The following is a 56,958-nucleotide window of genomic DNA, read 5'->3' as shown; positions in this document are numbered from 1 at the left end:
CCGGTGGTGTAGGGTCGCTGGCCTGCCAGTGGGCCAAGGTCCTGGGCGCCAAGCTGATCGGCACCGTGAGCTCTGCCGAGAAGGCAGAGCGGGCCAAGGCGCTGGGGGCTTGGGCGACCATCGACTACAGCCGTGAAGATGTGGCCAAGCGCGTACTGGAGCTGACCGACGGCAAGAAATGCCCGGTGGTGTATGACGGCGTGGGTGCCGACACCTGGCTGACCTCGCTGGACTGCCTGCGCCCGCGTGGGTTGATGGTGAGCTTTGGCAATGCTTCCGGTGCGGTGAGCGGGGTGAACCTGGGGATCCTGGCGCAAAAGGGCTCGCTGTATGTCACCCGGCCGACCTTGGCCACCTATGCCAACAATGCCGAGAACACCCAGGCCATGGCCGATGACCTGTTTGCGATGATTGCGAGCGGGAAGCTGGTTGTGGATATCCAGCAGCGGTATCCACTGAGCGAGGCGGCCCAGGCGCAGGCAGAGCTGTCGGCGCGGCGGACTGTAGGATCGACTGTACTAATCCCCTGAGCCACACACATTCATGTAGGAGCGGGTTTACCCGCGAAGAAGCCACCGCGATGGATGGCACCGGCTTTGCCGGTGTTCGCGGGCAAGCCCGCTCCCACAGGTACTGCGTCGGCTTCGATAGCTTCGCTACGCCTGTGAGGGTCGGTTTGTCGGCGGTGGAGTCGACTCGATGCCATCGAGTATCGCCTCGATCACACCCTCAGCCATCTCAATCGCATGCAGGTTCGACCAGAACATGCCACGGCCTTCCTCACGCATGTAGTCCAAAGCTTTGTAGCCGGTTTCGTAAGCGCTGCGCAGGTACAGGGCTACGTGGACCAGAGCGTCCTCGGCAGAAATGTTTGGGTTGACGGTGAAGAGTGGATCGTGGCCGGCATCGCAGCGGCCGAAGGGGCGGGTGGAGGTGCATGGGAGAGGTGGATCGGGGACTATTTTCTTCATCATTGGAAAATGCTCCTCAAGGCCGCCAACCTTCACTACCACGTGAATGGGTGGCGACTGTACGCGAGGTGGTAGACCCGGGCATTTTCCAATCCAGGCAGGCTCGAAAGCCTCCCACGCACAGCCACCATAGACTGTCATGGAAAAAATGCATCCGGGCTACCACACCCGATCGCCAAGTTATTCGGCGACGGATAGAGCCTAGAGGCAGAGGTTCCCACTTAGAAGGTGATGGAAGGAGACGCGGGTCGTAGGATATTTCCGAAGTGCCCAGCTGGACAGACATTTTGGCAAAAATCAGAAAACCCTGATCACTTAGAAAGCCACAGAAGGCCCATCTATAGCACGCGAGAAAAAGATCCCGGCTTGACCGTACAGATTCGGAAGCGTAGCCTTTCTGCTTGAGGATGTGCTGGTGCGCCGGTTGAGTTTCAAGTTATCCGGGCGAGTGCATCCCCGCCATTTAGGCCGCTTAAGCGGCCTTTATTTTTTGGCTTGTTTCTATCCCCTTTCGGGATGATGGAATAGAGCTCTGCCTTGGGCTTGCGGGCCGTCAGTTCAAAAATCGCCTCATCGAAGACCTCGTTACCATAGCCATCATCGCGACCAAACGTGCTGCGAAGGGCAGTCATGTGCGTGGCACTTTTCCAGATCGACGTCGCAGCCAGTGCTGCCTTGATCTGCAGAATCATGTCATCGATGGTGTAACCATCTCGTACTACCCGGCTTCTGTAGGCATGGCTACCGATGAAAACGATGCCTGGGTCCTCAAGCTGTGGCAAATCCTGCCCGTCCTTCTGCCTATTGATCGCGTCAAACTGATCAGCGGTGAACCTACCAATTTCCACCGCCCTGACCCGGTGGTTGGACGCAAGCTGCTCAAGATTCGCCCTTATCAGGTACTCGGCATTTTCGAATAGCGGCATGTTCCCCAGTACTCCCGCCGATTGGCGACGGTTCTTGCTAGCGTCAAAGATCGAGCGCCGCACGTGCGACGCATGGCTAGCAAGCTAGGGGCTGGGGTTTATACAGGGAAGGTGAAGACTGTGGACGCAGGGAGTAAGAAATTTCCCAAACTCAGTACCGGACAGCCATTCGAGACATAATCAGAAAAATCTGCGGTGAATTGGCCCTAACCTCGTGGGAGCGGGCATGCCCGCGAACACGGGCGAAGCCCGTGCCAGGCACTGAGTTGTATTCTTCGCGGGCGCGCCCGCTCCCACAGGGGCCCGAGTCCCGAGCCAGGCCTGTGGATTGCTATCAACCCGGGCGAACGACTTCGCCGGTTGCCAGGTTGCGAATCACACTCGGGTTCTTCCGCCCGCCCAGCGCACCACCCAGCACCAGGTCCAACTGGCCATGGAAGTACTGCTCAACCCGCAAGCGGGTCTTCGCCGCCGGGCGCCCGCCAGGGTTGCACGAGGTGGAAATCAACGGCCCCACCAGCGCGCACAGCTCACGCACCACCGGGTGATCACTGACCCGCAGCGCCACCGTGTCATGCTGCCCGGTCACCCATTCGGGCAACAGGTCCTGGTGCGGCACCAGCCAGGTGTTCGGCCCCGGCCAGGTGCTGCTCATGCGGTCGATCCAGTCTTCGGGGAAGTCCTCGAACAGGAAGTCGAACTGACGGATGTTATCAGCGATCAGAATCAGCCCTTTATCCACAGGACGCGACTTCAGCGCCAACAGGCGATACACCGCGTCCTCGTTCCATGGGTCGCAGCCCAGGCCCCAGACCGCTTCCGTCGGGTAGGCGATCACCGCGCCCGCCCGGATCTCACGTGCGGCTTGTTGCACACGAAAACTGCTCACCATTGCTGTTTCTCCGCCTATATACCTTGCATGTGAGCAGTGTACTTAGCCCGCGCGGGCAAACCAACGCCCGGCTTCATTGCTGACCCGGCCTTCCAGCTCCAGCTCGGTCAACTGCGCCAGCACGTCGGCCAGCGGCTGCTCGCTACAGTGGGCCAGGCTTTCACTGGTCTGGGGGGCGGCATGCAGCAGGGCAAGCAGGGGATGGTCGAACCTGTCCACAACCGCAGGCGGCAGGTTCTGCCAACCCTGCAAGCTTTCCAGAATCTGCTCCACAGTTTCCACCAGCAGCGCCCCATCACGAATCAGCTGGTGACAGCCCTTGGCCCCCGGGTGATGAATGGAGCCCGGAATGGCGTACACCTCGCGGCCTTGTTCCGCCGCCAGACGCGCCGTGATCAGCGAGCCGCTGGCGAGGCTCGCCTCGACCACCAGCACACCGAGCGACAGCCCACTGATGATGCGGTTGCGCCGGGGGAAGTTGCCGGGCAGCGGCCCGGCATCCAGGGGATACTCGGAAACCAGCGCGCTGCCGTTGTCGATCATCGCCTGCGCAAGGTCCCGATGGCGCTGTGGATAAAGTTTTTGCAACCCCGTCCCGAGCACGGCAATCGTGCCGCCGCCAGCCTGCAACGCGGCCCGATGAGCGGCACCGTCGACCCCCACCGCCAGCCCGCTGGTAATGGTGAAGCCGGCCTGCGCGAGGTAGCGGGAAAATGCCCGAGCGGTGTCGAGCGCCGGGGGTGTGGCACGTCTGCTGCCCACGATGGCCAGCTGAGGGCGATCGAGCAAGGCAGGTTCGCCAGCGACAAAAAGCAGCGGCGGGGCATCGTCGATTTCTGCCAGCAAGGCTGGGTAGTCTGGGCCGTCCCACATCAGCAAATGCTGGCCAGGGCGCTCCAGCCAAGCCATTGCAGCCAGTGCGCCATCGCGTACCTCGGCACTGCGCCGGGCATCGATGGTGGCTTGGGGAATGCCCAACGCTCGCCAGGCCGAAGCGGGAGCACTGAGCGCGGAGGAGGCACTGCCGAAGGCTTCGAGCAACGTTCGAAAGCGCCGCAGTCCAGCCTCGGGGAGGCGATGCAGGCGTAAGCGTGCCTCCAGTTCGGCAGGCGGGCAGGGCGACGAATGGTGACTGGGCATTGAGATCATCCTTGATCGAAACAGGGCCATTTACGTGGCACAAGCTGTGGATAACTCTGTGAGTAACACTTTGAAAAGCTGTCCATTGATTGGGGGCTATCAAGCCCATAGTCACCCTAGACGAGCTTGCCAGGTGCCGAAATCCCCGTTTCCCTTTATTATGTGTGCTCAGTTTTCAACCGAACGCACAGTGACTGCCTGACCTTATGGCCATCTTGAACATTCTCGAATTCCCGGACCCGCGCCTGCGCACCCTCGCCAAACCGGTGACGGAGTTCGACGACGCCCTGCGTCAGCTGATCGACGACATGTTTGAAACCATGTACGAAGCCCCTGGCATCGGCCTGGCCGCTACCCAGGTGAACGTGCACAAGCAGGTTGTGGTCATGGACCTCAGCGAAGACCGCAGCGAACCGCGCGTCTTCATCAACCCGTCGGTCGAAGAGCTGACCCATGACATGGGCCAGTACCAGGAGGGCTGCCTGTCGGTACCGGGCTTCTACGAGAACGTCGACCGCCCGCTGCGTGTCCGGGTCAAGGCCCAGGACCGCGACGGCAAGCCGTTCGAACTGGAATGCGAAGGCCTGCTGGCAGTGTGCGTACAGCACGAATTCGACCACCTCAACGGCAAGCTGTTCGTCGACTACCTGTCGCAGCTCAAGCGCGACCGGATCAAGAAGAAGCTGGAAAAGCAGCACCGCCAGCAAGCCTGATCCCCACCTTCCTGAAGGCTTGCTCCGGCAAGCCTTTTTCTTTTTTGAAGCGAGAACTCCATGCGCATCGTCTTTGCAGGCACTCCAGAGTTTGCCGCCGAACACCTCAAGGCCCTGCTCGACAGCCCCTACGAGATCGTGGCCGTCTACACCCAGCCCGACCGCCCGGCCGGCCGTGGCCAGAAGCTGATGCCAAGTGCGGTCAAGGCACTGGCCGTGGCCCATGACATCCCGGTGTTCCAGCCGCAGACCCTGCGCAACGCCGATGCGCAGGCCGAACTGGCCGCACTGAAACCAGACCTGATGGTAGTGGTCGCCTACGGCCTGATCCTGCCGCAGGTGGTGCTGGATATCCCGCGTCTGGGTTGCATCAACAGCCACGCTTCCCTGCTGCCACGCTGGCGCGGTGCCGCGCCGATCCAGCGTGCCGTGGAAGCTGGCGACGCCGAAAGCGGCGTGACCGTGATGCGCATGGAGGCCGGCCTGGACACCGGCCCGATGCTGCTCAAGGTAGTCACCCCGATCAGCGCCGACGACACCGGCGGCACCTTGCACGATCGCCTGGCCGAAATGGGCCCGCCCGCAGTCATTCAGGCCATCGCCGGCCTGGCTGACGGTTCGCTGCAAGGTGAAGTACAGGACGATGCCCTGGCCACCTACGCGCACAAACTGAACAAGGACGAAGCGCGTATCGACTGGACCCGCCCGGCTGTCGAGCTGGAACGCCTGATCCGCGCCTTCAACCCATGGCCGGTGTGTCACAGCACTCTGGATGGTGAAAGCGTCAAGGTGCTGGCCGCCAACCTGTCCACAGGCCAAGGCGCCCCAGGCGAGATACTTTCCGCCAGCAAGGACGGCCTCGTAGTTGCGTGCGGTGACCAAGCCCTGAGCCTGACCCGCCTGCAACTGCCTGGCGGCAAGGCATTGAGCTTCAGTGATCTGTTCAACAGCCGCCGCGAGAAGTTCGCCGCTGGCAAGGTGCTGGGCCAATGAACCCACGCCTCGCCGCCGCCCGTGCGCTGGCCGCTGTGCTCAGCGGCAAGGCTTCGCTGAACAGCTCGCTGCCGGCGCAACTGGACAAGGTAGATGAACGCGACCGCGGCCTGACCCAGGACCTGGCGTTCGGCACCGCACGCTGGCAGCCACGCCTCGACCTGCTGGCCGCACAGCTGCTGCAAAAGCCCTTCAAGGCAGCCGATGCCGATGTTCAGGCGCTACTGCTGGTCGGCCTGTACCAGCTGTTCTACACCCGCATTCCGGCCCATGCCGCCATCGGCGAGACCGTGGGCTGTGCCGACAAGCTGAAGAAGCCGTGGGCCAAGGGCCTGCTCAATGCCTTGCTGCGCCGAGCCCAGCGCGAAGGCGAGGAACTGCTCGCCGGCATGGAGCGCGACCCGGTGGTGCGTACCGCCCACCCGCGCTGGTTGCAGAAGGCGCTGAAAGCCTTCTGGCCGGAGCAGTGGGAAGCCATCTGCACCGCCAACAATGCCCACCCGCCGATGATTCTGCGGGTCAACCGCCGTCACCATAGCCGCGATGCCTACCTGGCACTGCTGGCCGAAGCCGGCATTGGCGCCAGCGCATGCCAGTACAGCCGGGATGGCATCGTGCTGGCCGAAGCCTGCGATGTGCGTGGCCTGCCGGGCTTCGCCGAAGGCTGGGTGAGCGTGCAGGACGAAGCCGCGCAGCTAGCTGCCGACCTGCTGGAACTGGCCCCCGGCCAACGCGTGCTCGATGCTTGCTGCGCACCGGGCGGCAAAACCTGCCACCTGCTGGAGGCCGAGGCCGGCCTGGCGCACGTCGTTGCCATCGATCTCGAAGCCAAGCGGCTGACCCGCGTGCGAGAAAACCTCGACCGCCTGCAACTGGATGCCGAGCTGATCGCCTGCGATGCCCGCGACACTGCCAGCTGGTGGGACGGCAAGCCATTCCAGCGCATTCTGCTCGACGCGCCGTGCTCGGCCACTGGCGTGATTCGCCGCCACCCGGACATCAAACTGGCCCGCCAAGCCGACGACATCCCGGCTTTGGCCACGCTGCAAGGCGAACTGCTCGATGCCCTGTGGCCGACCTTGGAAGTGGGCGGCATGCTGCTATACGCCACCTGCTCCACCTTGCCGACCGAGAACACTGAAGTGATCAAAGCCTTCCTCGCGCGCACCCCGGGCGCCCGTGAGCTGGACCTGGCGACCGAAGCCGGCCTGCGCCAGCCCCACGGCCGTCAACTGCTGGCCCAGGAAGGCGGCCACGACGGTTTCTACTATGCCAAGCTGATCAAGATCGCCGCCTCGCGCGGATAAGAACAAAGGATAGGGAGTAGCGCATGAAGATCATCATCCTCGGCGCAGGGCAGGTAGGCGGTACGCTGGCTGAACACCTGGCCAGTGAAGCCAACGACATTACCGTGGTCGACACCGACGGCGACCGCCTGCGCGACCTCGGCGACCGCCTGGACATCCGCACCGTCCAGGGCCGCGGTTCGCTGCCGACGGTGCTGCGTCAGGCCGGTGCCGACGACGCCGACATGCTGGTGGCGGTAACCAACAGTGACGAGACCAACATGGTTGCCTGCCAGGTGGCCTATTCGCTGTTCCATACCCCGACCAAGATTGCACGGGTGCGCGAATCGTCCTACCTGACCCGCGAAGAGCTGTTCGACAACGACCATATCCCGGTCGACGTTCTGATCAGCCCCGAGCAGGTGGTGACCAATTACATCAAGCGCCTGATCGAACACCCAGGCTCGCTGCAGGTGATCGACTTCGCCGAAGGTAAGGCCCAACTCGTGGCAGTGAAGGCCTACTATGGCGGCCCGCTGGTCGGCCAGCAGTTGCGCCAGATCCGAGCGCACATGCCCAACGTCGACACCCGCGTGGCGGCCATCTTCCGCCGCGACCGGCCGATCACCCCGCGTGGCGATACGGTGATCGAAGCCGACGACGAGGTGTTCTTCATTGCCGCGAAGAAGGATATCCGCGCGGTGATGGGCGAACTGCGCCGCATCGACGAGACTAATAAACGCATTGTCATCGCCGGCGGCGGGCAGATTGGCGAGCGCCTGGCGGAAGCCATCGAAAGCCGATATCAGGTGAAGATCATCGAGATGAGCCCGGCGCGTTGTCGGCACCTCTCCGATACCCTCGAAAGCACTGTAGTGCTGCAGGGCAGCGCCTCTGACAAAGACCTGATGCTCGAAGAGAACATCGCCGACGCCGATATTTTCCTGGCCCTGACCAACGATGACGAAGCCAACATCATGTCGTCCTTGCTGGCCAAGCGCCTGGGCGCAGGCAAGGTGATGACCATCATCAACAACCCGGCTTATGTCGACCTGGTGCAGGGCGGCGATATCGACATTGCCATCAGCCCGCAGCTCGCCACCATCGGCACCCTGCTGGCGCACGTCCGTCGCGGCGACATCGTCAGTGTGCACTCGCTGCGCCGTGGTGCAGCCGAGGCTATCGAGGCGGTGGCACACGGGGACTCGAAGTCGAGCAAGGTGGTCGGCAAGGCAATCGAGGACATCACGCTGCCACCGGGCACCACGATTGGTGCGATCATCCGTGATGAAGAGGTGATGATTGCCCATGACGACACCATGATCGAATCAGGGGACCATGTGATCCTCTTCGTTGTGGATAAAAAGCATATTCGCGATGTGGAGAAGCTGTTCCACGTCGGCTTGAGTTTCTTCTAGGAGAAGAGGGCATGCGCGAATCGCTGGAGAAGATGCTGGCCAAAGGTGTGGATAACCCGCTGCTGAGGTTTGGCCTGGGCAAGGCCTGGCTGGATGAAGGCAACGGCGCTGAAGCAGCGGTGCACCTGGCGCGCTGTGTAGAGCAGGATCCGAAATACTCGGCAGCGTGGAAGCTGCTGGGCAAGGCCTATCAGTTGCAGGGCGACCTGGCGGCGGCGCGCAAAGCGTGGGAAGACGGGATCGTGGCGGCGCAGGCTCATGGTGACAAGCAGGCCGAAAAAGAGATGACCGTATTCCTGAAGAAGCTCAACAAAGCAGCGGGTTGACTCGGCCCTTGTAGGAGCGGGTTTACCCGCGAATGCGTCGGTGAATCCAACATCGCATTCGCGGGTAAACCCGCTCCTACCAGAGGGCGGTGAATGGCTTAATACCAGCGCGGCTCGCCAGCCGGGCGCTTCTTGAAGCGCTTCATGCTCCACATGTACTGGCTCGGGTACTCACGCACATAGCGCTCGACCACCTTGCTCATCGCCGCCGCCGATACGTTCACATCGGTGCTGTACATCTCTTCCGGAGCAGCTTCGAGGAACACCTTGAAGCCCGAGCCATCCGGCAACCGCAGCGCATGCAGGAACACGCCTACCGCCTTGCCACCGGCCAGCATGTTCGGCACGAACTTGCTGGTCAGCGCCTGGGTGCCAAGGAACGGCACGAACACGCCCGCCGATTCCGCCGGCTCCGGGTCGGCAGGAATACCCACCTGGCCACCACGGCGCACTTCCTTGATCACGCTGAGGATGCCTTCCTTGGTCGACGGCGCCACGCGATTGCCCATCTGCACGCGCTGCTCGCGCAGCAGATCATCCACCGCCTTCAGCTTCGGCGGGCGGTAGAAGATGATCGGTTTGCACTGGTTGCAGTAGAAGTGGTTCAGCACTTCCCAGTTGCCCAGGTGGCTGGTGATGCCGACCACGCCTTTACCCGAGGCCAAAGCCTGCTCCAGCACTTCCAGGCCATGCACTTCCTTGACCAGCTCCAGCGAGCGCTGCGGCGGCCAGATCCAGGCACAGGCACTTTCGACAAAGGATTTACCGATATCCCGCAGCGCCTGGCCAACCAGTTGCTCACGGGCAACCGGGTCCATCTCCGGGAAACATTTGGCCAGGTTGATTCGTACCACGTTGCGCGAACTGTTGGGGATTTTCCACATCAGCCAGCCAATACCGGCGCCGACACGCTGCACAGCGCCCCAGGGCAGCTTGGCAAACAGGCGCAGCACCCCGACCATCAGGGCGCCTTTGAACTTTTCCACAGGCGAATTCCTTATTTCAGCAAGGCGCGCATTGTAACCCCTCAGCGCAACAAGGCGGCGTAGCGATCGCAGTCGGTGGTGTGGTCCATGACCATGCCCGTGGCCTGCATGAAGGCGTAGCAGATGGTCGGACCGACGAACGTGAAGCCAGCTTTCTGCAGGGCCTTGCTCATTGCCTTGGCTTCATCGGTAACCGCCGGCACCTCGCCACGCGCCTTGAAGTGGTTGATCTTCGGCGAGCCGCCGACGAACGACCACAGCCATTCGGCAGGGTTATCCACAGCAAGCCAGGCTTGGGCGTTGCGCCTTGCGGCCTTGAGCTTGAGGCGATTGCGGATGATGCCTGCATCCTGCATCAATTCTTCGATACGTTCGTCGCTCATGGCCGCCAGCTTTACGGGGTCGAAGCCGTACATCACCTGGCGATAACGCTCGCGTTTGCGCAAAACGGTAATCCACGAAAGCCCCGCCTGGAACCCTTCGAGCAAAAGCATCTCGAAGAGCAACGCCGGGTCGCGCTGTGGCATTCCCCATTCCTGGTCGTGGTAGGCCTGGTACAACGGATCGTCGGTACACCAAAAGCAGCGTGGCATAAGGCTCCAATGAGTAGAGGGCGAGGCGAATCAGGTTATACTCCCGCTCTTTACATCCGCATCCCCAGATACAGGTGAATTTCGTGAGCCAGCCTACGCCAGCCGTGCGTACCTTCCAAGACCTGATCCTCGCCCTGCAGAACTACTGGGCGGCTCAAGGTTGTGTGGTACTTCAGCCCTACGATATGGAAGTAGGCGCCGGCACTTTCCACACCGCTACATTCCTGCGCGCCGTGGGTCCAGAAACCTGGAACGCCGCCTATGTGCAGCCTAGCCGTCGTCCTGCCGACGGGCGGTATGGCGAAAACCCCAACCGCTTGCAGCACTACTACCAGTTCCAGGTGGTGCTCAAACCGAACCCGGCCAACTTCCAGGAGCTGTACCTCGGCTCGTTGAAAGCCATCGGCCTGGATCCGCTGGTGCACGACATTCGTTTCGTCGAAGACAACTGGGAATCGCCGACCCTCGGCGCCTGGGGTCTGGGCTGGGAAATCTGGCTCAACGGCATGGAAGTCACCCAGTTCACCTACTTCCAGCAGGTAGGCGGCATCGAGTGCTACCCGGTCACCGGTGAAATCACCTACGGCCTGGAGCGCCTGGCCATGTACATCCAGGGCGTCGATTCGGTGTACGACCTGGTATGGGCCGACGGCCCGTTCGGCAAGGTCACCTACGGCGACGTGTTCCACCAGAACGAGGTGGAGCAGTCGACCTACAACTTTGAACATGCCAACGTCGACAAGCTGTTCGAACTGTTCGATTTCTACGAAAGCGAAGCCAACCGGCTGATCAAGCTGGAGCTGCCGCTGCCGACCTATGAAATGGTCCTGAAGGCTTCGCACACCTTCAACCTGCTGGACGCCCGCCGCGCCATCTCGGTAACCGAGCGCCAGCGTTACATCCTGCGTGTACGTACCCTGGCCCGGGACGTGGCGCAAAGCTATCTGCAAGCCCGCGCACGCCTGGGCTTCCCGATGGCCACCCCTGAACTGCGTGACGAAGTGTTGGCTAAGCTGGAGGCTGCACAATGAGTGCTCAAGATTTTCTGGTAGAACTGGGCACCGAAGAGCTGCCACCCAAGGCCCTCGCCAACCTCGGCGACGCCTTCCTGGCCGGTATCGAAAAAGGCCTGCAGGCTGCTGGCCTGAACTACACCGCCAAGCAGGTGTACGCCGCGCCGCGTCGTCTGGCCGTACTGATTCGCCAGCTGGACGTGCAGCAGCCTGACCGCAGCATCAACATCGACGGCCCGCCCCTGCAGGCAGCCTTCAACGCCGAAGGCGAGCCGACCCAGGCTGCGCTGGGCTTCGCCAAGAAGTGCGGTGTTGAACTGGCCGAAATCGACCAGAGCGGCCCCAAGCTGCGCTTCTCCCAGCACATCCCGGGCAAGGCCACCACAGACCTGCTGCCGACCATCGTCGAAGATTCGCTGAACGACCTGCCGATCCCCAAGCGCATGCGTTGGGCGACCAGCCGTGAAGAGTTCGTACGCCCGACCCAATGGCTGGTAATGCTGCTGGGCGACCAAGTGGTCGACTGCACCATTCTGTCGCAGAAGGCAGGCCGTGAATCCCGTGGCCACCGCTTCCACCATCCGGAATCCGTGGTCATCACCACCCCGGCCAACTATGTCGAGGACCTGCGTAAAGCTTACGTGCTGGCCGACTTCGCCGAGCGCCGCGAGCTGATCAGCAAGCGTACCGCCGAGCTGGCCATGCAGCAGGAAGGCACGGCCATCGTGCCGCCGGCGCTGCTGGACGAAGTGACTGCTCTGGTCGAATGGCCAGTGCCGCTGGTGTGCTCGTTTGAAGAGCGTTTCCTTGAGGTGCCGCAGGAAGCCCTGATTACCACCATGCAGGACAACCAGAAGTACTTCTGCCTGCTGGACAGCGAAGGCAAGCTGCTGCCGCGTTTCATCACCGTGGCCAACATCGAAAGCCGCGATCCGAAGCAGATCGTGCAAGGCAACGAAAAGGTCGTGCGCCCACGCCTGACCGACGCCGAGTTCTTCTTCAAGCAGGACAAGAAGCAGCCACTGGAAACCTTCAACGAGCGCCTCAAGAACGTGGTGTTCCAGGCTCAGCTCGGCACCGTGTACGACAAGGCCGAACGTGTTTCCAGGCTGGCCGCCTTCGTCGCCCCGCTGATCGGCGGCGACGCCCAGCGCGCTGGCCGTGCCGGCCTGCTGTCGAAGTGCGACCTGGCCACCGAGATGGTCGGCGAATTCCCTGAAATGCAGGGTGTTGCCGGTTACTACTACGCGCTCAACGACGGTGAGCCGGAAGATGTAGCCCTGGCCCTGAACGAGCAGTACATGCCGCGCGGTGCAGGCGCCGAGCTGCCGCAGACCCTGACCGGTGCTGCCGTGGCCATCGCCGACAAGCTCGACACCCTGGTGGGCATCTTCGGCATCGGCATGCTGCCTACCGGCAGCAAGGACCCGTACGCCCTGCGCCGTGCTGCTCTGGGCGTGCTGCGTATCCTGATCGAGAAGCAACTGGACCTGGACCTGACCGGTGCGGTCGAGTTCGCGGTCAAGCAGTTCGGCGCCAAGGTCAAGGCCGCCGGCCTGGCCGAGCAAGTACTGGAGTTCATTTTCGACCGTCTGCGCGCGCGTTACGAAGACGAAGGCATCGATGTGGCCACGTACCTGTCGGTACGTGCACTGCAGCCAGGCTCCGCGCTGGACTTCGACCAGCGCGTACAAGCCGTGCAGGCGTTCCGCAAACTGCCGGAAGCCGAGGCCCTGGCTGCGGTGAACAAGCGCGTGTCGAACCTGCTGAGCAAGGCCGAAGGTGCCATCGCCGAGCAGGTCGAACCGAAGTACTTCGACAATGCCAACGAGTTTTCCCTGTACTCGGCCATCCAGCAGGCCGACCAGGCCGTGCAGCCGATGGCTGCGGCACGTCAGTACAGCGAATCGCTGGCCCGCCTGGCGGCCCTGCGTGACCCGGTCGATGCCTTCTTCGAGGCGGTCATGGTCAACGCCGAAGACGCCAAGGTGCGTGCCAACCGTTATGCCCTGCTCAGCCGTCTGCGCGGCCTGTTCCTGGGTGTGGCTGACATTTCGCTGCTGGGGTAAGCCTTGAAACTGCTGATTCTCGACCGTGACGGGGTGATCAACTACGACTCCGATGCGTACATCAAGACGCTGGAAGAATGGGTGCCGATCCCCGGTTCGGTCGATGCGATCGCGCAGTTGAGCAAGGCGGGCTGGACGGTGGCCGTGGCCACCAACCAGTCCGGCATTGCCCGTGGCTACTACCCGCTGGCAACCCTCGAAGCCATGCACGCGCGCCTGCGCGCGCTGGTGGCCGAGCAGGGCGGCGAGGTGGGCCATATCGTGTATTGCCCGCATGGGCCGGACGAAGGGTGCGATTGCCGCAAGCCCAAGCCCGGCATGCTGCGGGCGATCGCCGAGCATTACCAGATCGGCCTGAAAGGCGTCTGGTTCGTCGGCGACAGCAAAGGTGACCTGGAGGCCGCCCTGGCCGTCGGTGCACAACCCGTGCTGGTGAAGACCGGCAAGGGCGAGCGGACCCTGGAAAAAGGTGTCCCGGAAACTACACTGATTTTCGACGATCTGGCAGCTATCGCCAGAGAACTAATTTAAACAGTGCGCCTTTTGGCGCATTTTTCACAGGCGGGCATGCCCCGCAATGGTACAAGCCACTATGTCGATCCTGCAGGCGATCAGAATCTTTCTTTTTTACCTGCTGCTGGGCACCAGTTCGCTGCTGTGGTGCTCGCTGAGCTTCTTCGTCGCGCCGTTCCTGTCGTTCCCCAAGCGCTACAAGTTCATCAACGTGTACTGGTGCCGCTGCGCGCTGTTTCTGGTGCGCACCATCCTGGGCATCGACTACAAGATCACTGGCGCCGAGAACGTGCCAGCTGAGCCTTGCGTGATTCTGTCCAATCACCAGAGCACCTGGGAAACCTTCTTCCTGTCGCAGTACTTCTCTCCGCTAAGCCAAGTGCTCAAGCGCGAACTGCTGTATGTACCGTTCTTCGGCTGGGCCATGGCCATGCTGCGGCCCATCGCGATCAACCGCGACAACCCCAAGGAAGCGCTGCGCCAGGTGGCGAGCAAGGGTGACGAACTGCTCAAGCAGAAGACGTGGGTGCTGATTTTCCCAGAAGGCACCCGTGTGCCGTTCGGCACCATCGGCAAGTTCTCCCGCGGCGGTACCGCACTTGCCGTGAATGCCGGGCTGCCGGTGCTGCCGATTGCCCACAACGCCGGCAAGTTCTGGCCCAAGACCGGTTGGGGCAAGCGTGCCGGTACAATCGAAGTGGTCATTGGCGAACCGATGTACGCCAACGGCACTGGGCCACGGGCCATCGCCGAACTCAACGACCGCGCTGCAGCCTGGAACGAAGCGACCCAGCGGGCCATGGGATCGCTGCCGCCAGCAGAGGAAAAACCTCAGGAGCAGATGGCATGATTTTCTGTGGATAACTTGTGTGCAGTTTTTGGATTAAATGCTTGAATTGATAGCTAAGCCTTTGAATTTGCTATTTATTTTTATGTATGAAATTTTTCTGAAAACCGTGCATAAGTTTTTTTGAGGCATAAGAAAACCGGCTTTTACAGCCGGTTTTTTTATGGCATGTGGACAGCATCAGACTTTGTCGATATCGACATCCTTGGTTTCTTTCAGACAGAAGATCCCTACTACCAGGCTGATCCCGGTCACCAGCACCGGGTACCACAGCCCGTAGAAGATATCCCCGGTGTAGACCACCAGCGCGAACGATACGGTAGGCAGGAAACCACCGAACCAGCCGTTACCAATGTGGTAGGGCAGTGACATCGAGGTGTAGCGGATGCGGGTCGGGAAGAGCTCGACCATCACCGCCGCCAACGGACCATAGGTCATGGTCGCGATCAGGATCATCGCCACGATCAGGACCACCACCATTACCTGGTTGACCTGCGCAGGGTCAGCCTTGGCCGGGTAACCAGCCTGCTCGATTGCAGTGCGCATGGCAGTTTCGTCAAAGCCGTTGATGGTCTTGTCACCGATGTTCACCACCACATCACTGCCGGCCACGCTTACCGAGCTGTACGGTAGACCCTGCTTGACCAGGAAGGTCTTGACCTTGTCGCACGGGCTGTCGAAACGAGCCTTGCCCACTGGGTCGAACTGGAATGTGCAGCCTTGCGGGTCGGCGGTGACCACGATCGGCGCCTGACGGCTGGCGGCGTCGATCTGTGGGTTGGCGTAGTGGCTTAGCGCCTTGAACAGTGGGAAGTACAGTACCGTGGCGAGCAACAGGCCAAGCATCAGGATCGGCTTGCGGCCGATACGGTCGGACAACCAGCCGAAGAACACGAAGAACGGCGCGCCAATCACAACGCTGATGATGAGCAGGGTGTTGGCCTGAGCCGAGTCCATTTTCAGCATCTGGGTCATGAAGAACAGAACGTAGAACTGCGCCGTGTAGAAGGTCACGGCCTGCCCCGCGTTGATGCTGAACAGGGCGGTAAGCACCACTTTCAGGTTTGGCCAGGAGGTGAACGACTCACGGATGGGCGACTTGCTGACCTTGCCCTGAGCCTTCATTTTCACAAAGGCCGGCGACTCGTGCATGCTCATGCGAATCCAGGTGGAGATCGCCAGCAGCACGATCGACAGCAGGAACGGCAAGCGCCAGCCCCAGGTTTCGAACTGGTCGCCACTGATATACCGGCTACCCAGCACCACCAAGAGCGACAACAACAGGCCCAGCGTTGCGGTGGACTGGATGAAACCGGTGTGTAAACCACGCTTGCCGGGCGGCGCATGCTCTGCCACGTAAGTGGCTGCACCGCCATACTCGCCGCCCAGCGCCAGCCCCTGAAGCATGCGCAGGATCACCAGGATGATCGGTGCGGCGATGCCGATGCTGGCGTAGGTGGGCAACAACCCCACAGCGAAAGTGGACAGGCCCATCAGCACGATGGTGACCAGGAAAGTGTACTTGCGCCCGATCATGTCACCCAGGCGGCCGAACACCAGCGCGCCAAACGGCCGCACCAGAAAGCCTGCAGCAAAGGCCATAAGGGCGAAGATGAAAGCGGTGGTATCGTTCACGCCAGCGAAGAACTGCTTGCTGATGACCGCTGCCAACGCACCATAGAGAAAAAAGTCATACCACTCGAAAACCGTCCCGAGGGATGACGCGAAAATGATCTTGCGTTCTTCACGGCGGCTGGGGCTGCTGGCCACCGCATCCTGCTCTTGGATGTAATCCGACATCGTTGCTGTCCTCGGCCGTTAGGCCACAGTGATTATTCTTGTTGTTCCACTGTCGGCGACTTCTGACCGCAAGCCGCCGGTACTGCACGCACCCGGGTCAGGGCGTCGGTAACGCGTCTTGGTTCAGGTAGGTCTGGGTAGCAGCTCCTTTGAGGATCAGTTGCGCCGCCTTTTCGGCGATCATCAGGGTGGGGGAACACGTATTGCCGGAAGTTATCTGCGGCATGATCGAAGCATCGGCTACACGTAGACCGGGGATGCCATGCACGCGCAGCTGGTTATCCACAACGTCCATGGCACCGTTGCCCATGCGACAGGTACCGACTGGGTGGAAGATGGTGGTGCCGATCTTGCCAGCGGCCTCGAACAGTTCTTCCTCGCTTTGCAGCGCTGGGCCCGGCAAATACTCCTTGGGCTCGAAAGCGGCGAGGGCAGGGGCCTGGACGATGCGCCGGGTCAGGCGAATGGCATCGGCAGCAACCCGCAAGTCCTGGGGAGCACTGAGGTAATTGGGATCGATCAGCGGCGTGCTGTTCATGTCGGTGCTGCAGATGTCGATGCGCCCACGGCTGGCCGGGCGCAGGTTGCACACCGAGGCAGTAAAGGCCGGGAACTGATGCAACGGCTCACCGAAGCGTTCCAGTGACAGCGGCTGTACGTGATACTGAAGGTTGGCGGTGGCCTGTTCGGGGCTTGAACGCACGAACGCGCCTAACTGGCTCGGCGCCATGGCCAGGGGCCCGCTACGGTCGTAGAGATAACGCAGGCCCATGCCCATCTTGCCCCATAGGCTGTTGGCCATCTGGTTCAAGGTGCGGGTGTTGCGGATCTGGTAGATCAGGCGTAGTTGCAGGTGGTCCTGCAAGTTGCCACCAACGCCGGGCATATCGTGGCGAACACCAATGCCCAAGCTTTCCAGCAACTGACGCGGGCCGATGCCGGAGCGCTGGAGGATGCCCGGTGAACCAACCGCCCCAGCACAGAGGATGATCTCGCGGCGCGCTGCAAACTCATGCCAGGCCCCTTGCCAGAGCGCCTTCACCGCCCTTGCGCGGGTGCTGTCGAGCAGTACCTGGTCAACCTGCACGCCAGTCAGCACGGTGAGGTTGGCGCGATCCTTGATCGGCCGCAGGAAGGCTTTGGAAGCGTTCCAACGTACACCACTGCGCTGGTTGACCTGAAAATATCCACAACCCTGGTTGTCGCCGGTGTTGAAATCCTCGACCTTGCCAATACCGCTCTGCTCGGCGGCATCACGGAAAGCATCAAGGATCGGCCAGCTGTAGCGTTGGCGCTCGACCCGCCATTCGCCCTCCGCGCCATGGTGCTCGCTGGCGCCGGCAAAGTGGTTTTCGCTGGCCTTGAACAGCGGCAACACATCTTTCCACGCCCAGCCGTCGTTGCCTTGCGCGGCCCAATGGTCATAGTCGGCGGCTTGGCCCCGCATGTAGATCATGCCGTTGATCGAAGAACAGCCACCTAGCACCTTGCCCCTTGGATAACCCAAAGCGCGACCACCGAGGCCAGGCTGTGCCTCGGTCTTGAAGCACCAGTCGGTGCGCGGGTTGCCGATGCAGTAGAGGTAACCGACGGGGATGTGGATCCAGGGATAATTGTCACGGCCACCCGCCTCCAGCAGCAGCACGCGGCAGGAAGGGTCGGCGGACAAACGATTGGCCAGCAGGCATCCGGCGGGACCGGCCCCTACCACCACGTAGTCGAAGACAGAATCGGCTGACGGCATGTGCAACCTCGCGCCTGTTTTTTATTCTTGTCCCGGTCCATCTTAGTGAGTAATTTCGTGGTGGAAACACGAGATTTCGCGCAGCCGCTGTGCGTTTTAGCACAGTGGCAAGCCTGTACCGACCTCTTCGCGGGCGCTCCCGCTCCCAACGGGACCACGTTGCCTTCAGGATGTTCAGCGCACCTGGACTGCCCGCGAAGAGGCCGGAACGAACTGCCAAAAAGGACAAGCATGTTCGACTGGAACGATCTGCGGTTTTTCCTCGAGTTGCAGCGCAGCGGCCGCCTGCTGACTGCCGCCAAGCGCCTGAACACGACCCACAGCACCGTGGCCCGGCATATCGAGAGCATCGAGCAGAGCCTGGGAACCGCGCTGTTCGTGCAGCATGCCCAGGGTTACGAGCTGACCCCCTCGGGCCAAGCCCTGCTCAAGCATGCCGAAGCCATGGAAAACGTCGCCCTGCTGGCGCAGGAAGAAATCACCCAGGCCATCACCCCGCTGGGCAAGATTCGCCTGGGGGTGACCGAAGGCATCGGCATCATGTTCTTCACCCCGCGCATGAACGCGTTGTTCGAGCGCTACCCCGGCCTGGAAGTGGAGTTGGTGGCGGTGCCGCGTTTCGTCAGCATCCTCAACCGCGAGGCAGAAATCAGCATCCATCTGGAGCGGCCCAACGCCGATCTGCTGATCACCCGCAAACTCACCGACTACCGCTTGGCGCTATACGCCAGCCAGGACTACCTGGACCGCGCGCCGCCATTGCGCCACCGCGAAGACCTGGCCCGGCACAGCTGGATCGGCTACGTCGACGATTTGCTGTTCAGCCAGGAACTGCTGTTTCTCAACAGTTTCTGCCGAGCACCCAACGTGGTGTTTCGCAGCACCAGCGTGATCGCCCAGCAAGCCGCTGCCCGCGCAGGGCTGGGCATCGCCGTGCTGCCCAATTACATGGCGCGCCACGACCCGACACTGGTGCGCGTGCTGCCGGGTGAGACCATCCAGCGCAGCTACTGGATCTGCACCCGCCGCGAGCTGCACAAGTCTGTGCGCCTGCGGGTGGTGTGGGACTACCTGCTGGCGTTGTGCGCGGCCGAACAGAGCGAGCTGCTAGCCCAGTAGCGCCTTGCCCGCCAACAACAGGGCAGCGACCCAACCTGCCACGGCAAACATCTGCTGCAGGCGCGGCCCGGCCAACCTGGCTGCCAAGGGTCGCGCCAGCAGCAGGCCGAGCACCGCGCCGACGGCAAACGGGGCGCCAACCTGCCAGTGCATGACGCCTGCAAGGCTGGCGCTGACCACACTGCCGGTAGAGACCAAGGCAATCACCGCCAGCGAGGTGGAGACGATGCTTGCCATGCGCAGGTTGGTGTAGCGGTTCAGGGCCGGGATAATGACGAACCCCCCACCCACGCCGAGCAGACCGGACAACAACCCGGACAGGGCCCCCGTGAATGCCAGTGCGCGCGCGCAGGGCAGGGTCCAGCGCAAACGCCCCTGCAGAGGGTTCAGCACACACGGCTCGATAAAGCGATGGGCGTCATGGGCTTCGCCACGCAGTTCTTTGGCCGCCTTGCGCCAGATGCGCAGGCAGGCATAAACCAGCACCCCGGCGAACGCCAACTGCAACGGTGTATTCGGCAGGCGGTGCGCCAGCATCAGCCCGAACGGCGCTGCTGCCACACCAACCAACGCAATGAACAGCGCGGCCCGATAACGCACCAGCCCTTGTCGCAAGCCCAGCACTGCGCCAACCGCCGCAGCCAAACCAACAGCCAACAGGCCGACCGGTGCCGCCTCGACCATCGATAGCCCCAGGCCGAACACCAGCAAAGGTACAGCGAGAATGCCACCGCCTGCGCCGGTCAGTGCCAGCACCGCGCCGATGATTGCGCCCAGGCCCGCTCCTAACAGTTGATGCTCGATCACTGCCCACCCTCGGCTACCAGTTGCGGGCGTGCCAACCACTCGCGCCCCTTGAGCATGCCTTGCCAGTACAACGGTGGTAGCGCCTGTGCTTTGAGCAGCCAGGCCAAGCGTGTTGGCTTGCGGCCATCCAGCAACCAATTGGGGAAGCTCGGTGCCAGTTTGCCGCCATAGGTGAACTCGGCCAAGACGATCTTGCCGCGCTCAACGGTAAGTGGGCACGAGCCATAGCCGTCGTACTGGGCCAGGGTTGCCAGCCTGCCCAGTGCCACCAGCACATTGTTGGCGACCACCGGTGCCTGCTTGCGGGCCGCCGCGGCGGTCTTGGCGTTGCTGGTGTTAGCCACGTCACCCAGGGCATGAACGTTGGTGTATTTGCGATGGCGCAGGGTATGCGGATCGACGTCGACCCAGCCGGAGCTATCGGCCAAGGGGCTTTCGCGAATGAAGTCTGGCGCCACCTGTGGTGGTACCACGTGCAGCATGTCGAAGGCCTCGATCCGCGTTTCGCTGCTGCCATCGGGCAAGGTACGCAGGAATGTAGCGCGCTTGCCCGGGCCGTCTACGGCAACTAGCCGGTGGGAGAAGTTGAGGTCGACGGCGTATTTTTCGATGTACTTCATCAGCGCGGGCACGTAGTCGGCGACACCGAACAGTACGGCACCCGCATTGTAGAAGCTGGCTTTCACCGCCCCCAAATGACCATGGCGCAGCCAGTGGTCGCAAGACAGATACAGCGCCTTCTGTGGTGCACCGGCGCACTTGATCGGCATGGGCGGCTGGCTGAACACCGCGCGTCCTTGCTTGAGCTTCTGCACCAGTTCCCAGGTATAGGGCGCCAGGTCGTAGCGATAGTTGGAGGTGACACCGTTGCGGCCCAGGGTCTCGCTAAGCCCATCGATGGCTGCCCAGTCCAGCTTGAGGCCGGGGCAGACGATCAGCTGTTCATAGCTGATGGTGCGACCATCATCGAGGATGACCAGTTGACCCAACGGGTCGAATCTCTGTACCCGCGCCTTGATCCAGCGAACACCGCGAGGAATGGTCGACGCCATGGTGCGGGCAGTGCTTGGGGCCTTGAACACACCGGCGCCGACCATGGTCCAGCCGGGTTGGTAGTAGTGCACTTCGGCAGGGTCGATCAAGGCGACGTCCAACGATGGGTCGCGGCTGATCAGACTGGAAGCAGTGGCGATACCGGCGGCACCGGCACCGACGATGACCACCTTGTGGTGGTCGGTATTGGCAGGGGACAACAAGGCAGGCATGGCGGCAAATCCTGGAAATCTGATTATGAGGGCAGGGCGGTTACAGCTTGTTCAGCGGGATCTTCAGATAGCTCACACCGTTCTCCTCCGGTGGGGGCAGTTGGCCGCTACGCATGTTCACCTGCACCGAAGGCAGGATGAGCACGGGCATTTCGAGCGTCTTGTCGCGGGCCTCGCGCATGGCTACGAAGCTGTCCTCATCGATACCCTGATGGATGTGAATATTGTGGGCACGTTGCTCGGCGACAGTAGTGACGTACTGCATGTCGCGGCCACCCGGCAGGTAGTCGTGGCACATGAACAACCGAGTCTGGTCGGGGAAGGCCAGCAGGCGACGGATTGAGCGGTACAAGGTGCGGGCATCGGCCCCGGGAAAGTCGCAGCGGGCGGTGCCATAGTCGGGCATGAACAAGGTGTCTCCAACGAATACCGCGATCTCGCCGGCATCCTCGATCATGAAACTCATGCACGCGGGTGTGTGCCCAGGTGTGTGCAGCGCCCGAGCCTGCAGGTTGCCAATCCGGAAGCCTTCCTCGTCTTCGAGCAGCACATCGAACTGGCTGCCATCTCGGGCGAAGCCGGGCTCTGCGTTGAACAAGGCGCCAAACACTTTCTGCACCTGGGTAATGTGCGCGCCGATAGCGGTATGGCCGCCCAGCTTTTCCTTCAGATAGGCAGCGGCTGAAAGATGGTCGGCGTGTACATGGGTTTCCAGCACCCACCGCACACTGGCATTCAGCTCGTTCACACGCTCGATCAGGCGATCAGCCGAAGCGCTGCAGGTGCGTCCGGACTTGGGGTCGTAATCCAGCACACTGTCGATCAATGCGCATTGTCGGGTTTCACGGTCCATGACCAGGTAGCTGATGGTCGAGGTCGCCTCGTCGTAAAAGGCGTCCACGTGAAGGTTGTTGCCGATGATCATCACGTTCTCCAATTTATCCGCCCCGCCTTGTACAGGCGTAGGCAGTGACAGGAGCTTTATCAAGATGCATGCCAGGCTTTTTGCCACTCACTGGCCAATAAAACCGGCCAGTTGCAGACAGCTGCCGATAAAACTGACAGCCCAGGTGGCAGTCGACTGACAGCCAATGGCAGTGTTTGGCAGTCCTTGTTACCCTGCATCGGTCATCCATACGGTGCCGTCATGCCTGAAGCCCATCCCCTCATCCTAGCTCTGGTTTCCTACCTTGAGCACGATGCCCTCCCGACCATCGTGTTGGACACCGACTACAACATCCTCGCCGCCAATGCGGCCTATCGCCGTCAGTTTGGCCGGCATGATCAGGCCCCACTGGGCGAGAAGTGCCACAGGGTTTCGCATCACTACGCTGTGCCGTGCGACCAGGCTGGCGAACATTGCCCGATGCGCAAAGCGTGGGACAGCAAGGTACCGGAGCGGGTATTGCACATTCATCACACACCACGCGGCCCTGAGCATGTGGATGTCGAATTGCGGCCGATCCTGGATGAACAGGGCAAGGTAGTGGCCTTTGTCGAACGCCTCACCACCATCACCCTCGCCTCGGCGCAGCCTCAGGAGCAAGGGTTGGTCGGCCGCGCGCCAACCTTCAAGGCCGCGCTGGCCAGCCTGCAGCGTGCGGCACCGGCGCAGATCCCGGTGTTGTTGCAGGGGGAGTCGGGGACCGGTAAGGAGCTGTTCGCCCGTGCAGTGCACATGGGCAGCCCCAGGGCCAACGGCCCGCTGGTAGTGGTCGACTGCACCGGCCTGACCGAGTCGTTGTTCGAGAGTGAATTATTCGGCTATGAGAAGGGCGCGTTCACCGGAGCGAATCAGCGCAAGATAGGCTTGGCCGAGGCGGCCCATGGCGGCACCCTGTTCCTCGACGAAATCGGTGAAGTGCCGCTGGCGATGCAGGTGAAGCTGCTGCGCCTGATCGAGTCCGGCAGTTTCCGTCCCGTGGGCAGCCTGCGCACTGTGCATTCGGATTTCCGCCTGATATCGGCCACCCACAAACCGCTCAAGAAAATGGTCGCGGATGGCTCTTTCCGTGAAGACCTTTACTACCGCATCAGCGGCTTCCCGATTCGTCTGCCTGCGTTACGTGAACGGGTGGAAGATCTACCGCTACTCGCCCAGAGCCTGCTGCAGCGCATGGCCGGCCAGCCGACGCCCAGGCTGAGTGAAGACGCCTTGCAGCAACTTGCGTTGCATCCGTTTCCGGGCAATATCCGCGAGCTGCGCAACATTCTGGAACGCGCGCGTTTGTTTGCCGATGACGGTGTGATCAGACCGGAGCATTTGCCGGAAGACACCGGACTGGCTGGCGCAGCTAAAGGAAGCGGCCGTCGCAATGACCTGGGTGAATTGGCGCAGGCGCTGGAGCAGTTCAAGGGGTCGCGTAGCGAACTGGCCAGCCACCTAGGCATGAGTGAACGCACGCTGTATCGCCGCTTGAAAGCGCTCGGGCTGCACTGAAAGAAAGGCAGACTTTACCGGACCTTTACCTGCGTCCTGACATTACAAGGGAAAAATCGTGGTCTGATCAGTTAACCGAATCTGGCAATCAATACGTGCCAGGCGATAACACGCAGAGGACCGCATCAAATGAAGAAAACCCTAACCGTGATCTGCGCCGCGCTCATACTCAGCGTACCGCTGGCCAGCTTCGCGCAGCCTGGCCCACCTGATCGACATGATGGCAGCCGATCGCACCAAGGCAAACCGCCACATGCTCAGCCGCACCAGCAGGGCCGCCATGACAACGGCCGCGGTCCTGCTTACCGAGATCCAAACTTCCGTCCACAGCACGGCATGCCGATACCTCATAAGCAGTGGCACCGTGGTCATGCCGTTGATCCACATTACCGTGGTGACCGTTACTGGGTAACCGACTGGAAAGCGCGCCACCTGTATGCGCCACCTCGTAATCATCGCTGGCTGTATGTGAATGGCGACTATGTGCTGGTGGCTATTGCCAGCGGTGTGATCGTGAACATTCTCACCGGCTACTGATTTTTTGCAGACACTAAAAAGCCCGCATCAGCGGGCTTCTTAGTGTCTGGCGACTTACACCTGATCAGAAGTCCAGGTTCGAGACCGACAGCGCGTTACTTTCGATGAAGTCACGACGCGGCTCGACCGCATCACCCATCAGGGTGTTGAAGATCTGGTCAGCAGCAATGGCATCTTCGATCGTGACCTTGAGCATGCGGCGAACGGTCGGGTCCATGGTGGTTTCCCACAGCTGGTCCGGGTTCATCTCACCCAGCCCTTTGTATCGCTGAATCGTATGGCGCTTGGTGGTCTCGTTCATCAGCCAATCCAGGCCCTCTTTGAACTCGACGATTGCCTTGCGACGTTCACCGCGCTGTACGTACGCACCTTCACCCAACAGGCTCGACAGCTTGGCACCAATGTTGACTACGGTACGGTAGTCATTGCTGCCGAAGAAGTCGCGGTTGAACGTGATGTAGCTGGCTAAGCCATGGGAGGTGATCTCCACTTCAGGCAGCCATACGTTGCGCTCTTTGTCTTCACGCAGGCTGGCGTTGTAAGCCAAGCCAGACTTCTGATTGGAGTTCAGACGCGCCTGGAACTGGGCCAGCCAGGCCTGCATCACAGCGTGGTCGCCCAACTGCTCCAGAGTCACCTCCGGCAGGTAGACGAAGTGCTCAGTCAGCTCTTCCGGGTACAAGCGCGACAGGCGCTTGAGGGTCTTCATGACACTACGGAACTCATTCACCAGCGCTTCCAGCTGCACACCAGAAACTGCTGGCGCGGATTCGTCCAGGTGCAGGCTGGCATCTTCCAGAGCCGACTGGGTCATGTACTCTTCCATGGCCTCATCGTCCTTGATGTACTGCTCCTGCTTGCCTCTCTTCACCTTGTACAGCGGTGGCTGGGCAATATAGATGTAGCCACGCTCGACCAGCTCCGGCAGCTGACGGAAGAAGAAGGTCAGCAGCAGCGTACGGATGTGCGAACCGTCAACGTCAGCATCGGTCATGATGATGATGTTGTGATAACGCAGTTTATCGATGTTGTACTCTTCGCGGCCGATACCACAGCCCAGCGCGGTGATCAGCGTGCCCACTTCCTGGGAAGAAATCATCTTGTCGAAGCGCGCTTTCTCGACGTTGAGGATTTTACCCTTCAGCGGCAAGATCGCCTGGGTACGACGGTTGCGGCCTTGCTTGGCCGAGCCACCCGCAGAGTCACCCTCCACCAGGTACAGTTCGGAGAGGGCAGGATCCTTCTCTTGGCAGTCCGCCAGTTTGCCCGGCAGGCCAGCGATATCCAGCGCACCTTTACGACGGGTCATCTCACGAGCTTTACGTGCAGCTTCACGGGCGCGAGCAGCGTCGATCATCTTGCCAACGACGGCCTTGGCCTCGTTCGGGTTTTCCAACAGGAAATCGGCGAAGAACTTGTTCATCTCCTGTTCCACGGCGGTTTTCACCTCCGAGGAGACCAGCTTGTCTTTGGTCTGCGAGCTGAACTTCGGATCCGGTACCTTTACCGAGATGATCGCGGTCAGGCCTTCACGGGCGTCGTCGCCAGTGGTTGCCACCTTGTTCTTCTTGGCCAGGCCTTCCTGCTCGATGTAGTTGTTAAGGCTACGGGTCAGCGAGGAACGGAAACCCACCAGGTGGGTACCGCCATCACGTTGCGGAATGTTGTTGGTGAAGCACAGCAGGTTTTCGTTGAAGCTGTCGTTCCATTGCAGGGCGACTTCAACACCCACGCCATCGTCACGCTGAACGTTGAAGTGGAAAACCTGAGAGTTGACCGGCGTCTTGTTGGTGTTCAAGTACTCGACGAACGCACGCAGGCCGCCTTCGTACTTGAAGAACTCTTCCTTACCGCTGCGCTCATCCTTCAGCAGAATGCCGACGCCCGAGTTGAGGAACGACAGTTCGCGGATACGCTTGGCCAGGATGTCCCAGCTGAAGTGAATGTTCTTGAAGGTTTCAGCCGATGGCTTGAAGTGGATGTGGGTACCCGTGGTTTCACTGTCACCAACAACCGCCATAGGTGCTTGTGGAACACCGTGAACGTAAGTCTGTTCCCAGATCTTGCCGCTACGGCGAACGGTCAGAACCAGCTTTTCGGACAGGGCGTTCACAACCGACACACCTACACCGTGCAGACCGCCGGATACTTTGTAGGAGTTGTCGTCGAACTTACCGCCGGCGTGCAGCACAGTCATGATGACCTCGGCTGCGGAAACGCCTTCTTCCTTATGCACATCGACCGGAATGCCGCGCCCGTTGTCGCGCACACTGATAGATTCGTCCGGGTGGATGATGACAGTGATGTCATCGCAGTGACCGGCGAGGGCTTCGTCGATCGAGTTGTCGACCACCTCGAAGACCATGTGGTGCAGGCCACTACCATCATCGGTGTCGCCAATGTACATGCCGGGACGCTTGCGTACGGCATCCAAACCTTTCAGCACCTTGATGCTGGAGGAGTCGTACGTTTGATTTTCGCTCATGCCTTCACTCCCGATGGTCGTGGGTCTGGGTGATACGGCCTTGTTCCACGTGGAACAAAGCAACTGGCGTTTCCGTCTGCCAGCCTTCCCTCAGTAATTCGTGATCTACACAGGTGATGAACACCTGGCAGCGTAATTCTTCAAGCAAGCGGCACAGTGCGCGGCGATGCTGGTCATCCAGTTCGGACGGCAAGTCATCCACGAGATAAATACAGTGACCGCGGCGAGCCTGACTAACGAGATGGCCTTGGGCAATGCGCAATGCGCACACCACCAACTTTTGCTGACCACGCGAAAGGATGTCGGCTGCGTTGTTGCCAGCCAACCGCAAACGCAGATCAGCACGCTGCGGACCGGCTTGGGTATGGCCCATCTGCTGATCGCGAAGGAGAGAGGAGGCGAGTACTTCTTGCAGTTCGCGGTCCTTGTCCCAGCCTCGGTAGTAGCTTAGGGTCAACCCGTCCAGCTCGACCAGTTCGCTCAGGGTTCGCTCGAAGACGGGCTTCAAGGCCTTGATGTAGTTGCGACGGTATTCATCTATTTCCGCGCTAGCCAGGCACAATTCCCGGTCCCAGGCGGCTTGCGAAGCTGGGTCAAGTGTACCATGACGCAACCATGAGTTCCGCTGCCGCAGCGCCTTCTGAAGGCGTTGCCAGGCTGGCAGAAAACGAGGTTCCACGTGGAACACCCCCCAATCCAGAAACTGGCGGCGTATTTTGGGGGCACCTTCAAGCAGCCGGAAGCTGTCTGGGTTGATGAGCTGCAGCGGCAGTAACTCAGCCAATTGCGCGGCGCTGCGCGCATTCTGCCCATCGATGCGGATAGTGAACTCCCCTTGTCGCTCACGGGACACTCCTAGGTTGCTCGTGCCACCCTCCGTCAGCTGCACCTCGCCGAACACCGTACAGGCAGCTTGTTCGTACTGAATAACCGGATTCAGGCGGGTGCTGCGAAATGAACGGGCCAGGCCGAGCAAATGCACGGCTTCGAGCACGCTGGTCTTGCCGCTACCGTTGGAGCCGTAAAGGATGTTGATGCGGGGGGAGGGTAAGAGTGTCACCGGGTGCAAGTTGCGCACCGCGGTGACCATGATACGTCGAAGGGACATTTCGCCTGCTACAGGTTACAGGCGCATCGGCATGACAACGTAGGAAGAATCGTCATTGCCAGCTTCCTGCAGCAGCGCACTGCTGTTTGAGTCGGACAGGATCAGACGAACTTGCTCAGTAGTCATCACGCCCAGCACGTCCAGCAAGTAGCTGACGTTGAAACCAATTTCCAGCGAGCTACCTTCGTAGTCCACGCTGATTTCTTCTTCAGCTTCTTCCTGCTCGGGGTTATTAGCCTGGATCTTCAGTTGTCCGGCAGCCAGTTGCAGGCGAATACCACGGTACTTCTCGTTGGAGAGAATCGCAGTACGGCTGAAGGCTTCACGCAGCGCCTGGCGGTCTCCGACAACCAGCTTGTCACCGCCTTTGGGCAGTACGCGCTCGTAGTCCGGGAATTTGCCGTCCACCAGCTTGGAGGTAAAGGTGAACTCGCCAGTAGTGGCGCGAATGTGATGCTGACCCAGCACGATGCTGACCATGCCTTCTGGGTCTGTCAGCAGGCGCGCCAACTCCAGGATACCTTTACGCGGCACGATGACCTGGTGTCGATCCTCCTGCTCGATCGGCGCGCTCATCGAGCAAAGCGCCAAGCGGTGACCGTCAGTGGATACGGCGCGCAACGTGTTGCGGGAAACCTCAAGCAGCATGCCGTTAAGGTAGTAGCGCACATCCTGCTGGGCCATGGCGAAGCTGGTTCGCTCGATCAGGCGGCGCAGCTTGCTCTGCTCCAGGTTACAGGTCAGCGAACCCGGGCCTTCTTCCACAGTCGGGAAGTCGTTGGCAGGCAGGGTCGACAGGGTGAAGCGGCTGCGGCCGGCCTTTACCAACAGTTTCTGCTCATCGACCTTGATATCGATCAGGGCGTCGTTAGGCAGGCTTTTGCAGATGTCCATCAGCTTGCGCGCCGGAACAGTGATTTCGCCAGGCTCGGCCGGCTCATCCAGTTGCACGCGGCCTACGAGTTCGACTTCCAGGTCGGTACCGGTCAACGACAGTTGCTGGCCTTGTACGACCAGCAATACGTTGGACAGGACCGGCAAGGTCTGACGGCGCTCGACGACACCGGCGACCAGTTGCAGGGGTTTCAACAGGGCTTCGCGTTGAATGGTGAAATGCATGGTCTAGTCCCTTGCCTTCAATTAGCTGCGCAGACGGCCATCAGGTCGTCAGCGTCCGCAGCAGGTTCTTGTAGTCCTCGCGGATGTCCGCGTCGGATTCCTTCAGTTCATTGATTTTGCGGCAGGCGTGCAGCACGGTCGTATGGTCGCGACCACCGAACATGTCGCCGATTTCCGGCAGACTGTGGTTGGTCAACTCCTTGGACAGGGCCATGGCTACCTGACGCGGGCGCGCGACAGAACGCGAACGACGCTTGGACAACAGATCGGAGATCTTGATCTTGTAGTACTCAGCGACGGTACGCTGAATGTTATCCACACTGACCAGTTTGTCTTGCAGCGCCAACAGATCCTTGAGCGATTCACGAATCAGCTCGATGGTGATGTCACGCCCCATGAAGTGCGAGTGAGCGATAACCCGCTTCAGTGCACCTTCCAGCTCACGGACGTTGGATCGGATGCGCTGAGCGATGAAAAAGGCTGCGTCATGCGGGAGCTCGACTTTGGCCTGGTCGGCCTTTTTCATGAGGATTGCTACGCGGGTCTCCAGCTCTGGCGGCTCGACAGCCACCGTCAGCCCCCAACCAAAGCGCGACTTCAGACGCTCTTCCAGGCCTTCGATTTCCTTGGGATAGCGGTCAGAGGTAAGAATTACCTGCTGGCCACCCTCAAGCAAGGCGTTGAAGGTGTGGAAAAACTCTTCCTGCGAGCGCTCTTTGCGAGCGAAAAACTGGATATCGTCGATCAACAACGCGTCCACCGAGCGGTAGAAGCGCTTGAATTCGTTGATGGCATTGAGCTGCAACGCTTTGACCATGTCCGCGACGAAACGCTCCGAATGCAGGTACACCACCTTGGCGTTCGGGTTCTTCTTCAGCAGATGGTTACCCACAGCATGCATAAGGTGGGTTTTACCCAAACCCACGCCGCCGTAAAGGAACAGTGGGTTGTAGCCATGCTTGGGATTGTCCGCAACCTGCCAGGCAGCCGCGCGGGCGAGCTGGTTCGACTTGCCTTCGACGAAAGTGTCAAAGGTAAAGGTCCGGTTCAGGTAACTGGTGTGCTTGAGCGCACCTTCAACCTGCACGGTGCGCTGTTCAGCCCGACCACCACTGGGCGGCGCCGCAGCGGGCTCTGCCATGGCATCAAAGCTGTCACGCGAAGACGTCTCGACCAGTACAGGCTCGGCCGCGGCCACGGCAACGGGTTCAACCGCTGCTGCCGGGGCCGCCTTGTGTGCCTGGGTCTGCGCCAGCGAAGCCGCAACGGCAGCGCTGACCGGCGCGTTGGGCGCAGCCCTTGGGGCCGAGCTGCGGCGGCTACCTATTAATAAGGAAAGGGCAGGTGCAATGCCGCTACCGTTCTCCCCCAACAGCTCGAGCAAGCGACCCAGGTACTTTTCATTGACCCAATCGAGAACGAAACGGTTAGGCGCATAGACGCGCAACTCGTCGCCTTCGGCTTCGACCTGTAGCGGACGGATCCAGGTGTTGAATTGCTGGGCAGGCAGTTCATCGCGCAGAAGCTCCACGCACTGCTGCCAAAGTTCCACTGACACGGATATCCCCTGAGTTTGAAAGCCGGATGAGGCAAAAACAAACCGCCATTGTACCGGTCGAGCGTTCAGTTATCCACATGTGGACACGTTAGGAACCATGACAAAACAGCCATTTATCGACCAAAACGGCTTTCTGCCTCTGTGAATAAGACCTGTGGATAACGGACCATGAGGTCTATGCACAACCCTGGGCACCAGCCTGTTGATAACTTCGCTGTGGATAAACTGCATTTTCATCCACAGCTTTCGCCCACGATGGGAACAGTCGCAGCACCGGTTCAGAACAAAGTTGTAAAACTCTGTACATCACGTAAATCATGGCCTAGCGATGGTTATCCACAGAAGGTTATCCACCTAAGATTTATAAGTTCTTCAGAAAAGCTTTTTATATGTCTCTTCTTTTTTTTCATGTTGTCCCCGATTCGTGTGTCCGATCAAGCACCCTTTGGCACGAACCAAGAGGCACCGTCCATCACAGCTCTATATGGAATGACTGGTTGGAAATTGACCTATGGGCTTGCTTTCTCTAGAATCGCCGGTCTCTTAAAAAGGGGGCCATCCCGGCCCGTCGTCGACAAACCAGGTAACACGCCATGAAACGTACTTTCCAACCAAGCACCATCAAGCGCGCCCGCACCCACGGTTTCCGTGCCCGTATGGCTACCAAGAACGGCCGTGCTGTTCTGTCGCGTCGTCGTGCCAAAGGCCGTAAGCGTCTGGCCATTTGATTTTTCGGCACAGGTGGTGAGTCAGGACTTCAGTCGGGAAAAGCGACTGCTTACACCCCGACACTTCAAAGCGGTCTTCGACTCCCCAACCGGCAAGGTTCCAGGGAAAAACCTGCTGATCCTTGCTCGCGAGAACGGCCTCGATCACCCACGCCTTGGCTTGGTAATCGGCAAGAAGAGTGTCAAGCTCGCCGTTCAACGCAACCGCCTCAAGCGCTTGATGCGCGATTCCTTTCGTCTGAACCAGCAATTGCTTGCTGGCCTGGACATCGTGATCGTCGCGCGCAAGGGATTGGGTGAGATAGAAAACCCGGAATTGCACCAACACTTTGGCAAGCTCTGGAAACGCCTGGCACGCAGCCGGCCGACACCAGCAGTCACCGCCAATTCCGCAGGGGTAGACAGCCAAGATGCGTAAACTGGCACTCGTTCCGATCCAGTTTTACCGTTACGCCATTAGTCCTCTGATGGCCAATCACTGTCGGTTTTTCCCCAGTTGCTCCTGTTACGCGTATGAAGCCATCGAAAACCATGGCATCTGGCGTGGTGGGTGGCTGGCCGTTCGTCGCCTGGGGCGTTGTCATCCGTGGAATGACGGCGGTTTCGACCCCGTTCCACCCGCTCCTTCCTCCCGAACTTCTTCGATAGCCGAGTAATCATGGATATTAAACGCACGATCCTGATCGCCGCGCTGGCAGTCGTGTCCTACGTCATGGTCCTGAAGTGGAACGATGACTACGGCCAGGCTGCCCTGCCGACTCAGAATACTGCTGCCAGCACTGTTGCTCCGGGCTTGCCCGATGGCGTGCCGGCCGGTAACAACGGTGCCAGCGCCGATGTACCGAGCGCCAACGCCGAATCGAGCCCTGCCGAACTGGCACCGGTCGCACTCAGCAAGGACCTGATCCGAGTCAAGACCGACGTTCTGGAACTGGCTATCGATCCGGTCGGTGGTGACATCGTCCAGCTGAACCTGCCGAAGTACCCACGCCGTCAAGACCACCCGAACATTCCATTCCAGTTGTTCGACAACGGTGGTGAGCGTGTTTACCTGGCACAAAGCGGTCTGACCGGCACCGACGGTCCGGATGCCCGCGCCAGCGGCCGTCCCCTGTATGCTGCCGAACAGAAGAGCTACCAGCTGGCCGACGGCCAGGAACAACTGGTGGTAGATCTGAAGTTCAGTGACAACGGCGTCAACTACATCAAGCGTTTCAGCTTCAAGCGCGGTGAGTACGACCTGAATGTCAGCTATCTGATCGACAACCAGAGCAGCCAGGCGTGGAGCGGCAACATGTTTGCCCAGCTCAAGCGTGATGCCAGCGGCGATCCGTCCTCCAGTACTGCCACCGGTACCGCTACCTACCTGGGTGCCGCCCTGTGGACAGCTTCCGAGCCTTACAAAAAGGTCTCGATGAAGGACATCGACAAAGGTAGTTTGAAAGAAAATGTGTCCGGCGGCTGGGTTGCCTGGCTGCAGCACTACTTCGTGACCGCCTGGATTCCAGCCAAGTCGGACAACAACGTTGTCCAGACCCGCAAGGATAGCCAAGGCAACTACATCATCGGCTACACCGGCCCAGTTATCAGCGTACCGGCTGGCGGCAAGGTCGAAACCAGCGCCATGCTGTACGCCGGCCCGAAGATCCAGTCCAAGCTGAAAGAGTTGTCCCCAGGCCTGGAATTGACCGTCGACTACGGCTTCCTGTGGTTTATCGCCCAGCCGATCTTCTGGCTGCTGCAACATATCCACAGCCTGCTGGGTAACTGGGGCTGGTCGATCATCGTGCTGACCATGTTGATCAAAGGCCTGTTCTTCCCGCTGTCGGCTGCCAGCTACCGCTCGATGGCCCGTATGCGTGCCGTTGCACCTAAGCTCGCCGCACTCAAGGAACGCTTCGGTGACGATCGCCAGAAGATGTCCCAGGCGATGATGGAGCTTTACAAGAAAGAGAAGATCAACCCGCTGGGCGGCTGCCTGCCGATCCTGGTGCAAATGCCGGTATTCCTGGCCCTGTACTGGGTATTGCTGGAAAGCGTGGAAATGCGCCAGGCCCCATGGATACTGTGGATTACCGACCTGTCGATCAAGGATCCGTTCTTCATCCTGCCGATCATCATGGGCGCCACCATGTTCATCCAGCAGCGCCTGAACCCGACACCGCCGGATCCGATGCAGGCCAAGGTGATGAAAATGATGCCAATCATCTTCACCTTCTTCTTCCTGTGGTTCCCTGCCGGTCTGGTGCTGTACTGGGTTGTGAACAACTGCCTGTCGATTTCGCAGCAGTGGTACATCACTCGCCGTATCGAAGCAGCTACCAAAAAAGCTGCTGCTTGACGGGCTAATACGCTAGCCTGTGAATAAAAAACGCCCCCTAGTGGGGCGTTTTTGCTATCTGTCGTTTTGTCGTAGAGGCTTTCGAGCATGAACACTGTGCGTGAAACCATCGCCGCCATCGCCACGGCCCAGGGCCGTGGTGGTGTGGGTATTGTCAGGTTGTCCGGCCCTCTGGCTGCCAAGGCCGGCCTGTTGATCACCGGCCGCACCCTGACCCCGCGGCATGCCCATTACGGCCCATTCCGCGACGATGACGGGCTGGTGCTGGACGAAGGGATTGCGTTGTTCTTTCCTGGGCCTAATTCGTTCACTGGCGAGGACGTGCTTGAACTGCAGGGTCACGGCGGTCCTGTGGTGCTGGACATGCTGCTGCAGCGCTGTGTACAAGTCGGCTGTCGTCTGGCCCGCCCGGGCGAATTCAGCGAGCGCGCCTTCCTCAACGACAAGCTCGACCTGGCTCAGGCCGAAGCCATCGCCGACCTGATCGAGGCGAGTTCCAGCCAGGCAGCGCGCAACGCCCTGCGCTCGCTGCAAGGGGAATTCTCCAGGCGTGTGCACAGCCTCACCGAGGCGTTGATTGCCCTGCGTATTTACGTCGAGGCGGCGATCGACTTTCCTGAGGAAGAGATCGACTTCCTTGCCGATGGCCACGTGCTGTCGATGCTTGATGCCGTGCGCAGCGAGTTATCCACTGTGCAGCGCGAGGCCGGGCAAGGCGCCTTGCTGCGCGACGGCATGACGGTAGTCATTGCCGGCCGGCCGAATGCCGGTAAATCAAGCTTGCTGAACCAGCTGGCCGGACGGGAAGCAGCCATTGTCACGGACATCGCCGGTACCACGCGGGATATCCTGCGCGAACATATCCACATCGACGGCATGCCGCTGCACGTTGTCGATACTGCCGGCTTGCGCGATACCGATGACCATGTGGAAAAGATCGGTGTGGAACGTGCCCTGAAGGCAATTGGCGAGGCAGACCGCGTTCTGCTCGTGGTCGACTCCACTGCGCCCGAGGCCAGCGATCCGTTCGCTCTCTGGCCTGAGTTTCTCGCTCAGCGGCCGGATCCGGCCAAAGTCACGCTGATTCGCAACAAGGCCGACCTGAGTGGTGAGCGGGTAGCGCTGGAACAGTGCGATGACGGCCATGTGACCATTACCCTCAGCGCCAAGGGCGACGACACAGGGCTGCAACTGCTCCGTGAGCATCTGAAGGGCTGTATGGGTTACGAACAGACTGCAGAGAGTGGATTCAGCGCCCGCCGGCGCCATCTGGATGCCTTGCGCCAGGCCAGCGAGCACCTGGAGCACGGCCGTGCACAATTGACCTTGGCGGGCGCAGGAGAGCTTCTGGCTGAGGACTTACGCCAGGCACAGCATGCGCTGGGGGAAATCACAGGAGCATTCAGCTCGGATGACCTGCTTGGGCGGATTTTCTCCAGCTTCTGCATCGGCAAGTAATCCACAGCCTGGCAAGGTCAAGCGCCGCTCCTTAGGGAGCGGCTTTTTTCTGCCTGAAATTCGTTGCAGAAGCTGAATGCAGGCCGATGACCCAAGCACCCATGTGAGCGGGCGGGCCCGCGAAGAAGCCCTTACAAGCACCAGATCTCTGCGGATGTACCCATCCTTTCGCGGGCTCGACCGCTTCAACCTGATCATGTCTGCCCGCCAGCGCGATGAATTTTTCATGCCCGGCTTGAAAACTGTGCTCAGGAGCCCTGTGGAAAAGTCGCCTTCAGCTCAGTTGATAAGCGGGCTTTTTTTCTGAGGAAAAAACCGCCTGTGGGTAAACAGCCATTTAATCCACAGGCTAAATGGCGTTATCCATAGCCCTCATGCCACTCCAGACACAGGGTTTAATTTCTCTCTACATAGCGTCATTCGTGGGATAGGAGACTTTATCCACAGATATCGTTGTGCATAAGAATAAACATAAAAACAAAGCTTTTTAAATTTCTTCTCTCTGATTTCTGTTGTTTGCCACTCATCCACAGACTGGTCAAAATTTGCTCAGACGGTTTCTTTACTGGGGGTGAAGTCCCTATACTTGTCCGCTTACCTTCTCTATTCGCAAAAACAGGCACGAGGTGCGTGGTGGATTTCCCTTCCCGTTTTGACGTGATCGTCATCGGCGGCGGCCATGCCGGTACCGAGGCTGCGCTTGCGTCTGCACGCATGGGTGTGAAAACCCTGCTGCTGACCCATAACGTGGAAACCCTCGGTCACATGAGCTGCAACCCCGCCATCGGCGGTATTGGCAAAAGCCATCTGGTCAAAGAGATCGATGCGCTCGGCGGCGCCATGGCGCTGGCCACCGACAAGAGCGGCATCCAGTTCCGCGTTCTGAACAACCGCAAGGGCCCGGCCGTACGTGCCACCCGTGCACAAGCCGACCGCGCCATCTACAAGGCAGTGGTGCGTGAAATCCTGGAAAACCAGCCAAACCTGTGGATATTCCAGCAGTCCTGCGACGACCTGATCGTCGAGCAGGACCAGGTCAAAGGCGTGGTGACCCAGATGGGCCTGCGTTTCTTTGCCGAATCGGTGGTACTGACTACCGGTACCTTCCTCGGCGGCCTTATCCACATTGGTCTGCAAAACCATTCCGGTGGTCGCGCCGGTGATCCACCTTCGATTGCCCTGGCCCACCGCATGCGTGAACTGCCGCTGCGCGTCGGCCGTCTGAAAACCGGTACCCCGCCACGCATTGACGGCCGCTCTGTGGATTTCTCGGTAATGACCGAACAGCCGGGCGATACGCCGATCCCGGTGATGTCGTTCATGGGCAATGCTGAAATGCACCCGCGTCAGGTGAGCTGCTGGATTACCCACACCAATGCGCGCACCCACGAGATCATTGCCTCGAACCTCGACCGTTCACCGATGTACTCGGGCGTGATCGAAGGTGTCGGCCCGCGTTACTGTCCGTCGATCGAAGACAAGATCCACCGCTTCGCCGACAAGGAAAGCCACCAGGTGTTCATTGAGCCGGAAGGCTTGAACACCCATGAGCTGTATCCCAACGGTATTTCCACTTCGCTGCCGTTCGACGTGCAACTGGAGCTGGTCCGTTCGATCCGCGGCATGGAAAACGCCCACATCGTGCGCCCCGGGTATGCCATCGAGTACGACTACTTCGATCCCCGTGACCTCAAGTACAGCCTCGAGACCAAAGTCATCGGCGGTCTGTTCTTCGCCGGGCAGATCAACGGCACCACCGGATACGAAGAAGCCGGTGCCCAAGGCCTGCTGGCCGGGACCAACGCTGCACTGCGTGCGCAAGGTCGCGACAGCTGGTGCCCGCGCCGCGATGAAGCCTACATCGGTGTGCTGGTCGACGACTTGATTACCCTGGGTACTCAGGAGCCGTACCGCATGTTCACTTCGCGCGCCGAGTACCGCCTGATCCTGCGCGAAGACAACGCCGACCTGCGCCTGACCGAAAAGGGCCGTGAACTGGGCCTGATCGATGACCAGCGCTGGGCCGCGTTCTGTGCCAAGCGCGACGGTATCGAGCGTGAGGAACAGCGCCTGAAATCGACCTGGGTGCGCCCGAACACTGAGCAAGGCCAAGCGATTGTGGATAAGTTTGGTACACCGCTTAGCCACGAATACAGCCTGCTCAACCTGCTGGCGCGGCCGGAAATCGATTACGCCGGCCTGATTGAGGCGACCGGTGGTGAAGCGATCGACCAGCAGGTCGCCGAGCAGGTCGAGATCCGCACCAAATACGCGGGTTACATCGACCGCCAGCAGGATGAAATCGCCCGACTGCGTGCCAGCGAAGACACCCGCCTGCCTGTGGATATCGACTACTCGACGATCTCCGGCCTGTCCAAGGAGATCCAGGGCAAGCTGGGCCAGACCCGTCCGGAAACCTTGGGGCAGGCTTCGCGCATCCCTGGCGTGACCCCGGCGGCGATTTCCCTGTTGTTGATACACTTGAAAAAACGCGGCGCTGGCCGCGAATTGGAGCAAAGCGCTTGAGTTCCCTGGTCACCCCGCAACACGCTGAAGAGTTGTCCACAGGTGCGCGCAAACTCGGAGTCGAGCTGAGCGCCGAGCATCACGAAAAGCTGCTCGGCTACCTGGCCCTGCTGATCAAATGGAACAAAGCGTACAACCTGACTGCCGTGCGCGACCCGGACGAGATGGTTTCACGCCATCTCCTGGATAGCCTCAGTGTCATGTCGTTTATCCACAGCGAACGTGACAGTTGGCTGGACGTCGGCAGCGGTGGAGGCATGCCGGGGATCCCGTTGGCAATTTTGCATCCGCACAAGCGGGTGACCGTGCTGGACGCCAATGGCAAGAAGACCCGTTTCCTGACACAGGTGAAAATGGAACTCAAGCTGGACAACCTCACGGTTATCCACAGCCGGGTCGAGGCCTTCCAGCCGCCACAACCGTTCGACGGAATCATCTCCCGCGCCTTCAGCAGCATGGAGAACTTCACCAATTGGACCCGCCACTTGGGCGACACCGGGACGCAATGGCTTGCAATGAAGGGGCTGCATCCTGCCGATGAACTGGTAGCATTGCCCGCAGACTTCACAGTGGAAAGCGAACAGGCCCTGACCGTTCCGGGTTGCCAGGGCCAGCGCCATCTGCTGATACTGCGCCGCAAGGCATGACTGGGAACACTCGCAACAATGGCTAAGGTATTCGCAATCGCGAACCAGAAAGGTGGTGTGGGCAAGACAACCACCTGTATCAATCTCGCCGCCTCGCTGGCTGCGACCAAGCGTCGTGTCCTGCTGATCGACCTCGATCCGCAGGGCAACGCCACCATGGGCAGCGGTGTGGACAAGCACGAGCTCGAGCACTCGGTCTACGACCTGCTGATCGGGGAGTGCGACTTGGCCCAGGCTATGCACTACTCCGAGCACGGAGGCTTCCAGTTGCTGCCGGCCAACCGTGACCTGACCGCCGCTGAGGTGGTGCTGCTGGAAATGCAGGTCAAGGAGAGCCGTCTGCGCAACGCGCTGGCGCCCATCCGCGATAACTACGACTACATCCTCATCGACTGCCCACCGTCGCTGTCGATGCTCACGCTCAATGCGCTGGTCGCTTCCGATGGCGTAATTATCCCCATGCAGTGTGAGTACTACGCGCTGGAAGGTCTCAGCGACCTTGTGGATAACATCAAGCGCATCGCCGCCCGGTTGAACCCGGAGTTGAAGATCGAGGGCCTGCTGCGGACCATGTACGATCCGCGTCTGAGCCTGAACAACGATGTTTCGGCGCAGTTGAAGGAGCACTTTGGCCCTCAGCTGTACGACACGGTCATTCCGCGCAACATTCGCTTGGCCGAGGCCCCCAGCTTCGGCATGCCAGCCCTTGCTTACGACAAGCAATCGCGGGGCGCGCTGGCTTACCTGGCCCTGGCAGGGGAACTGGTACGCCGTCAACGCCGTCCATCACGCACTGCACAAACAACTTAAGGAATCCGTATGGCCGTCAAGAAACGGGGTCTCGGACGTGGGTTGGATGCACTGCTCAGTGGTCCTTCCGTCAGCGCGCTCGAAGAGCAGGCTGTGAAGATCGACCAGAAAGAACTGCAACACCTGCCGGTCGAGCTGGTCCAGCGTGGCAAGTATCAGCCTCGCCGGGATATGGACCCGGAGGCGCTGGAAGAGCTTGCGCACTCGATTCGCAACCATGGTGTGATGCAACCGATCGTGGTGCGCCCGATTGGCGACAACCGATACGAGATCATCGCCGGTGAGCGCCGTTGGCGCGCTACCCAGCAGGCCGGCCTGGACACGATCCCGGCCATGGTCCGCGAAGTGCCCGACGAAGCCGCCATCGCCATGGCATTGATCGAGAACATCCAGCGCGAAGACCTCAACCCATTGGAAGAGGCCATGGCCCTGCAGCGCCTGCAACAGGAATTCGAGCTTACCCAGCAGCAGGTGGCTGACGCTGTGGGCAAGTCGCGGGTGACCGTGGCCAACCTGCTGCGCCTCATTACCTTGCCCGATGCGATCAAGACCATGCTCGCCCACGGTGACCTGGAGATGGGGCATGCCCGTGCATTGCTCGGCCTGGATGAAAATCGTCAGGAGGAGGGGGCGCGTCATGTTGTCGCACGTGGCCTCACCGTGCGCCAAACCGAAGCACTGGTCCGTCAGTGGCTCAGCGACAAGCCTGATCCGGTCGAACCGAGCAAACCTGATCCGGATATCGCACGCCTTGAACAGCGGCTCGCAGAGCGCCTGGGCTCGGCCGTGCAGATCCGTCATGGCAACAAGGGCAAAGGCCAGTTGGTTATTCGCTACAACTCGCTTGACGAGTTGCAAGGCGTGCTCGCTCACATCCGCTGAAACAATTCCTGTTGTAGCGTGAAGTCGGAAATCACTACCGAAGAGTTGAATAGGGGTTAATCCACCCCTATACTCTGCGCGCATTTTGTCGGCACAAATTATGCCAAGTCATAGCTGACTTGTTGGTCGACTTCCGAGGAGCAGTTGTGATGGAAATACGCACGCCAAACCGCCTGCCTTTCCATCGCTGGGCGGTTTTTCCGGTACTGCTGGCTCAATTTGTCGTACTGCTGCTGGCAACCTTGGTGTTGTGGCAGTGGAAAGGGTCGGTCAGTGGATATTCAGGCCTTTGCGGAGGTTTGATTGCCTGGCTGCCCAATGTGTATTTCGCCTGGAAGGCTTTTCGCTTCAGCGGGGCTCGGGCGGCACAAGCTATCGTCAAGTCGTTTTACGCTGGCGAGGCAGGCAAGATGATTTTGACGGCAGTGCTTTTTGCACTGACCTTTGCAGGAGTGAAGCCACTGGCGCCGCTAGCAGTATTCGGCGTCTTCGTGTTGACCCTTTTGGTCAGCTGGTTCGCGCCCCTGCTGATGAATAAAAGACTTTCGAGACCTTAGGGCGTTTGAGGCAACCATGGCAGCAGAAACCGCTTCGGGCTATATCCAGCACCACTTGCAGAACCTGACCTACGGTCAACTACCAGACGGCAGCTGGGGCTTCGCCCATTCGGCTGCAGAAGCCAAGGCAATGGGCTTCTGGGCGTTCCACCTGGACACCCTGGGTTGGTCCGTCGCGCTGGGTCTGATCTTCCTGTTGATCTTCCGCATGGCGGCCAAGAAGGCGACTTCCGGCCAACCTGGCGGTCTGCAGAACTTCGTTGAAGTGATGGTCGACTTCGTCAACGGCAGCGTGAAGGACTCCTTCCACGGCCGTAGCCCGGTAATCGCGCCGCTGGCGCTGACCATTTTCGTCTGGGTATTCCTGATGAACGCCGTCGACCTGATACCGGTCGACTGGATTCCTCAGCTGGCCATCCTGATTTCCGGTGACCCGCACATTCCGTTCCGCGCCGTGTCGACCACCGACCCGAACGCGACCCTGGCCATGGCCTTCTGCGTCTTCGCCCTGATCATCTTCTACAGCATCAAGGTCAAGGGCCTGGGCGGCTTCATCGGTGAGCTGACCCTGCACCCGTTTGGCAGCAAGAATATCTTCGTGCAGATCCTGCTGATTCCGGTCAACTTCCTGCTGGAATTCGTCACCCTGATCGCCAAGCCGATCTCGCTGGCACTGCGTCTGTTCGGCAACATGTATGCTGGCGAGCTGGTGTTCATCCTGATCGCTGTAATGTTCGGCTCCGGCCTGCTGTGGCTCAGCGGCCTGGGTGTGGTGCTGCAATGGGCGTGGGCTGTGTTCCACATCCTGATCATCACCCTGCAAGCTTTCATCTTCATGATGCTGACCATCGTCTACCTGTCGATGGCTCACGAAGATAACCATTAAGACCGCCTGGCGTGTCTGATAGCCTTCCCTGCCTGTACGGGGGGAGGGCTTAAAAAGTCCGCAAGGGCATGCTGTACCAAACGATTTGTTTTACCGCTTCAAACTAAAAACCTAACCAATACGACGTAAAAGTCGGGAGGAAAGATGGAAACTGTAGTTGGTCTGACCGCTATCGCTGTTGCTCTGCTGATCGGCCTGGGTGCTCTGGGTACCGCCATTGGTTTCGGCCTGCTGGGTGGCAAATTCCTGGAAGGCGCTGCTCGTCAACCAGAAATGGTTCCGATGCTGCAGGTCAAAATGTTCATCGTTGCCGGTCTGCTCGACGCCGTAACCATGATCGGTGTTGGTATCGCTCTGTTCTTCACCTTCGCGAATCCGTTCGTTGGTCAGATCGCCGGCTAATCACTCGTCACCACGAGTTGATGGCTGTATGAATTAAGACCGAGCGAGGTGTTGGCGTGAACATTAATGCAACCCTGATTGGCCAATCCGTTGCTTTCCTGATTTTTGTACTCTTCTGCATGAAGTATGTATGGCCTCCGGTCATCACTGCCCTGCAAGAGCGCCAAAAGAAGATTGCCGACGGCTTGGACGCTGCCAACCGCGCAGCTCGCGACCTGGAGCTGGCCCAAGAGAAAGCGGGTCAGCAACTGCGTGAAGCTAAAGCACAGGCAGCCGAAATCATCGAGCAAAGCAAGAAACGCGCTGCTCAGCTTGTCGACGAAGCCCGTGAACAGGCTCGCGTCGAAGCTGACCGTGTGAAGGCTCAGGCTCTGGCCGAGATCGAACAGGAACTGAACAGCGCTAAAGACGCCCTGCGTGCCCAAGTGGGTGCTCTGGCCGTTGGTGGTGCTGAAAAGATCCTTGGCGCCACAATCGATCAAAACGCGCATGCGGAGCTGGTTAACAAACTGGCCGCTGAAATTTAAGCGAGGGCGATCATGGCAGAACTGACCACGTTGGCCCGACCTTACGCTAAGGCTGCCTTTGAGCATGCCCAGGCCCATCAGCAACTGGCCAATTGGTCAGCCATGCTCGGCCTGGCTGCTGCGGTGTCGCAAGACGACACCATGCAGCGCCTGCTCAAGGCCCCGCGACTGACGAGCGCAGAAAAGGCCGCCACGTTCATTGACGTGTGCGGTGACAAGTTCAATGCACAGGCACAGAATTTCATTCATGTTGCCGCGGAAAACGACCGTCTCCTGCTTCTGCCGGAGATTGCCGCCCTGTTCGACCTGTACAAGGCCGAGCAAGAGAAATCCGTGGACGTGGAAGTCACCAGTGCCTTCGCGTTGAACCAAGAACAGCAAGACAAACTCGCCAAGGTTCTCAGTGCACGGTTAGGCCAGGAAGTGCGCCTGCACGCGTCGGAGGATGCCAGCCTGATTGGCGGCGTCGTCATCCGCGCCGGTGACCTGGTAATCGATGGCTCTGTTCGCGGCAAAATCGCGAAACTGGCCGAAGCATTGAAATCTTGAGTTTGAAGGGGCAGCAGAGCAATGCAGCAACTCAATCCTTCCGAAATTAGTGAAATCATCAAGGGCCGCATCGATAACCTCGATGTGAGCTCCCAAGCCCGTAACGAAGGTACCGTTGTTTCGGTATCCGACGGTATCGTGCGGATCCACGGTCTGGCCGACGTCATGTACGGCGAAATGATCGAGTTCCCTGGCGGCGTCTACGGCATGGCCCTGAACCTGGAGCAAGACTCCGTAGGTGCAGTGATCCTGGGTGCATACGACACCCTCGCCGAAGGCATGAGCGCCAAGTGCACCGGCCGCATCCTGGAAGTTCCGGTTGGTAAGGTACTGCTGGGTCGCGTCGTCGACGCACTGGGCAACCCTATCGATGGCAAAGGTCCTCTGGGCAACACCGAGACCGACGCAGTCGAGAAAGTTGCTCCAGGCGTGATCTGGCGTAAGTCGGTAGACCAGCCTGTACAGACTGGTTACAAATCCGTCGACGCCATGATCCCTGTCGGCCGTGGCCAGCGTGAGCTGATCATTGGCGACCGTCAGATCGGCAAGACCGCCATGGCCATCGACGCCATCATCAACCAGAAAGACTCCGGTATTTTCTGTGTTTATGTTGCTGTCGGCCAGAAGCGTTCCACCGTTGCCAACATCGTTCGCAAGCTGGAAGAAAACGGCGCCCTGGCCAACACCATCGTGGTTGTTGCCAGTGCTTCGGAATCCGCCGCACTGCAATTCCTGGCGCCATACGCCGGTTGCACCATGGGCGAGTTCTTCCGCGACCGCGGTGAAGACGCACTGATCGTTTACGATGACCTGTCCAAGCAGGCCGTTGCCTACCGTCAGATCTCCCTGCTGCTGCGCCGTCCACCAGGACGCGAAGCATACCCAGGCGACGTGTTCTATCTCCACTCCCGTCTGCTGGAGCGTGCATCGCGCGTTTCGGAAGAGTACGTCGAGAAGTTCACCAACGGTGCTGTCACTGGCAAAACCGGTTCCCTGACCGCTCTGCCGATCATCGAAACCCAGGCTGGCGACGTTTCTGCGTTCGTTCCGACCAACGTGATTTCCATCACCGACGGTCAGATCTTCCTGGAATCGGCCATGTTCAACTCGGGCATCCGCCCTGCAGTGAACGCCGGTGTTTCGGTATCCCGCGTGGGTGGTGCCGCTCAAACCAAGATCATCAAGAAGCTGTCCGGTGGTATTCGTACCGCTCTGGCTCAGTACCGTGAACTGGCTGCATTCGCCCAGTTCGCGTCCGATCTGGACGAAGCGACCCGCAAGCAGCTGGAGCATGGTCAGCGCGTTACCGAGCTGATGAAGCAGAAGCAGTACGCGCCAATGTCCATCGCGGACATGGCCCTGTCGCTGTACGCCGCTGAGCGTGGCTTCCTGACCGACGTAGAAGTCTCCAAGATCGGCAGCTTCGAGCAAGCACTGATCGCCTTCTTCAACCGTGATCACGCTGAACTGATGGCGAAGATCAACGTGAAGGGTGACTTCAACGACGAAATCGACGCAGGCCTGAAAGCCGGTATCGAGAAGTTCAAGGCCACCCAGACCTGGTAAGCCGCAGCGGGGGCCCTGGCCCCCGCTTGCTAACCTGATAGGTGATACATGGCAGGCGCAAAAGAGATTCGCAGTAAGATTGCGAGCATCAAAAGCACGCAAAAAATTACCAGCGCCATGGAGAAAGTGGCGGTCAGCAAAATGCGCAGGGCACAAATGCGCATGGCTGCTAGCCGTCCTTACGCGGAGCGTATCCGCCAGGTGATCGGTCATCTGGCCAACGCCAACCCGGAATACCGCCACCCGTTCATGATCGAGCGCCCTGTAAAGCGCGCCGGTTATATCGTGGTGAGCAGTGACCGTGGTCTGTGCGGTGGCTTGAACACCAACCTGTTCAAGGCCCTGGTCAAGGACATGAGCGCAAACCGCGAACAGGGCGTTGAAATCGACCTGTGCGTGATCGGCAGCAAGGGTGCGACTTTCTTCCGCATCTTTGGCGGCAACGTCGTAGCAGCGATCAGCCATTTGGGCGAAGAGCCATCGATCAACGATCTGATCGGCTCCGTCAAAGTGATGCTGGACGCCTACCTGGACGGCCGTATCGATCGCCTCTCGGTGGTTTCGAACAAGTTCATCAATACCATGACCCAGAAGCCGACGGTCGAGCAATTGGTACCGTTGGTGGCAACCCCGGATCAGGATCTCAAGCATCACTGGGACTACCTGTACGAACCCGACGCAAAAGAGCTGCTGGACGGCTTGATGGTGCGCTACGTGGAGTCGCAGGTATACCAGGCGGTGGTCGAGAACAACGCTGCTGAACAAGCGGCCCGGATGATCGCCATGAAGAACGCCACAGACAACGCCGGTGATTTGATCAAAGAGCTTCAGTTGATCTACAACAAGGCGCGTCAGGCTGCGATCACCCAGGAGATCTCGGAAATCGTCGGCGGCGCTGCCGCGGTTTAACGGTTCACATATTCAGAGGATCCAGCTATGAGTAGCGGACGTATCGTTCAAATCATCGGCGCCGTCATCGACGTGGAATTCCCACGTGACGTCGTGCCGAGTGTATACAACGCGCTTAAAGTACAAGGCGCGGAAACCACCCTGGAAGTTCAGCAGCAGCTGGGCGACGGCGTGGTTCGTACCATTGCGATGGGCTCGACCGAAGGCCTGAAGCGCGGTCTGGATGTCGTCGACACCGGCGCTGCCATTTCCGTTCCAGTTGGTAAGGCCACCTTGGGCCGTATCATGGACGTACTGGGCAACCCGATCGACGAAGCCGGCCCGATCGGCGAAGAAGAGCGTCGCGGTATCCACCAGCCAGCGCCTTCGTTCGCTGACCAGGCGGGCGGCAACGACCTGCTGGAAACCGGCATCAAGGTTATCGACCTGGTTTGCCCGTTCGCCAAGGGTGGTAAGGTTGGTCTGTTCGGTGGTGCCGGTGTCGGCAAGACCGTAAACATGATGGAACTGATCCGTAACATCGCCATGGAACACAGCGGTTACTCCGTGTTCGCTGGTGTGGGTGAGCGTACTCGTGAGGGTAACGACTTCTACCACGAGATGAAGGACTCCAACGTTCTCGACAAGGTAGCGCTGGTCTACGGTCAGATGAACGAGCCACCAGGAAACCGTCTGCGTGTAGCGCTGACCGGCCTGACCATGGCCGAGAAGTTCCGTGACGAAGGTAACGACGTTCTGCTGTTCGTCGACAACATCTATCGTTACACCCTGGCCGGTACCGAAGTATCCGCACTGCTGGGCCGTATGCCTTCGGCAGTAGGTTACCAGCCGACCCTGGCTGAAGAGATGGGCGTTCTGCAAGAGCGCATCACCTCCACCAAGGAAGGTTCGATCACCTCCGTACAGGCCGTATATGTACCTGCGGACGACTTGACCGACCCGTCGCCAGCGACCACCTTCGCCCACTTGGACGCCACCGTCGTTCTGTCCCGTGACATCGCCTCCCTGGGTATCTACCCAGCGGTCGACCCACTGGACTCGACTTCGCGCCAGCTGGACCCGAACGTGATCGGCAACGAGCACTACGAGACCGCTCGTGGCGTTCAGTATGTTCTGCAGCGCTACAAAGAGCTGAAGGACATCATTGCGATCCTGGGTATGGACGAACTGTCCGAAGCCGACAAGCAACTGGTAGCCCGCGCTCGTAAGATCCAGCGCTTCCTGTCGCAGCCGTTCTTCGTGGCAGAAGTCTTCACCGGTTCGCCAGGCAAGTACGTTTCCCTGAAAGACACCATCGCTGGCTTCAGCGGCATCCTCAAAGGTGACTACGACCACCTGCCAGAACAAGCGTTCTACATGGTCGGCAGCATCGACGAAGCGATCGAGAAAGCCAAGAAACTGTAATTCCTGCGCCCCGCAAGGGGCGCTATCAGGTTGAGGCAAGCAGATGGCTATGACAGTCCATTGCGATATCGTCAGCGCGGAAGGAGAGATCTTCTCCGGCCTGGTCGAGATGGTGGTTGCGCACGGTAACCTGGGTGATCTTGGTATCGCTCCAGGCCATGCGCCACTGATCACCAATCTCAAGCCTGGTCCGATCACGCTGACCAAGCAGGGTGGCGCACAAGAGGTGTTCTACATCTCTGGTGGTTTCCTCGAGGTTCAGCCGAACATGGTCAAGGTGCTTGCCGATACCGTGCAACGTGCTGCAGACCTGGATGAAGCTCAGGCTCAGGAGGCCCTCAAGGCTGCCGAGAACGCCCTGAATCTGAAAGGCGCGGACTTCGACTACGGCGCCGCCGCCGCACGTCTGGCCGAGGCCGCAGCTCAGCTGCGTACCGTCCAGCAAATGCGCAGAGGCAAGTAATCGGCTACGGCTGATAACTTCTGTTGCGATTGAGTAAAAGGGTAGCCTCGGCTACCCTTTTTCTTTTTCTGTTTTCTCCCCCCACGGTCTTTCACTGACCGCCCAGGATTGGTAGCCAGTAATGTCACTCGATATCGTTATTCTCGCCGCCGGCCAAGGCACCCGCATGCGCTCGGCGCTGCCCAAAGTGTTGCACCCGGTAGCTGGCAATTCCATGCTCGGCCATGTTATCCACAGCGCGCGCCAACTTCAGCCGCAAGGTATTCATGTGGTCATTGGCCATGGTGCCGAACTGGTTCGCGAGCGCCTGGCCGCTGACGACCTGAATTTCGTCATGCAGGATAAACAGCTGGGTACCGGTCACGCTGTTGCCCAGGCACTGCCGGCGCTGACCGCTGACACTGTGCTGGTGTTATACGGCGACGTGCCGTTGATCGAAGTGGAGACCCTGCAGCGTCTGTTGGCAAAGGCCAACGATCAGCAGCTGGGACTGCTTACAGTCACCCTCGACGATCCGACCGGCTATGGCCGAATCGTGCGTGACGAGCAGGGCAAGGTAACTGCCATCGTTGAGCACAAGGACGCCAACGACGCGCAAAAAGCGATCAAGGAAGGCAACACTGGAATTCTGGCCCTGCCAGCCGCGCGTCTTGCCGACTGGATGGGCCGGCTGTCGAACAACAACGCCCAGGGCGAGTATTACCTGACTGACGTAATCGCCATGGCAGTGGCCGATGGCTTGGTGGTGGCAACTGAACAGCCACACGATGCTATGGAAGTGCAGGGCGCCAACGACCGCCGCCAGCTGTCCGAGCTTGAGCGTCACTACCAGTTGCGTGAAGGCCGCCGTCTGATGGCTCAGGGAGTTACCCTGCGCGACCCGGCACGCTTCGATGTTCGTGGTGAAGTGAGCGTAGGTCGTGACGTGCTGATCGACATCAACGTGATTCTCGAAGGCAAGGTGGTCATCGAAGACGATGTGCAGATCGGCCCTAACTGCGTGATCAAGAACACGACCCTGCGCAAAGGCGCGGTGGTCAAGGCCAACAGCCACCTTGAAGGCGCGGTGATGGGAGAAGGCAGCGATGCTGGCCCGTTCGCCCGCCTGCGCCCGGGCAGCGTACTGGAAGCCAAGGCCCATGTGGGTAACTTCGTCGAACTGAAAAACGCCCACCTGGGTGAAGGGGCCAAGGCTGGACACCTGGCTTACCTGGGTGATGCCGAAATCGGTGCGCGGACCAATATCGGCGCCGGCACCATCACCTGCAACTACGATGGTGCCAACAAGTTCAAGACCGTGATGGGTGAAGACGTGTTCATCGGTTCGAACAACTCGCTGGTGGCACCTGTGGAAATCAAGGCCGGCGCGACCACCGCAGCCGGTTCGACTATCACCCAGGCCGTAGAAGCGGGTGACCTGGCTGTAGCCCGTGCGCGCCAGCGCAACATATCGGGCTGGAAGCGCCCGGAGAAGATCAAGAAGAGCTGAGTTATTCACAGCCATTTCGATCGAAAGCCGACTTATGTGAATAAGTCGGCTTTTTTATTGGCCCTGTCCCGCGTCTACAGGACCGCGCCAAAGCAGAGGAAACAATCCACAGGTCAGCGACAGCTTGACGAATCGCTCGTCTTAGGTTTTGATTGCAACCACTAACTTTCGAATCGAAACTTAAAGGCACATGTCGAAACGAAACACACCACAACGGCGACACAATATTCTGGCTTTGCTCAGCGAGCAGGGTGAGGTAAGTGTGGACGCGTTGGCCAAGCGTTTCGCCACCTCGGAAGTGACCATTCGCAAAGACCTCGCTGCCTTGGAAACCAACGGCTTGTTGTTGCGCCGCTACGGTGGTGCGGTGCCGGTGCCGCAAGAGTTGCTCGGTGAACCGGCACAACCCGTCTCTTCCTATAAAAAGGCCATTGCGCGTGCCGCCGTCGGACGTATCCGCGAACATGCGCGCATTATCATCGACAGCGGCAGCACCACGGCGGCAATGATCCCCGAACTGGGGCGCCAGCCAGGTCTGGTGGTGATGACCAATTCACTCAATGTGGCCCGCGCAATCTGCGACCTCGAACACGAGCCGGTGCTGCTGATGACCGGTGGCACCTGGGACCCGCATTCCGAATCGTTCCAGGGCCAGGTCGCGGAGCAGGTATTGCGCTCCTACGATTTCGACCAATTATTCATCGGTGCCGACGGCATCGACCTCGGCCGGGGTACCACTACCTTCAACGAACTTCTTGGGCTGAGCCGGGTCATGGCGGAAGTTGCCCGTGAAGTGATCGTGATGGTCGAGTCGGACAAGGTGGGGCGCAAGATCCCTAACCTCGAGCTGCCCTGGGGCAGCGTGCACACCCTTATTACAGATGAACGCCTGCCAGCAGCAGCGCGCGAACAAATTCAAGCCCGCGGCATCAACCTGATCTGCGCCGCGATCAGCCAGGAGCAATAAAACATGTGTGGAATCGTTGGTGCTGTCGCCGAGCGTAATATCACAGCCATCCTGATCGAAGGCCTCAAGCGTCTTGAATACCGCGGTTACGACAGCGCCGGTTTGGCTGTACTCACCCAGAACGGTGAACTGCAGCGCCGCCGCCGCATCGGCAAGGTCAGCGAGCTGGAGGTTGCTGTTGCTGATGACCCATTGGCAGGCCAGCTGGGTATTGCCCACACCCGCTGGGCTACCCACGGCGCGCCAACTGAAGGCAACGCCCACCCGCACTTCTCGGGCAATGACGTGGCCGTGGTGCACAACGGCATCATCGAGAACCACGAGGAACTGCGCGAAGAGCTGAAAGGGCTGGGCTATGTCTTCACTTCGCAGACCGATACCGAAGTCATCGTCCACCTGATCCACCACACCCTGAAGAGCATTCCAGACCTGACCGACGCCCTGAAGGCGGCGGTGAGGCGCCTGCATGGTGCTTACGGCCTGGCGCTGATCAGTGCCAAGCAGCCGGACCGCCTGGTCGCCGCACGCAGTGGCAGCCCGCTGGTAATCGGCCTGGGCCTTGGCGAGAACTTCCTGGCGTCCGATCAACTGGCGCTGCGCCAGGTTACTGACCGCTTCATGTACCTGGAAGAAGGCGATATCGCTGAAATTCGCCGTGATCAGGTCTCCATCTGGGACCAGCAGGGCAACAAGGTCCAGCGCGAAACCGTGCAGTATCATGAAGGTGCCGAGGCTGCCGACAAGGGCGCTTACCGTCACTTCATGCTCAAGGAAATTCACGAGCAGCCAAGCGTTGTTCAGCGCACGCTTGAAGGCCGCCTGGGCAAGGACAACGTGCTGGTCCAGGCCTTTGGCCCGCAAGCTGCCGACCTGTTTGCCAAGGTGCGCAACGTGCAGATCGTTGCCTGTGGCACCAGCTACCACGCCGGTATGGTTGCGCGTTACTGGCTGGAAAGCCTGGCCGGCATCCCTTGCCAGGTGGAAGTGGCCAGCGAGTTCCGTTACCGCAAGGTGGTGGTGCAGCCGGACACGCTGTTCGTCTCCATCTCGCAGTCCGGCGAAACCGCCGATACCTTGGCCGCACTGCGCAACGCCAAGGAGTTGGGTTTCCTTGGCAGCCTGGCGATCTGCAACGTGGGTATCAGCTCGTTGGTACGCGAGTCGGACTTGACCCTGCTGACCTTGGCCGGCCCTGAAATCGGCGTGGCTTCGACCAAAGCGTTCACCACCCAGCTGGTTTCGCTGATGCTGCTGACCCTGGCCCTGGGTCAGGTGCGCGGTACGCTGGAAGCCGGTGTCGAAGCTGAGCTGGTTGAAGAGCTGCGTCGACTGCCAACCCGCCTGGGCGAAGCCCTGGCCATGGATGCCACCGTCGAGAAAATTGCCGAGCTGTTCGCCGACAAGCACCATACCCTGTTCCTCGGCCGCGGCGCGCAGTACCCGGTGGCGATGGAAGGTGCTCTCAAGCTTAAAGAGATCTCCTACATCCACGCCGAAGCTTACCCAGCAGGCGAGTTGAAGCACGGCCCGCTGGCTCTGGTGGACAACGACATGCCGGTGGTTACCGTTGCACCGAACAACGAACTGCTGGAGAAGCTGAAGTCCAACCTGCAGGAAGTGCGTGCCCGTGGTGGCGAGCTGGTAGTGTTCGCCGACGAGCACGCTGGCATGACCAATGGCGAAGGCACCCACGTGATCAAGGTGCCGCACATTGCCGATGCCCTGGCGCCAATCCTGTACACCATCCCGCTGCAGTTGCTGTCTTATTATGTGGCCGTGCTAAAGGGGACCGACGTTGACCAGCCGCGTAATTTGGCCAAGTCGGTGACTGTCGAGTAAGGGGTCTGCTCGTGATAAAGCTGTAGATTTAGAGAATTAAACCTGTCGCAGGAGGCGGTGAGTCGACCCCGCCGCCTGCAATGCTCCTGCTCCTTAAAGTTGCCTCACTCGTTCGACGCTGGCTTTTGGGCAATGACGTTAAAGCGATGCCAATGCTTCGTGCCTCGCATGCTGGGCCCATCATATTCATGGATTTTGAACGCCTTCAAGCTAAGGTCTTGGAATAGCACACGGGCTTCTGACTCAGAGTGAAAGGTCCTCTCCGGGTCGGATGCCCAATCATCCTTGTCACCGAAGAGTTGGCCCACGAACACTCCTCCAGGGAGAAGTGCAGACGTCACAACTGACCAGAATTTTTCAAAGTGATCTGGATGACAAAATGGTAAGGCCATGCCTGCATGGATCAATGACGAGGGTGGCAAAGCCTCGATGCTTTCAAACCATTGGGTAGCTGTTTCTAGCTTTGCAGCAGGGTGATCCAGACCTATGGCGTGTACCATTTCGATTGCGGCCGGCTCTCGGTCGATAGCTAGAACATCCCAGCCCGCTTGAAGTAAAGCGCGAGTCTCATTGCCAGAGCCACAGCCCAGATCCACAGCTTTTCTAGAGTTTGTCTGAGTGCTCGCAAGTCCGATTGCTGTGTGAAGAAGCGATGATGCTGGACGGTCTCTGTGGTGCTCGTAATACGTTGTCCACTTGAAAGACCCGCACGCGTCTTTGCATTGCATTTTTGTATCCTTCCCTGAGGTCGTAATCTTGTAAGCGTACGCCCAACTCACTTTGCGTAAGTCAGGCCGATACCCGCTGATGCGGCAGTTGCCCAATCTCACTGGCCCGCTGTGTCGGCAGCCGCGTCAGCACATCTTTGAGACAGGCATACGGATCATGCCCATTCATGCGCGCTGACTGGATCAGACTCATGATTGCAGCAGCTCGTTTGCCACTGCGCAGTGATCCGGCAAACAAGCCGTTCGAGCGACCGAGTATCCATGGCCGTAGCTGCTTCTCGACCTGTTGTTGCCGATGGGTACAGCCCCATCGTCCAGGTAGCGCGTCAGCGCTACCCGGCGTTTCACGCTTTATTCGAGGGTTTTGGTCGTGGCTGATCCGTTGGGTGCCAAGTCGCGTTGGGCCAACATCCAGTCGTGCAGTGTTTTGCTGATCGGTACCGCCATTTCCTGACGTATTCGCCAACGGTCTTCGATGGTCATGTCCCGAGCCTGGCGCTCAACCTCGTACAAACCGCCAATCGAGTGCAGCGCCTGTTCGGCCAACTGGCTTTTGTTCGCGACATGCAGGTCAAAGAACTTGCGGCGAGCATGAGCCCTGCGGCCGATTTCAGTGATGCCTTGCTCAAAACCGGCTTTGTAGCCGGCGAAGTCATCTCAGACCAACTTGCCGTTCCAGTCGCCCAGAAAGTTGCGTGCGTGTTCGCCGGTACGGCTTGGTCTGAAGTCATAGATTACTGCCTTGAGCGCTGAAAACGGCGTCGTGGTGTAAGCCCAGACGTAGGTCCGGTGGGTTTTCTTCTCGCCTGGTGCGAGCATTTGCACGGGTGTTTCATCGGTGTGAATCACACCCTGGTTCAGCACCGCTTCATGCAGTGCATCGACCAGCGGCTGGAGCCGTACACCGGTTTGCCGGACCCACTGGGCCAAGGTCGAGCGAGCAATGGTCAGCCCGGCACAGCCACCTTTTCATGCACTTGCCGATTTGCTCTCGCCAGCCGTAATCAGCCAGTGGGATTGAGCAACTGCCACACTTGAATGAGCCCGACCAGGTGCACAAGGCCATACAACAAGCATATTGCCGAGCTGACCACGATGAAACGGCCACTGCGCCCGGTACCCGCCAGAGCAAAAGGGCCAAGTACGCCGCGTAACAGGTAGACCACGGTGATGGCGATCAGCGCAGGTCGTAACAAGGGCAATGGATCGACCACTCCGGCTCCTGACAAGGCATACAGGCCCCAGGTAGCGAGAACCAGGGCGATGCCCGCCGTTACTACCGCTGGATACCAACGCCCAGCCTGGGCCGCACGCACAAAACGCTCGCCAGCGCCGAACAGGCGATACCACGATGGCCCCACCAGGATTACCCCCACGTGCATGATCGACGCCAGTAGGCTAAGCCCCGCGGCCAGCAGCAAAGCGGTGTTGTAGTCATTCGACATATCATCTCTCCATGATGAATTGCACAGTGCCAGCTGCCTCATGCACGACAGGCCTTACCCCCCGGCGTTGCGTTGACTCAAGCGCTTACCTGGGCCTCAGCACGCGTGCCGACATCCATGATCTGGTAGCGTAGCTTGCGGCCGTCGACAGCGGCAGCGGCTTCGACACCACCCGTCATAGCACCAAATATCCCGTGCCCGGTGCGGGTGGATGCGCCACACAAGAACAGGTTTCGTATTTCGGTTTTGGTACCCGGGCGATTATGCAGGAAGTACTCAGGCGTGAATGCCAGGCCATAAGATGTTCCACCGGCTGAACCGATGAAACGGGTCACCGAGAACGGGGTGGAGACTTCCTGATACACGATATGCTGCGACATACCCGGTATCACGCGTTCAGCCAGTGCAATCAGTTGCCGCGCATACCATTCCTTCTTGGCCAGGTACGTTGGGTTGTTCCGGTAGCTGCCATCCGCTACCTCGGCCTGCGTAACACCCCAGCTTTCCGGGTTCGAAGGAACTGCCGACATAAATTGCAGGTTGTAGATGCCTGGCGGGGCAATGGCCGGATTGTCCGGGTCCTTCATGGTGGCATTACCGATGAACAGATGGGGCTCATCCGGGAACTGTCCGGCGAACACCTCACGGTAGGCACGTTCGTAGTCGCAACCGGGATAGATGCGATAATTGGTGTTCTTCAGCCCCATCGCCTTCAGGTCCATATCGACACCCAGGTAAACCACACCCATAGCCGGCGACATTTCGAAACACTCTGCCTTGGTGACGGTTTTAGCCGTGAGGTGGTCCCGTCCGATCAAGTCCAGCAAGGTGTGTTTGATGTCGGCGTTGCAGATCACCGCGTCTGCCTTGACCGTACGTTTGCCCAGATGCTTGTTACTGAATTCGACACCTACCGCGCGGCCCTTCTCGACCAGGATACGCTCGACCTTGGAACGCAGCAGGATCTTGCCTCCGTTGCGTTCGACAACCGCGCCGAGTTTGTCAGAGAACATCTGCCCCCCTCCCGACGGGTAATATGACCCTTGCAGGAAGTGGTTCACCACCGCAGCGTGGCCAGCCATGGTCGCCCTGCTGGGCGGTTGATGGTAAACGCCAAGCTGCCCGGTCAGGATGGCGCGCAGGCGCTGATCCTGTGTGCAGGTGTCGAGAAACTGGGCGACCGTCGATTTCGAATGACGCATCAGCATCCAGGAACGTGGCAGCACCCATAGCGCCGAGAGCGGCCGGGAGTGAATGCCCATGAAATCCCAGACTTGCTGTAGCATCTTGAAATAACGGTTGATGCCTGATTTTTCCTTGGGGAACGCATCGATGAGCCTTTCCCGGAAGCGCTCATATCCGCGCGGCACGGCAAACTGAAAATCGGGGAAACAGAGCGTTTCGAAACCTTCTGGATCCTGCTCGATAAAGTTGATTTCACCATCGTCGATGCCGGCGCCGCGTAAAATACGCGGGATCAACCCTTCCTTGCCACAGTCGCCGATGTAATGAAGACCTACGTCGAACTCGTAATCCTTGCCCTTACGATGAAAGACCGTGGCGCAGCCCCCCATTTCATAGTGCATGTCCAGCACCAATACCTGCTTGCCACGATTGGCGAGGGTAGCGGCTGCGGTCAGTCCACCAATGCCGGCACCCACGACAATCACGTCGAAGGTATCGTTCTCCAGCGTCTTGAATCGGTCATAGCTTTGCATGGGCATTCGTCCGGGTGCACTTCAAGCGTGCTGCAGATGGTGGTCGCGGGTCGGATCGACCGCTTCGGCTTCGCGCACAAGGTGTGCAAGTTTGTTCGGCTGATGACTCCACTTCTGGTAATCGTCCAGCGGTGGGATGCTCTGGAGAATGACGGGCCAATGTTGTGCAAGCTCGGCATTCAACGCCAGGAAGTACCGATTACCGTCATCCAGGCGGTTCTCCGGCAAAATCGCCTCTTCAGGGCATTCCGGCAGGCAGAGACCACAATCGACGCATGCCTCCGGGTTGATCACGATGAAGTTCGGCCCCAGGTGGAACGCGTCTGCAGGGCATATATCCACACAGTTGGTGTGTCGGCACTGGATGCAGTTGTCCGTCACTACATAAGTCATGGTTAGTCTCTCGAGGTCGTATTTACGGGCACATCACTGGCTAGAAGTAGCGGTCAACCAACAAGCGGGCAGACAACATCGTTCCGATGAAGCCAGCACCAGGGAACGTCCACGCGCCCACCTGGTAAAGCCCCTTTACCGGATACTTCTGCGGGAAACGGTTAAACAGTCCGGACTGCTGAGGCGTTTGTTCGAACCCATAGATCGCACCCTGTGGGTTCTGTGTGAACTTGGTCATCGTGCGCGGTGACCCTGCTTCACAGACTTCGATGTGGTCGCGCAGGCCTGGAATGACGCGCTCGGCATTAGCGATCAACAACTCGGTCAGCGCGGCTTTCTTGCGGCGGTAAGCGAGTTTTTCCAGCGAGTGCCAAACGTCGGGGCCGGTGAGGGTGAACAGGCCAAGGCTGGATTTTCCAGGCGGCACCATGGACGGATCGACATTGGAGAAATAGTTGATCGACCAACTGGTGTTGTCCTGATGCAGTTCGCCGGCCTGGATATGTTCGAATTGCGCGCGTTGCGTTTTCCCGGGTGAAAAGAAGTGGATGTATTCCTCAGGGTCGACACCCAGTTCACTCAGCGGGCAATCCAGGCCCAGATACACCTGGAAGCCGGATACCGAAAACTTCAGCTGGTTCAACCGAGCGAGGTATTTGCTGGAGAAGTGCTCTTTTCCTGCCAAACCCACCACGGCATGCGGCGAAACATTGGCCACGACGTTGCGGGCCTTCACCGGCCCCGATCTGCGCGTGACGACGCCGGTGACCCTGCCTCGGTCGACCATTATCTGCTGGACTCCCGACTCCAGTTCGACACGGCCGCCGTGCGCCTCGATAACTTCGACCAATGCCGAGGAAAGCGCCTGCGAGCCGCCCTTGATCGAGTAGCCGCCGTTTTCCAGATAGTCGATGAAGGGGTACGAGAAATAGCCGAATGCCAAGTCTTTCGCCGGCAGCCCGTAGTAGCTCCACTGTGCCGACAGTACTTCCTTCAGGCGTTCGTTGCGGGTGAACCTGGAAAAGTACTTATCCACCGTTTCATGGCCATAGCGCA

Annotated in this window: 54 protein-coding genes and 1 pseudogene (2 of these 55 running past the window's edge); 34 read left to right on the top strand and 21 right to left on the bottom strand. The window is 59.7% G+C overall.

Features of this window, described 5'->3' with window-relative positions; translation table 11 throughout:
* Positions 1-530, top strand: the 3' portion of a protein-coding gene (locus tag ACYCCG_RS03660) for an NADPH:quinone reductase (RefSeq protein ID WP_459669453.1). 448 nt of this gene lie to the left of the window's left edge; only the last 530 of its 978 coding nucleotides appear in the window; its start codon lies off the left edge, out of view; the stop codon is at positions 528-530.
* 126 nt (positions 531-656) lie between these two features.
* Here the strand turns inward: ACYCCG_RS03660 and ACYCCG_RS03655 are convergent, their stop codons facing one another.
* The 4 genes from ACYCCG_RS03655 to dprA all read right to left on the bottom strand — a co-directional run bounded on the left by ACYCCG_RS03655 (position 657) and on the right by dprA (position 3,929).
* On the bottom strand, positions 657-974 hold the full coding sequence (locus ACYCCG_RS03655) for a hypothetical protein (RefSeq protein ID WP_020192348.1): 318 nt from the start codon (positions 972-974) through the stop codon (positions 657-659).
* A 428-nt stretch (positions 975-1,402) separates the two neighbouring features.
* Positions 1,403-1,897: a hypothetical protein gene (locus ACYCCG_RS03650; protein WP_064492537.1), complete on the bottom strand. Its 495-nt coding sequence runs from the start codon at positions 1,895-1,897 to the stop codon at positions 1,403-1,405.
* Between the two features lie 334 nt (positions 1,898-2,231).
* Entirely contained in the window at positions 2,232-2,789 is a 558-nt protein-coding gene (locus tag ACYCCG_RS03645; protein WP_014859478.1) for an L-threonylcarbamoyladenylate synthase type 1 TsaC, read from the bottom strand.
* Positions 2,790-2,831: 42 nt separating this feature from the next.
* Complete coding sequence (dprA, locus tag ACYCCG_RS03640) at positions 2,832-3,929, bottom strand: DNA-processing protein DprA (RefSeq protein WP_019436826.1); 1,098 nt, start codon at positions 3,927-3,929, stop codon at positions 2,832-2,834.
* A gap of 206 nt (positions 3,930-4,135) precedes the next feature.
* Here dprA and def point away from each other — a divergent pair, with 206 nt between their 5' ends.
* Genes def through ACYCCG_RS03615 form a run of 5 tightly spaced genes read left to right on the top strand, consistent with a single transcriptional unit; the run spans position 4,136 to position 8,665 of the window.
* Positions 4,136-4,642: a peptide deformylase gene (gene def / locus ACYCCG_RS03635; protein WP_003253111.1), complete on the top strand. Its 507-nt coding sequence runs from the start codon at positions 4,136-4,138 to the stop codon at positions 4,640-4,642.
* 60 nt (positions 4,643-4,702) lie between these two features.
* On the top strand, positions 4,703-5,635 hold the full coding sequence (gene fmt / locus ACYCCG_RS03630) for a methionyl-tRNA formyltransferase (RefSeq protein ID WP_209969005.1): 933 nt from the start codon (positions 4,703-4,705) through the stop codon (positions 5,633-5,635).
* A complete protein-coding gene (gene rsmB / locus ACYCCG_RS03625) occupies positions 5,632-6,942 on the top strand; it encodes a 16S rRNA (cytosine(967)-C(5))-methyltransferase RsmB (RefSeq protein ID WP_459669449.1) in 1,311 nt (436 codons plus the stop codon). The genes fmt and rsmB overlap by 4 nt, the downstream gene beginning before the upstream one ends.
* Positions 6,943-6,965: 23 nt before the next feature.
* Positions 6,966-8,339 carry a Trk system potassium transporter TrkA gene (gene trkA / locus ACYCCG_RS03620; protein ID WP_010951472.1) on the top strand — a complete coding sequence of 458 codons (1,374 nt, stop codon included), beginning with the start codon at positions 6,966-6,968 and terminating at the stop codon, positions 8,337-8,339.
* An 11-nt stretch (positions 8,340-8,350) separates the two neighbouring features.
* A complete protein-coding gene (locus ACYCCG_RS03615; protein WP_014589214.1) occupies positions 8,351-8,665 on the top strand; it encodes a tetratricopeptide repeat protein in 315 nt (104 codons plus the stop codon).
* A gap of 98 nt (positions 8,666-8,763) precedes the next feature.
* On the opposite strand, the gene ACYCCG_RS03610 is transcribed toward ACYCCG_RS03615, so the two are convergent.
* Complete coding sequence (locus tag ACYCCG_RS03610) at positions 8,764-9,651, bottom strand: lysophospholipid acyltransferase (protein WP_003253121.1); 888 nt, start codon at positions 9,649-9,651, stop codon at positions 8,764-8,766.
* A 41-nt stretch (positions 9,652-9,692) separates the two neighbouring features.
* On the bottom strand, positions 9,693-10,244 hold the full coding sequence (locus ACYCCG_RS03605) for a DNA-3-methyladenine glycosylase I (RefSeq protein WP_209969012.1): 552 nt from the start codon (positions 10,242-10,244) through the stop codon (positions 9,693-9,695).
* 83 nt (positions 10,245-10,327) lie between these two features.
* On the opposite strand from ACYCCG_RS03605, the gene glyQ reads away from it, so the two are divergent.
* From glyQ to ACYCCG_RS03585, 4 genes are read left to right on the top strand one after another with little or no spacing between them, the layout of a single operon-like run.
* Positions 10,328-11,275, top strand: a complete 948-nt coding sequence (gene glyQ, locus ACYCCG_RS03600) for a glycine--tRNA ligase subunit alpha (protein WP_003253126.1) — start codon at positions 10,328-10,330, stop codon at positions 11,273-11,275.
* Positions 11,272-13,326, top strand: coding sequence for a glycine--tRNA ligase subunit beta (gene glyS, locus ACYCCG_RS03595; protein WP_176682974.1), 2,055 nt, complete (start codon positions 11,272-11,274; stop codon positions 13,324-13,326). The genes glyQ and glyS overlap by 4 nt, the downstream gene beginning before the upstream one ends.
* 3 nt (positions 13,327-13,329) lie before the next feature.
* Positions 13,330-13,857: a D-glycero-beta-D-manno-heptose 1,7-bisphosphate 7-phosphatase gene (gene gmhB, locus ACYCCG_RS03590; RefSeq protein WP_176682973.1), complete on the top strand. Its 528-nt coding sequence runs from the start codon at positions 13,330-13,332 to the stop codon at positions 13,855-13,857.
* A gap of 46 nt (positions 13,858-13,903) precedes the next feature.
* On the top strand, positions 13,904-14,689 hold the full coding sequence (locus tag ACYCCG_RS03585; RefSeq protein ID WP_209969016.1) for a lysophospholipid acyltransferase family protein: 786 nt from the start codon (positions 13,904-13,906) through the stop codon (positions 14,687-14,689).
* A gap of 177 nt (positions 14,690-14,866) precedes the next feature.
* Here ACYCCG_RS03585 and ACYCCG_RS03580 read toward each other — a convergent pair whose 3' ends face one another.
* Positions 14,867-16,486 (bottom strand): MFS transporter, encoded by a 1,620-nt coding sequence (locus ACYCCG_RS03580; protein WP_176682971.1) that lies wholly within the window; start codon positions 16,484-16,486, stop codon positions 14,867-14,869.
* A 97-nt stretch (positions 16,487-16,583) separates the two neighbouring features.
* Entirely contained in the window at positions 16,584-18,230 is a 1,647-nt protein-coding gene (locus tag ACYCCG_RS03575; protein WP_209969019.1) for a GMC family oxidoreductase, read from the bottom strand.
* Between the two features lie 231 nt (positions 18,231-18,461).
* Here ACYCCG_RS03575 and ACYCCG_RS03570 point away from each other — a divergent pair, with 231 nt between their 5' ends.
* Positions 18,462-19,349: a LysR family transcriptional regulator gene (locus tag ACYCCG_RS03570; protein ID WP_021784548.1), complete on the top strand. Its 888-nt coding sequence runs from the start codon at positions 18,462-18,464 to the stop codon at positions 19,347-19,349.
* Here the strand turns inward: ACYCCG_RS03570 and ACYCCG_RS03565 are convergent.
* The 3 genes from ACYCCG_RS03565 to ACYCCG_RS03555 are packed head-to-tail and all read right to left on the bottom strand — an operon-like array spanning position 19,338 to position 22,346.
* Positions 19,338-20,156, bottom strand: coding sequence for a TSUP family transporter (locus ACYCCG_RS03565; protein WP_176682969.1), 819 nt, complete (start codon positions 20,154-20,156; stop codon positions 19,338-19,340). The genes ACYCCG_RS03570 and ACYCCG_RS03565 overlap by 12 nt on opposite strands.
* On the bottom strand, positions 20,153-21,421 hold the full coding sequence (locus ACYCCG_RS03560) for an NAD(P)/FAD-dependent oxidoreductase (protein WP_459669444.1): 1,269 nt from the start codon (positions 21,419-21,421) through the stop codon (positions 20,153-20,155). The genes ACYCCG_RS03565 and ACYCCG_RS03560 overlap by 4 nt, the downstream gene beginning before the upstream one ends.
* A 40-nt stretch (positions 21,422-21,461) precedes the next feature.
* Positions 21,462-22,346: an MBL fold metallo-hydrolase gene (locus tag ACYCCG_RS03555; protein ID WP_176682967.1), complete on the bottom strand. Its 885-nt coding sequence runs from the start codon at positions 22,344-22,346 to the stop codon at positions 21,462-21,464.
* Positions 22,347-22,568: 222 nt separating this feature from the next.
* Between ACYCCG_RS03555 and ACYCCG_RS03550 the strand changes: the two genes are divergently transcribed.
* Positions 22,569-23,861: a sigma-54 interaction domain-containing protein gene (locus tag ACYCCG_RS03550; protein ID WP_459669442.1), complete on the top strand. Its 1,293-nt coding sequence runs from the start codon at positions 22,569-22,571 to the stop codon at positions 23,859-23,861.
* A gap of 129 nt (positions 23,862-23,990) precedes the next feature.
* Positions 23,991-24,398 carry an RcnB family protein gene (locus ACYCCG_RS03545; protein WP_459669441.1) on the top strand — a complete coding sequence of 136 codons (408 nt, stop codon included), beginning with the start codon at positions 23,991-23,993 and terminating at the stop codon, positions 24,396-24,398.
* A gap of 64 nt (positions 24,399-24,462) precedes the next feature.
* Here the strand turns inward: ACYCCG_RS03545 and gyrB are convergent, their stop codons facing one another.
* From gyrB to dnaA, 4 genes are read right to left on the bottom strand one after another with little or no spacing between them, the layout of a single operon-like run.
* On the bottom strand, positions 24,463-26,883 hold the full coding sequence (gene gyrB, locus ACYCCG_RS03540; protein ID WP_103469538.1) for a DNA topoisomerase (ATP-hydrolyzing) subunit B: 2,421 nt from the start codon (positions 26,881-26,883) through the stop codon (positions 24,463-24,465).
* Positions 26,884-26,887: 4 nt separating this feature from the next.
* The gene (gene recF / locus ACYCCG_RS03535; protein ID WP_011953076.1) at positions 26,888-27,991 is read right to left on the bottom strand and encodes a DNA replication/repair protein RecF; all 1,104 of its coding nucleotides are present in this window, start codon (positions 27,989-27,991) and stop codon (positions 26,888-26,890) included.
* Between the two features lie 15 nt (positions 27,992-28,006).
* A complete protein-coding gene (gene dnaN / locus ACYCCG_RS03530; RefSeq protein ID WP_021785316.1) occupies positions 28,007-29,110 on the bottom strand; it encodes a DNA polymerase III subunit beta in 1,104 nt (367 codons plus the stop codon).
* Positions 29,111-29,150: 40 nt separating this feature from the next.
* Complete coding sequence (dnaA, locus tag ACYCCG_RS03525) at positions 29,151-30,668, bottom strand: chromosomal replication initiator protein DnaA (RefSeq protein WP_176682963.1); 1,518 nt, start codon at positions 30,666-30,668, stop codon at positions 29,151-29,153.
* 593 nt (positions 30,669-31,261) lie between these two features.
* Here dnaA and rpmH point away from each other — a divergent pair.
* The 21 genes from rpmH to glmS all read left to right on the top strand — a co-directional run bounded on the left by rpmH (position 31,262) and on the right by glmS (position 51,618).
* Positions 31,262-31,396, top strand: a complete 135-nt coding sequence (gene rpmH / locus ACYCCG_RS03520) for a 50S ribosomal protein L34 (protein ID WP_003253163.1) — start codon at positions 31,262-31,264, stop codon at positions 31,394-31,396.
* A 13-nt stretch (positions 31,397-31,409) separates the two neighbouring features.
* Complete coding sequence (gene rnpA, locus ACYCCG_RS03515; RefSeq protein WP_003253166.1) at positions 31,410-31,814, top strand: ribonuclease P protein component; 405 nt, start codon at positions 31,410-31,412, stop codon at positions 31,812-31,814.
* Complete coding sequence (yidD, locus tag ACYCCG_RS03510) at positions 31,807-32,052, top strand: membrane protein insertion efficiency factor YidD (protein ID WP_003253169.1); 246 nt, start codon at positions 31,807-31,809, stop codon at positions 32,050-32,052. The genes rnpA and yidD overlap by 8 nt, the downstream gene beginning before the upstream one ends.
* Positions 32,053-32,054: 2 nt before the next feature.
* Positions 32,055-33,737: a membrane protein insertase YidC gene (gene yidC / locus ACYCCG_RS03505; protein ID WP_176682962.1), complete on the top strand. Its 1,683-nt coding sequence runs from the start codon at positions 32,055-32,057 to the stop codon at positions 33,735-33,737.
* A gap of 87 nt (positions 33,738-33,824) precedes the next feature.
* Positions 33,825-35,195, top strand: a complete 1,371-nt coding sequence (mnmE, locus tag ACYCCG_RS03500; protein ID WP_176682961.1) for a tRNA uridine-5-carboxymethylaminomethyl(34) synthesis GTPase MnmE — start codon at positions 33,825-33,827, stop codon at positions 35,193-35,195.
* Between the two features lie 633 nt (positions 35,196-35,828).
* The gene (gene mnmG, locus ACYCCG_RS03495) at positions 35,829-37,721 is read left to right on the top strand and encodes a tRNA uridine-5-carboxymethylaminomethyl(34) synthesis enzyme MnmG (protein ID WP_176682959.1); all 1,893 of its coding nucleotides are present in this window, start codon (positions 35,829-35,831) and stop codon (positions 37,719-37,721) included.
* Positions 37,718-38,368: a 16S rRNA (guanine(527)-N(7))-methyltransferase RsmG gene (rsmG, locus tag ACYCCG_RS03490; RefSeq protein WP_176682958.1), complete on the top strand. Its 651-nt coding sequence runs from the start codon at positions 37,718-37,720 to the stop codon at positions 38,366-38,368. The genes mnmG and rsmG overlap by 4 nt, the downstream gene beginning before the upstream one ends.
* Before the next feature lie 18 nt (positions 38,369-38,386).
* Positions 38,387-39,178 carry a ParA family protein gene (locus ACYCCG_RS03485; RefSeq protein WP_003253182.1) on the top strand — a complete coding sequence of 264 codons (792 nt, stop codon included), beginning with the start codon at positions 38,387-38,389 and terminating at the stop codon, positions 39,176-39,178.
* A gap of 9 nt (positions 39,179-39,187) precedes the next feature.
* The gene (locus tag ACYCCG_RS03480) at positions 39,188-40,060 is read left to right on the top strand and encodes a ParB/RepB/Spo0J family partition protein (protein WP_003253185.1); all 873 of its coding nucleotides are present in this window, start codon (positions 39,188-39,190) and stop codon (positions 40,058-40,060) included.
* A 149-nt stretch (positions 40,061-40,209) separates the two neighbouring features.
* Positions 40,210-40,617 (top strand): F0F1 ATP synthase subunit I, encoded by a 408-nt coding sequence (locus ACYCCG_RS03475; RefSeq protein ID WP_010955890.1) that lies wholly within the window; start codon positions 40,210-40,212, stop codon positions 40,615-40,617.
* 16 nt (positions 40,618-40,633) lie between these two features.
* Positions 40,634-41,503, top strand: a complete 870-nt coding sequence (gene atpB / locus ACYCCG_RS03470) for a F0F1 ATP synthase subunit A (RefSeq protein ID WP_010955889.1) — start codon at positions 40,634-40,636, stop codon at positions 41,501-41,503.
* A 144-nt stretch (positions 41,504-41,647) separates the two neighbouring features.
* Entirely contained in the window at positions 41,648-41,905 is a 258-nt protein-coding gene (gene atpE / locus ACYCCG_RS03465) for a F0F1 ATP synthase subunit C (protein WP_003097235.1), read from the top strand.
* A 56-nt stretch (positions 41,906-41,961) separates the two neighbouring features.
* Positions 41,962-42,432, top strand: a complete 471-nt coding sequence (locus ACYCCG_RS03460) for a F0F1 ATP synthase subunit B (RefSeq protein WP_010955888.1) — start codon at positions 41,962-41,964, stop codon at positions 42,430-42,432.
* Between the two features lie 12 nt (positions 42,433-42,444).
* Complete coding sequence (locus ACYCCG_RS03455) at positions 42,445-42,981, top strand: F0F1 ATP synthase subunit delta (RefSeq protein ID WP_003253191.1); 537 nt, start codon at positions 42,445-42,447, stop codon at positions 42,979-42,981.
* A 21-nt stretch (positions 42,982-43,002) separates the two neighbouring features.
* The gene (gene atpA / locus ACYCCG_RS03450) at positions 43,003-44,547 is read left to right on the top strand and encodes a F0F1 ATP synthase subunit alpha (protein WP_459669432.1); all 1,545 of its coding nucleotides are present in this window, start codon (positions 43,003-43,005) and stop codon (positions 44,545-44,547) included.
* A 48-nt stretch (positions 44,548-44,595) separates the two neighbouring features.
* Entirely contained in the window at positions 44,596-45,456 is an 861-nt protein-coding gene (gene atpG / locus ACYCCG_RS03445) for a F0F1 ATP synthase subunit gamma (RefSeq protein WP_016502295.1), read from the top strand.
* A gap of 27 nt (positions 45,457-45,483) precedes the next feature.
* Positions 45,484-46,860 (top strand): F0F1 ATP synthase subunit beta, encoded by a 1,377-nt coding sequence (gene atpD / locus ACYCCG_RS03440; protein ID WP_003253197.1) that lies wholly within the window; start codon positions 45,484-45,486, stop codon positions 46,858-46,860.
* A gap of 43 nt (positions 46,861-46,903) precedes the next feature.
* On the top strand, positions 46,904-47,323 hold the full coding sequence (locus ACYCCG_RS03435) for a F0F1 ATP synthase subunit epsilon (protein WP_003260039.1): 420 nt from the start codon (positions 46,904-46,906) through the stop codon (positions 47,321-47,323).
* Between the two features lie 121 nt (positions 47,324-47,444).
* A complete protein-coding gene (gene glmU, locus ACYCCG_RS03430) occupies positions 47,445-48,812 on the top strand; it encodes a bifunctional UDP-N-acetylglucosamine diphosphorylase/glucosamine-1-phosphate N-acetyltransferase GlmU (protein WP_209969033.1) in 1,368 nt (455 codons plus the stop codon).
* A gap of 190 nt (positions 48,813-49,002) precedes the next feature.
* Positions 49,003-49,779: a DeoR/GlpR family DNA-binding transcription regulator gene (locus ACYCCG_RS03425; RefSeq protein WP_003253204.1), complete on the top strand. Its 777-nt coding sequence runs from the start codon at positions 49,003-49,005 to the stop codon at positions 49,777-49,779.
* A 3-nt stretch (positions 49,780-49,782) separates the two neighbouring features.
* On the top strand, positions 49,783-51,618 hold the full coding sequence (gene glmS, locus ACYCCG_RS03420; RefSeq protein WP_459669428.1) for a glutamine--fructose-6-phosphate transaminase (isomerizing): 1,836 nt from the start codon (positions 49,783-49,785) through the stop codon (positions 51,616-51,618).
* Between the two features lie 104 nt (positions 51,619-51,722).
* On the opposite strand, the gene ACYCCG_RS03415 is transcribed toward glmS, so the two are convergent.
* The 6 genes and pseudogenes from ACYCCG_RS03415 to ACYCCG_RS03390 form a co-directional block, all read right to left on the bottom strand.
* Complete coding sequence (locus tag ACYCCG_RS03415) at positions 51,723-52,346, bottom strand: class I SAM-dependent methyltransferase (RefSeq protein ID WP_209969039.1); 624 nt, start codon at positions 52,344-52,346, stop codon at positions 51,723-51,725.
* Positions 52,347-52,407: 61 nt separating this feature from the next.
* A pseudogene (tnpC, locus tag ACYCCG_RS03410) lies at positions 52,408-53,309 on the bottom strand (IS66 family transposase); the annotation flags it as partial.
* Positions 53,310-53,350: 41 nt separating this feature from the next.
* On the bottom strand, positions 53,351-53,791 hold the full coding sequence (locus ACYCCG_RS03405; protein ID WP_339442810.1) for a hypothetical protein: 441 nt from the start codon (positions 53,789-53,791) through the stop codon (positions 53,351-53,353).
* A gap of 77 nt (positions 53,792-53,868) precedes the next feature.
* Positions 53,869-55,509: a phytoene desaturase family protein gene (locus ACYCCG_RS03400; RefSeq protein ID WP_459669425.1), complete on the bottom strand. Its 1,641-nt coding sequence runs from the start codon at positions 55,507-55,509 to the stop codon at positions 53,869-53,871.
* 21 nt (positions 55,510-55,530) lie between these two features.
* Positions 55,531-55,902, bottom strand: coding sequence for a ferredoxin FdxA (gene fdxA, locus ACYCCG_RS03395; protein WP_209969047.1), 372 nt, complete (start codon positions 55,900-55,902; stop codon positions 55,531-55,533).
* Between the two features lie 40 nt (positions 55,903-55,942).
* Positions 55,943-56,958 carry the 3' portion of a phytoene desaturase family protein gene (locus ACYCCG_RS03390; RefSeq protein WP_176682950.1) on the bottom strand. Its footprint extends 490 nt past the window's final position, so the window shows 1,016 of its 1,506 coding nt (coding positions 491-1,506); its start codon lies off the right edge, out of view — the gene reads right to left on this strand; it ends in the stop codon at positions 55,943-55,945.

The sequence above is a fragment of the Pseudomonas sp. VEM90 genome (assembly GCF_054611535.1).
The sequence above is the reverse complement of the archived record's forward strand: the minus strand, read 5'-3'. Positions and strand labels throughout refer to the sequence as shown.

Bases quoted from the DNA above. Each gene is read 5' to 3' on its own strand.
- ACYCCG_RS03415 (WP_209969039.1), bottom strand. From the start codon at position 52,346: ATGCAATGCAAAGACGCGTGCGGGTCTTTCAAGTGGACAACGTATTAC.
- glmU (WP_209969033.1), top strand. From the start codon at position 47,445: ATGTCACTCGATATCGTTATTCTCGCCGCCGGCCAAGGCACCCGCATG.
- ACYCCG_RS03605 (WP_209969012.1), bottom strand. From the start codon at position 10,244: ATGCCACGCTGCTTTTGGTGTACCGACGATCCGTTGTACCAGGCCTAC.
- ACYCCG_RS03585 (WP_209969016.1), top strand. From the start codon at position 13,904: ATGGTACAAGCCACTATGTCGATCCTGCAGGCGATCAGAATCTTTCTT.
- fmt (WP_209969005.1), top strand. From the start codon at position 4,703: ATGCGCATCGTCTTTGCAGGCACTCCAGAGTTTGCCGCCGAACACCTC.
- ACYCCG_RS03645 (WP_014859478.1), bottom strand. From the start codon at position 2,789: ATGGTGAGCAGTTTTCGTGTGCAACAAGCCGCACGTGAGATCCGGGCG.
- ACYCCG_RS03555 (WP_176682967.1), bottom strand. From the start codon at position 22,346: ATGATCATCGGCAACAACCTTCACGTGGACGCCTTTTACGACGAGGCG.
- rpmH (WP_003253163.1), top strand. From the start codon at position 31,262: ATGAAACGTACTTTCCAACCAAGCACCATCAAGCGCGCCCGCACCCAC.
- glyS (WP_176682974.1), top strand. From the start codon at position 11,272: ATGAGTGCTCAAGATTTTCTGGTAGAACTGGGCACCGAAGAGCTGCCA.
- ACYCCG_RS03655 (WP_020192348.1), bottom strand. From the start codon at position 974: ATGATGAAGAAAATAGTCCCCGATCCACCTCTCCCATGCACCTCCACC.
- ACYCCG_RS03425 (WP_003253204.1), top strand. From the start codon at position 49,003: ATGTCGAAACGAAACACACCACAACGGCGACACAATATTCTGGCTTTG.
- recF (WP_011953076.1), bottom strand. From the start codon at position 27,991: ATGTCCCTTCGACGTATCATGGTCACCGCGGTGCGCAACTTGCACCCG.
- atpA (WP_459669432.1), top strand. From the start codon at position 43,003: ATGCAGCAACTCAATCCTTCCGAAATTAGTGAAATCATCAAGGGCCGC.
- ACYCCG_RS03485 (WP_003253182.1), top strand. From the start codon at position 38,387: ATGGCTAAGGTATTCGCAATCGCGAACCAGAAAGGTGGTGTGGGCAAG.
- glmS (WP_459669428.1), top strand. From the start codon at position 49,783: ATGTGTGGAATCGTTGGTGCTGTCGCCGAGCGTAATATCACAGCCATC.
- ACYCCG_RS03650 (WP_064492537.1), bottom strand. From the start codon at position 1,897: ATGCCGCTATTCGAAAATGCCGAGTACCTGATAAGGGCGAATCTTGAG.
- yidD (WP_003253169.1), top strand. From the start codon at position 31,807: ATGCGTAAACTGGCACTCGTTCCGATCCAGTTTTACCGTTACGCCATT.
- ACYCCG_RS03580 (WP_176682971.1), bottom strand. From the start codon at position 16,486: ATGTCGGATTACATCCAAGAGCAGGATGCGGTGGCCAGCAGCCCCAGC.
- ACYCCG_RS03435 (WP_003260039.1), top strand. From the start codon at position 46,904: ATGGCTATGACAGTCCATTGCGATATCGTCAGCGCGGAAGGAGAGATC.
- dprA (WP_019436826.1), bottom strand. From the start codon at position 3,929: ATGCCCAGTCACCATTCGTCGCCCTGCCCGCCTGCCGAACTGGAGGCA.
- ACYCCG_RS03405 (WP_339442810.1), bottom strand. From the start codon at position 53,791: ATGTCGAATGACTACAACACCGCTTTGCTGCTGGCCGCGGGGCTTAGC.
- rsmB (WP_459669449.1), top strand. From the start codon at position 5,632: ATGAACCCACGCCTCGCCGCCGCCCGTGCGCTGGCCGCTGTGCTCAGC.
- ACYCCG_RS03400 (WP_459669425.1), bottom strand. From the start codon at position 55,509: ATGCAAAGCTATGACCGATTCAAGACGCTGGAGAACGATACCTTCGAC.
- ACYCCG_RS03575 (WP_209969019.1), bottom strand. From the start codon at position 18,230: ATGCCGTCAGCCGATTCTGTCTTCGACTACGTGGTGGTAGGGGCCGGT.
- dnaN (WP_021785316.1), bottom strand. From the start codon at position 29,110: ATGCATTTCACCATTCAACGCGAAGCCCTGTTGAAACCCCTGCAACTG.
- ACYCCG_RS03545 (WP_459669441.1), top strand. From the start codon at position 23,991: ATGAAGAAAACCCTAACCGTGATCTGCGCCGCGCTCATACTCAGCGTA.
- ACYCCG_RS03550 (WP_459669442.1), top strand. From the start codon at position 22,569: ATGCCTGAAGCCCATCCCCTCATCCTAGCTCTGGTTTCCTACCTTGAG.
- atpB (WP_010955889.1), top strand. From the start codon at position 40,634: ATGGCAGCAGAAACCGCTTCGGGCTATATCCAGCACCACTTGCAGAAC.
- yidC (WP_176682962.1), top strand. From the start codon at position 32,055: ATGGATATTAAACGCACGATCCTGATCGCCGCGCTGGCAGTCGTGTCC.
- atpG (WP_016502295.1), top strand. From the start codon at position 44,596: ATGGCAGGCGCAAAAGAGATTCGCAGTAAGATTGCGAGCATCAAAAGC.
- atpE (WP_003097235.1), top strand. From the start codon at position 41,648: ATGGAAACTGTAGTTGGTCTGACCGCTATCGCTGTTGCTCTGCTGATC.
- fdxA (WP_209969047.1), bottom strand. From the start codon at position 55,902: ATGACTTATGTAGTGACGGACAACTGCATCCAGTGCCGACACACCAAC.
- ACYCCG_RS03560 (WP_459669444.1), bottom strand. From the start codon at position 21,421: ATGCCTGCCTTGTTGTCCCCTGCCAATACCGACCACCACAAGGTGGTC.
- ACYCCG_RS03570 (WP_021784548.1), top strand. From the start codon at position 18,462: ATGTTCGACTGGAACGATCTGCGGTTTTTCCTCGAGTTGCAGCGCAGC.
- gyrB (WP_103469538.1), bottom strand. From the start codon at position 26,883: ATGAGCGAAAATCAAACGTACGACTCCTCCAGCATCAAGGTGCTGAAA.
- mnmE (WP_176682961.1), top strand. From the start codon at position 33,825: ATGAACACTGTGCGTGAAACCATCGCCGCCATCGCCACGGCCCAGGGC.
- trkA (WP_010951472.1), top strand. From the start codon at position 6,966: ATGAAGATCATCATCCTCGGCGCAGGGCAGGTAGGCGGTACGCTGGCT.
- def (WP_003253111.1), top strand. From the start codon at position 4,136: ATGGCCATCTTGAACATTCTCGAATTCCCGGACCCGCGCCTGCGCACC.
- ACYCCG_RS03480 (WP_003253185.1), top strand. From the start codon at position 39,188: ATGGCCGTCAAGAAACGGGGTCTCGGACGTGGGTTGGATGCACTGCTC.
- ACYCCG_RS03475 (WP_010955890.1), top strand. From the start codon at position 40,210: ATGGAAATACGCACGCCAAACCGCCTGCCTTTCCATCGCTGGGCGGTT.
- ACYCCG_RS03615 (WP_014589214.1), top strand. From the start codon at position 8,351: ATGCGCGAATCGCTGGAGAAGATGCTGGCCAAAGGTGTGGATAACCCG.
- ACYCCG_RS03455 (WP_003253191.1), top strand. From the start codon at position 42,445: ATGGCAGAACTGACCACGTTGGCCCGACCTTACGCTAAGGCTGCCTTT.
- atpD (WP_003253197.1), top strand. From the start codon at position 45,484: ATGAGTAGCGGACGTATCGTTCAAATCATCGGCGCCGTCATCGACGTG.